Below are 49,205 nucleotides of genomic sequence, written 5' to 3'. Positions count from 1 at the left end.
GGGGGAGGCCTCGCGGCCTCCCCCTTTTTCGCGTTTAAGGGCGTAAAGGACTCAATTACACCAGACGATCTTGTTGTTTTTGGTATTGAGCCTTTATTTAAAGAAAATAAATCGAATAACAAGGGCAACTGCTATGGCCACAATGATCAAAAGCAGGATTGTCAGTCGATGCTGCTTGCGTCGTTTACTTGACGAAACGAAGATTGATTTTCCCTGTTTTGGCGTTTCGAGATAGCGAGCCGAATGCGTCAAGGTTTGCCTTGGTCGAGGACCTCTATGTTGATTGGCGGCGGATGCTTTCAGTGGCTCCTCACTAGCTGCGCTGTTTTTAGATAATGGTGCGTCTTTCAGATATACAGGGTCTCCCGAGGCCACGCCCATATGTTTACGTCCCGTTTGGGCATCCTCGAGTGTTTGATATCGATTTCTCGTCACATACTCGGGCTCAGGATCATTAATGGGCTCTTGCGAGATGTGGGGGCGATGGAACCGTAGCGGCTGCGTGGAAGTATCTTCCCCCTGCGTCGGCATAAACATTTTGTTCTGGTTTTGGTCGTCCATGATGCCCTTTAGCTCGTTACCAACAACGTGTACGCGCTCATTGTAAGCCCCTTGCTATTTGCAGCTGCGAACATACTTGTTATTTAGGCTCTGGTTCAAAGAACCTTAACCTTATTAAAACCTGAGTCACACACACTTAGATATGCTTATAGTACTGGACTCAAAAAACTTTATAGTCGATGTATATATGAGCATCGGGTGGGCATATATAAGAGCGTCAAAAGAAGTCCCTGCCACCTGGAAGATGGCTCGGCAGTCCCTAAAAGGAGTGGTAGTCATGGCAAGCATGGTTCCTTATCGTTCGGTCTTTGGTGTTCGTCCCTCTGCTAGCTCGTTGTTTGACCTCTTTGATGACATGACCGATCTGGCAAACAACTCGATCGCCTCTAAGGCGTTCCCCGTCGATGTTGAGGACAAGGGCGACGGGTACGAGGTCAAGGCCTATTTAACCGGCGTCGCTAAGGATGACATCGATGTTGAGCTCAATGAGGGTCGCCTGTCCATCAGCGTGAACGTCGAGGAGAGCGCCGAAAACGAGGGTAAGAACTTCCTCCAGAAGGAGTTCGGCTCGTACAGTGCGACGCGCGGCGTGTATCTGAAGGACGCTTCGAGCGAGGGCCTTTCGGCTAAGTATGCTGACGGCATCCTGACCGTTACGGTTCCCAAGATTGTCGAGAAGAAGAACGTCACGAAGATCTCTATCGACTAACGATGGCTCTGCTTCAATCGAGAGTATGAGTTAAGGGGGCTGGGAAGTGATTCCCAGCCCCCTTTTGTTGTCTTGAGGGGCTATTGAATGGTTGTCGGTTGATACTGGCTTGCAGGGCGTATCGAGAGCTTCCGTGGCCCTTGAAGACGGGTGGCAGAACTGCCGAGTTCATCATCGAGACTTGCATCAAGCGCGTTGGCATAGCTTTTGACGGTAAGGCTTGGACGATTATTGTCCTGGCTGATATGCATGGCGATGAGCTGTTCGGTGCGATCGGTAACAAGTTCGCGCGCGGCTTCGGCGGCCTGGTTGTTGGAGAGGTGCCCCTTTGTGGACAGGATGCGCTCCTGAAGAAAGCGGGGGTACGCTCCTTCGCGCAACATAGTTACATCGTGGTTACTTTCGAGCGCGAGAACTCGACAGTCTTTGAGGATGCCTATGGCCTTGCTCGATAACTCTCCGGTGTCGGTGGCAAACCCAATGGAATCATCGAGAGCATTAAATCGATAGCCGACAGGATTGATGACATCGTGCGATGTTGAGTAGGTTTGCACGTGGATGCCGGCAATGGGGAGCGTGTCGCCGGGGTCAAATTCCTCTACGGGCAGGTGCGCGAGGTTTTCTTTGCATGAAAGGGTGTCCCCGCTGGCAAAGAGGGGACCATGCCAGTGCTTGCACCATACATCGAGCCCCTTGATATGGTCACCATGCTCATGGGTGATTACAAGAGAGGCGACGTCGTCTGCCGAGAGGCCAAGCTCCGCCATGCGTTTAAGTGTCTCGCGGCGGGACAGGCCGTTGTCGATCATGATGAGCCCCTGAGGCCCCTCGACGAGTGCGCAGTTGCCTTTTGAGCCGCTGCCGAGGATATGAAGGTGCAGGCGAGACATAAGATTCCAAAGGATACAATGAGTGCGGACGAATAGAGGAGGAAGCGAATGCCAACGGTATCTCAGCACTATGGACATCATGCCGCGCCGAGGACGGATAAGAGCGCCCTGGCAACGCGGCGGGCCGCTGCCCCCGTAGTGCTCATGGTATCAGGCGGTGCGGACTCGACGGCGCTGCTCCTTATGGCTTGCACATCAAAGCTGGATATCCAGGACGGGCGCGGCGTCGCTCCCATTGCGCGCGAGCGATTGCACGTGCTGCATGTAAACCATCATCTGCGCGGGGAGGCATCCGATGGCGACGAGGCCTTCGTGCGTGAGCTCTGCGCGCAATATGGTCTACCGCTGTGTGTTGAGCATGCCTATTTTGATGATGAATCGGGCAATATCGAGGCGGCTGCCCGCGAGGTGCGCTATGCCGCGGCGCGAAGGTATGTTCGCGAGCTCTGCGCCCAGACGGGGGCACCGCGAACGGCGGCTCGTATCTGCACCGCGCACACGTCTTCGGATCGCGCGGAAACGTTTTTGATGAACGCGATTAAGGGTTCGGGGCCCGCTGGTCTATCGAGCATACCTCGCCGGAGGAATATCGTGGTGCGTCCCTTGCTCGACCTGACTCATGATGAGCTCGTAGGCTATCTGCAGGTGCATGGTCAACCGTGGCGTGAAGATGAAAGCAACGAGGACGTTTCGTACTTGCGCAACTATGTGCGCCATCGGGTGATGCCGGTGGTGGCGCAGCGCAACGCGAGCGTCTGTAAGACGATTGGCGCCGCCTGCGAGATCTTAGGCGATGAGGATGCCTTTCTTTCCCAGCTTTCCGCACAGGCGTTCCGAAGCTGCCTGCGTAAGGAGGCGGCGGGTGCACTGGTCCTTGACGCTCGTCGACTGGCCGCGGCTGAGGTGGTAATCGCGCGGCGCATCGTGAGACTGGCGATTAAACGCATCGATCCGGACGCTCGTCCAGAGATGCGACATGTGGAGCGAGTCCTTTCCTGCGTTGCCGAGGGCGCCGGCTCGGTCACGCTTCCGGCGGGGATTGACGCACGCATTGAGTTTGGCATGCTGGCGTTTAAGGCGCCGGTGGCTCGCGAGGGCCTGGTCGCGGACTGGGTTACCGTACCCGGTCGTTTGCCGTTGGGCGGGGGACGTGTGCTGGTCGCAGAGCCGATGGCCGTTGAACCGGGATGCGATATCGTGCGCCGCGCCCGTGAGCTTGCGGCTGCCGGGGAAGTGACAGCTTTGGTAGACGCGGCTGCCCTGGGTTTTGCCGACAGCGATAGTGAGCGGATCCTGGCGGGCTCGCGTGGCGAGATCCCTGCCGAGGCGCGATTGGCGCGCCTGTGGGTGGACGGTCCCGCACCGGGAGATGTGATGTGCCCGTTGGGGATGAACGGCCGAAGCAAGAAAGTGTCAGACCTGCTGAACGAGGCTCGTATTCCCGTTTCTGAGCGCGCAGGCGTTCCTGTGGTGAGAACGGCTCCGGGAGGTGCCGTGGTATGGGTCGCCGGAGTTCGCGCGGACGAGCGTTTTAAGTGCACGGCCGCAACGCGCGTGGCATATCTGCTCCGCGTGGTCGATGCGGAATAGCGTCCCACGCCAGCTATTCTGTGCGACGTTGACGGTATTCCCGCGCTGATGGCGTACGGGCTGGAAAATATACCCCGTGCGCTGCTAGAATGTGAAGTTCGCGTCCATACGGCGGTGTGTGGGCGATAAGCACAAGAAAGGGTTGTCATGGCTTCTCAACATCCGGATATCGAGAAGGTTCTGTTTACGCAGGAGGATATCGACGGTATCGTCTCTCGCCTAGGCGAGCAGATTACTCGCGACTACGCGGGTAAGGATCTGGTGCTGATTGCGGTCCTGCGCGGCGCCGTGGTCTTTATGGGCGACCTGATGCGCAAGATCGAGCTGCCGACCAACATCGATTTCATGGCCGTTTCGAGCTATGGCGACGGTGTGAAGTCCTCGGGCATCGTGCGTATCATTAAGGACCTGGATATCGACATCCGCGGTCGCGACGTGCTGATCGTCGAGGACATTCTGGACTCGGGCCTGACGCTCAAGTATCTGATGAAGAACCTCGAGAGCCGCAAGCCCGCTTCGCTGGAGGTTGCCGCCTTCCTGTGGAAGGACGTTGAGGACCGTACCTCGGCCGTCACGCCCAAGTATGTTGGAACCCATTGCCCCGATGCCTTTGTGGTGGGCTACGGCCTCGACTATGCCGAGCGCTATCGTAACCTTCCGTATCTGGGCATTTTGAAACCGGAGGTTTATTCGTAAGATGCCCGACGACCGTAACGATAACAATTCCCAGACTCCCCGGGAGCCTAAGATCCCGGGGATGCCCGGAGGCAAGAAGCCCACGCGTACGGGCTGGCTGTATTTTATTTTGGCTTGCGCGCTTCTGGGCTACGCCTTCTTTAACATGGGCTCCGGCTTTGCCAATTCCAGCAATACCGTAAAGCTCGCGACGAGCGAGATGGTTAACGCCATTAAGCAGGATCGCGTCGAAGATTTGACCTATACGGTTCAAGACGGAAGCGTGGCGGGTCATTACTGGAAGACGAAAAAGGACAAGGGTGACACGAGCGAGCTCAAGAGCTTCTCCTCGACCTATGTCGGCTCCGATTCGCTTGCCGAGCTTATGGCGGAGCACCCCGATACCAAGTACATCGTCAACACCAATGACCCCGATTTTTGGGGCGACTTGGCGATGAGCGTGCTTCCGACGATCGCCCTGATCGCCATCATGTTCTACTTTATGCGCCAGATGATGGGCGCCAACAACAGGAACATGCAGTTTGGCAAGACCAACGCCAAGACCAACGAGGCAACGCGCCCCAAGGTCAAGTTTGAGGATGTTGCCGGTGTGGACGAGGCAGTCGAGGAGCTCGAGGAGATTCGCGACTTTTTGAGCGATCCGGACCGCTATCGCAAGCTGGGCGCCAAGATTCCGCGCGGCGTGTTGCTGGTTGGCCCTCCGGGTACCGGTAAAACCCTGCTGGCCAAGGCCGTCGCCGGCGAGGCGGGTGTGCCGTTCTTTAGCATCTCGGGTTCCGACTTTGTCGAGATGTTCGTGGGTGTCGGCGCCAGCCGCGTGCGCGACCTTTTTAAGGAGGCCAAGTCTCAGGCTCCGTCAATCATCTTTATTGACGAGATCGATGCCGTGGGACGTCAGCGCGGAGCTGGCTTGGGCGGCGGCCACGACGAGCGCGAGCAAACGCTCAACCAGCTGCTGGTCGAGATGGACGGTTTTGAGGAAAGCGAGTCGGTCATCCTGATCGCCGCGACCAACCGTCCTGACATCCTGGATCCGGCATTGCTGCGTCCCGGTCGTTTTGACCGTCAGGTTACGGTCGACCGTCCGGATGTGAAGGGCCGCGAGCAGATCTTGCGCGTGCATGCCGAGAACAAGCCGATGGACGAGGACGTGAAGTTTGAGAAGCTCGCCCAGATGACCGTTGGCTTTACTGGTGCCGATTTGGCGAACCTGCTCAACGAGTCTGCGCTGCTGGCCGCTCGCCGTCATCGTTCCGTGATCTCGATGGACGAGGTCGAGGAGTCGATGGAGCGCGTGATTGCCGGACCGCAACGCAAGGGTCGCGTGATGACCGAAGCCGAGCGCACCACGATTGCCTACCACGAGAGCGGCCACGCTTTGGTGGGCCACATCCTGGAGCACTCCGATCCGGTTCATAAGATCTCGATCGTCAGCCGCGGTCAGGCCCTGGGCTACACACTGCAGCTTCCGCAGGAGGATCACTTCCTCAAGACCAAGAACGAGATGCTCGACGAGCTCGCCGTGTTCTTGGGCGGTCGCGTTGCCGAGGAGCTCATGTGCGATGACATCACGTCGGGCGCGAGCAACGACCTGGAGCGCGCGACCAAGATGGCGCGCGAGATGGTCACGCGCCTGGGTATGAGCGAGGAGCTGGGCACTCAGGTCTTTGGCGAGGCGCAGCATCAGGTATTCCTGGGCCGCGACTATGCCGATCATCAGGATTACTCCGAGGAGACGGCGCGCCGCATTGATATCGAGGTTCAGCGCATCATGCGCGAGGCCCATCGTCGTGCTGTTGAGATCTTGGATGCCCGTCGCGATCAGCTCGATCTGATGGCGAAGGTGCTGCTTGAGCGCGAGACTGTCGAGGGCGATGCCGTGAATGCCCTGCTCGCTAACGAGTGGGACGCCTATCTTGAGCGCGAGGGCGATATCCTGGCGGCCAAGGAGGAGCGCAATGCCAAGGCGGCCGGCATGCCGACCAAGAAGCGCGCGCCTCGTATGAGCGAGGAGGAGCTGGCGGCTGATGCCGCGGCCTTTGCGCAGGCGGCCATGCAGGAGGATGCCGAAGCCGCATCCGATGATGCCGGAGATGACCATGCCGTCGTCGATGCCGACACCGACACCGAAGCCGACAAATAGTCTTTGTGGCGAAAGCCTCCGCGGGGAAACCTGCGGAGGCTTTTTGCATCTGTTGATTGGGGACAGACTTAAATTGAGCGTTTTCACGCATTTAAGTCTGTCCCCAATCAACATTGCTGCGGCACTTTGCTCAACTAAAGCGTACAATACCGCCTATGCGAAAGGGGAACAGATGATTAACGAAACTATGTATGCTCGCGGTGCGGAAAGCTCCATCATCCGCGAGATCTTTAGCTATGGTCTTGAGCGCAAGGCACAGATCGGTGCGGAAAACGTATTCGATTTTTCGCTGGGCAACCCGAGTGTTCCGGCGCCAGCTGCCGTGGCTGAGTCCATTAAGAAGGCCTTGGAACTGCCGAGCGACCAGCTGCATGGATACACGCCTGCACCGGGTCTGCCGCAGTGCCGTACCGCCGTGGCCGAATCGCTCAACCGCCGCTTTGGCACGAGCTATGAGGGCAAGGATGTCTTTATGACGGTGGGTGCGGCGGCTTCGCTCACCTGTACGCTCAACGCGATTACCAATCCGGGCGACGAGGTCATCGTTATCGCTCCGTACTTCCCGGAGTATCGTGTGTGGATTGAGAAGGCCGGCTGTACGTGTGTCGAGGCGCTCGCCGATGAAGATACGTTCCAGCTGAGCGTGGACAATGTGCTCAAGGCGATTACCGATAAGACGACTGCCGTCATCATCGACTCGCCCAACAATCCGACTGGTGCCGTATATACACGCGACACGCTGACGCGACTGGCCAATGTTCTGCGCGAGGCCAACGCTCAGCGCGATCCCGAGAATCCGATTATGCTCATCTCGGATGAGCCGTACCGCGAAATCGTGTACGGTGCCGAGGTGCCTTGGGTGCCCTCGATTTACGAGCACGCCGTCGTGTGCTATTCGTACTCCAAGTCGCTGTCGCTGCCGGGCGAGCGCGTGGGCTGGATTTTGGTTCCCAACACCAACCCGCAGGCGGCGCGTCTGATGCCGGCTGTTGCGGGTGCCGCCCGTACGCTGGGCTTTGTGTGCGCACCGGCGCTCTTCCAGCGTGTGATCATCGACTGTATCGATGAGCCGAGTGATGTCGAGGCCTATGCGCGCAACCGCACGGCGCTCACCGACGCACTAGCGGAGTACGGCTACACCTATGTCGAGCCGGAAGGCGCGTTCTACCTGTGGGTGAAAGCGCTGGAGCCCGATGCGAATGCGTTCTGCGCGCGCGCGAAGAAGTACGAACTGCTCGCGGTTCCCTCGGACAGCTTTGGCATGCCGGGCTGGTTCCGCTTGGGATACTGCGTGAGCTACGAGACCATCGTCAATTCATTGCCTGCCTGGAAGCAACTGGCCGACGAATATCTTCGAAAGTAAAGCGCTCTGCTTACAATGTTTTACGTGAAACGGGGTTTGGTGTTAAGCCGGACCCCGTTGTCATGGACGTTGTGTCTTTGGGATGGAGTGGTTTTACGACTATCGAAGGCTATGCGTACAATGAATATAAGCGACGGCCGTGCCAGATAAGGAGACCTGATGCCCTACCTGCTTTCTTGTGACATTCATACCCATACGATGTTCTCTGCGCATGCATATTCGACCATTGAGGAGAATGTGTACTGGGCGGCAGAGCGTGGCCTGCAGGTACTCGGATCTGCCGACCATTTGAGCTCCATGGTTACGGCTTGCCCCAATGACCTGCGCAGTTACCAGTTCTTTATCAACCAGGATATCTGGCCGCGCATTTGGAGCGGCGTGCTGGTGCTGCGTGGTGCCGAGGCCGATATCGTTTCGCTGGACGGAAGCCTGTTTGGCGAGGACACTCCTGTCACGCTCGATATTGCCGGCGATTCGTATAGTCGTGAGCATTCACTGTTCGATTTGGTTACGCGTAATTTGGATTATTTGGTTGCAAGCGTGCATAATCCGCAGATTGCTGAGGGCGCGACGCTGGCCCAGGCGACCGAGATGTATATCAACGCCTTGGAACACCCCAAGGTGTTCATGCTGGGCCACACGGGTCGCTCGGGCGTGCCGTTCGATATCGATGAGGTGCTGCTGGCGGCCAAGGCCAAGCACAAGATAATCGAGATCAACAACCATAGTCTTGAGCATGGTACCGATGCCGAGCATTGGGGCGCTTGTCGCAAGATTGCCGAGCGCTGCGCCGAACTGGGCGTGGGGATTGGCGTCTCGACCGACGCGCACATTGGTATGGCAATTGGCAAGCTCGACCAGGCGCGCAAGATGCTCGATGAGATTCACTTCCCGCTGGATCTGATCGTGACGCGCGACCGCGAGACGCTGCTGCGCGAGATGGCGGCAGCCGGCGTGTGTGACCTGCGCAAGAGCATGTAACGGGCTCATATATCCAACGAAAGGGGGCGGTCCAGACGGGCCGCCCTTTTCTTATGCCTGTAGGGTTTGGGATATGGTCAGAAATCTGCCAAGGCGGCTTAGCGGCGCTCGAGGACCGCGACGGTCTCGGTGTGGTCGGTATGGGGGAACATGTCGACTGGCGTGATCTTGAGCAGGCGATAGCCTCCGTCGAGGAGCTGGAGCAGGTCGCGCTCTTGGGTCACGGGGTTGCAGCTGATATAGGTGATGCGGCGCGGCTTGAGCGCGCAGGCGGCCTCGAGGAACTCTGGTGTGGAGCCGGCGCGTGGCGGGTCGATGGAGAGAACGTCAACGCGCTCGTTGTTATCGGCGGCGTCCAGGATGTAGTCGGTGGCATCGTCGGCCATAAACCAGGCGCTGCGGGTAAGGCCGTTGAGCTCGGCATTGCGACGTGCGTCGGCAATGCCCGCCGGGTTGCGCTCCACGCCGAGCAGCATAATGCCGACGCCCCTGTCCTGGGCATCCTTCGCGGCGCACAGACCGATGGTGCCGCTGCCGCAGTAGGCATCCATAAGCACATCGCCCTGGCGCAGGTCCATGCCGTCAATCGCGAGCTGATAGAGCAGCTCGGTCTGCTGCGGATTGGTCTGATAGAACGCGGTAGGGGAGATATCGAATTCGCAACCGAGCAGCTGGTCGCGCATGCACTCGGCGCCATAGACGATACGAGTCTCCTCACCCAAGATGGCGTTACCGGGACGGCCGTTGATATTTTGGGCAACGGTGACGATATGCGGATCGAGTGCCGCGACGGCCTCAAAGAACTCCTGTGCATGCGGTAAGTCACGCTGGGCGGTCACGAGCGTAACCATGACCTGGTCGGTACGCCAACCGCAGCGGACGACGGCATAGCGAAGCAAACCAAGATGCTTGTCCTCATTAAAGGCGGGAATATGCAGCCGCTCAGCTTCGCGCGCGATGCCGTTGAGAATCTGACGGGCACCTGGCGCCTCGACAGGACACTCGGGTACGGCAACGATCTTGTGCGTGCCACGCTCAAAGAAACCGCAACGGACAGCGCCCTCCTTACCGGGAGCAAAGGGAGTGGCAGCCTTATGACGAAAGCCACGCGGCGCAGGATACTTACCCGGGTCGCCCAGGGTAACACCCATACCGCGAATGGGATCAACGGCAATACCCTCGCGCTCGCAGAGCTCAGCAAACAGCTCTTCCATAGCAGCCTGCTTGGCCGCCAGCTGCTTCTTATAAGGACGATTGATCGCCGTGCATCCACCACAAGCCCGCATGATGGAACAAGGCGACTTGGGATCCACGGCCTTTCGCGCAGGCGAAACCGAATCTTTATGTGGGCGCTTGGTGCGAGTCTGAGATGCCTTGTCCTCGCTCCGACGAGAGCCGGGACGCTTGGCCTTAGTCTTGCCCTTCGCATCCTGAGACGACTTGGATTTCTTAAAAGATTTTTTCTCCTCCGACCCTTCAGTCGCTTCGATCAAAGCACGACGAGCCCTACGCTCCGCACGAGATTCTGCCATGAATTAACCCCACTATTAAAGAAAAAGAAAAGTCCGAAGCAATTGTACCGTGCATTCAACGTGCCCGTTTGGAGAGGAGGCTATTTAAGGTTCCGGGCGCCACTCAGCCGGGTGCTCCAACCTAGTGCTCCATGCGTGCTTTCCGTCTTGCGCAGGACTGTAGAGCAGGAAACTTAATTATGCGCCGCTCCCCGTCCGTGCCTGGCAAATCCTCCCTTGTACTCTATCAAGGTAAAGTGTATGATGCTGAACGTTACATGATTCACTTTACCTAACTAAAGTGCCATCAAGGGGGAATACCATGAATACCGATATGTCTCGTCGTCAGTTTGTTGGTCTAGCCGGCTCGTTTGCCACGGTGCTTGGCCTTGGTCTTGTCGGTTGTGGCGGCGGTGCCGGCAAGGGCTCTGCTGCCGGCTCTGCTGCGGCCAAGGATACGAAGGGTGCCGCGGAGTCCAAGAAGCTCGTCGTGGGCTTTGACAAGTCCTATCCTCCGTATGGCTTTGTGGGCGACGATGGCGAGTACACCGGCTTTGACCTCGACCTTGCCAAGGCCGTTGCCGATAAGCAAGGCTGGGAGGTCAAATACGAGGCTATCGACTGGGATGCCAAGGACACGCTGCTCAACTCGGGTGCCATCAACTGCATCTGGAACGGCTTTACCATGGAGGGCCGCGAGGACGACTACACGTTCTCCGAGTCTTACATGCTCAACGAGCAGGTGCTCGTGGTCAAGAAGGACGCGGGTATCAAGAGCTGGGACGATCTTGCCGGCAAGACCGTGATTACCCAGACTGATTCCGCCGCACAGGACGTGCTCGAGGGCGACCAGAAGGATCTGGCCGCGACGTTTGCCACGCTCGATACCATCGGTGAGTACAACACGGCGTTTATGCAGCTCGAGAGTGGTGCAGTCGATGCCGTTGCCTGTGACCTCTCGATCGCTCAGTATCAGCTTGCCGCCAAGCCCGATGCCTATACGCAGCTCGACAAGCCGTTGTCCAGCGAGCACTACGCCGTTGGCTTTAAGAAGGGCGACACCAAGTCGGCCGATGCCGTGACCGAGTCGCTCAAGGCGCTCTATGAGGACGGCACGGTCAAGGACCTGTGCGATAAGTACGCAAGCTATGGTCTGTCCTTCGACAACTGGGTTCTCAAATAGCGGCTTTCCCAGGCACCCGATTTTGCCGTTCAAACCGTCGCTTGCGTACATTTAGTACGCGGCGCTCCTCTTTCACGGCAAACTCGGGCACCTGGAAAACCCGCTTTAGCATTGGGTTCGCTGTTCCGTTACTGTGAAAGAGAGCTTGGGTTGTCTATTCAGGTCATGATGCAGATGCTTGGCCAGGGATTCTTGGTCAGTTTGCAGCTGTTTGTGCTGACGCTGCTGGGGTCGATTCCGCTGGGAATCCCCGTGGCGTTTATGCGCATGAGCAAAATTGCGCCGCTTCGCTGGATTGCGCGCATCTACATTTCGGTCATGCGCGGTACGCCGCTCATGTTGCAGATGTTTGCCATCTACTTTGCCCCGTACTACGTGTTTGGCATTTCGCTCACGCCCGATTCCAAGTGGACGGCGTGCGTCGTGGCGTTCATCATCAACTACGCCGGTTACTTTGCCGAGATCTATCGCTCGGGCCTGCAGTCCATTCCGCGCGGTCAATACGAAGCTGCCGAGGTGCTGGGCTACTCGCGCATGCAGACGTTTCTGTATATCGTGATGCCGCAGGTCGCCAAGCGCATTTTGCCGGCGATGGGCAACGAGATCATCACACTGGTCAAGGACACGTCGCTGGCGTTCGCCATCGGCGTGGGCGAGATGTTCTCGACGGCCAAGGCGCTGGTCGCCTCGCAGGTGAGCATGGTACCGTTTGCAATTGCGGCGCTGATCTACTGGGTCTTTAACTTTGTGGTCGAGATGCTGCTGGGCGCCGCCGAAAAGAAGCTGGACTATTACCATGACTAACTCAGTGATGAAGATCGAAAACGCGCGCAAGGCGTTTGGCGGCAATGAGGTGCTCAAGGATATCTCGCTCGAGATAAAGCGCGGCGAGGTCGTGGCGATTATCGGGCCTTCAGGCGGCGGTAAGTCCACGCTGCTGCGCTGTGCCACGCTGCTCGAGACGCTCGATGGTGGCTCGCTCTCGTTTGGCGGCCTTGCCGTCGCGACGGACGCGGGTTCGGGCGCGGTGTACGCAAAGGGCGATGTACCTAAACAGGCGCGCTCGCGGTTTGGTCTGGTGTTTCAGAACTACAATCTGTTCCCGCACTATACCGTGATGAAAAACATCACCGACGCTCCGATCCGCGTGCTCAAGCGCCCGCGCGAGCAGGCCGAAGCACGTGCGCGTGAACTGATCGCGCAGATGGGGCTTACGGGCAACGAGAACAAGGTGCCCTGCGAGCTTTCGGGCGGTCAGCAACAGCGTGTGAGTATCGCCCGCGCCTTGGCGCTCGACCCGGAGATCTTGTTCTTTGACGAGCCGACCTCGGCGCTCGATCCCGAGCTAACGGCCGAGGTGCTGCGCGTCATTAAGGACCTCGCTGCGCAGAATATGACGATGGTGATCGTGACCCATGCGATGCAGTTTGCGCGCGATGTTGCCGACCGCGTGGTCTTTATGGACGGCGGTCGTATTGTCGAGGAGGGACCTGCCGAGCAGGTCATCGACCATCCGCGCGAGCAGCGCACGCGTGAGTTCTTGAGCCGCATCGAGGGATAGGCTCAGGTATTTACTCAACTATTAATTGAGGCGAAGCCGCCGCAGGTCTTACGGTCTGTGGCGGCTTTTTGTTTGCGTCGACGGGGTTCAATAATCGACTCACAAGCTTGTCTCTTCCTCTCGCCGCCTGTATTCATACGTGCGCCGAAAGGTATGCATGGACAGCCGCCCGTGAGGGTAGGGTGGTGGCATAGGACATTTGGAGGGTGAGTCGGCTCGGCTGCCGACCATGCTGCTCCTGGGACGGCACCGACCGCGAACCCTCCCCGTTGGCGTCGCGCATTGCGCGCGGCCCTGCAAGGAGGTCATCATGGGTGCTCCCAAGACCGGTAACGTAAGGAACGTGGTGCTCGTAGGCCAAGGCGGGGTGGGCAAGACTTCACTCGCCGAGGCCATGCTCCACCTTTCCGGCAAGACCGCCCGCCTGGGCGGCCACGACGGCACCAAGCCCACGCTCGACTATGACCCCGAAGAGGTCAAGCGTGCATTTTCCATCTCGACGACCATTGCGCCGATCGACTGGAAGGGCGCGCGCATCAACGTGCTCGATGCCCCGTGCTATCCCGATTTTATCGGCGACGCCTATGCCGCGATGAGCGTCTGCGAGACGGCTCTGTTTGTGGTCGACGCCGAGGCCGGCCCGCAGCCGACGACGGTTAAGCTTTGGTACGCCGCCGAGGACTTGCGCCTGGCGCGTGCGGTATTCGTAAACCGCCTGTCGCGTCCCGAGGCCAGCTTTGCGTCCACTATGGAACTGCTGCAGGAGCGCTTTGGTACACGCTTGGGTGCCGTGACCCTGGGCTGGGGCGAGGGCGAGGACTTTGACGGCATCATCGACCTGGTGCGCATGAAGGCGCGCCATTGCAACGGCGCCGAAGCCGTTGAGTCGGAGATCCCCGAGGAGTATCGTGCCCAGGCCGAGGAGGCCCATGACCATCTGTGCGAGTTGGTGGCCGAGGCCGACGATGAGCTGATGATGAAATACCTGGAAGGCGAGGAGACGCTGACGCAGGAAGAGCTCGAGGGCCTGCTGTCGAAGGCGATTGCCGAGCGCATTTTTGTGCCGGTCTTTGCGGGCGATTGCATTAAGGAGCAGGGCGTCAACTCGCTGATGGACGACATCGCCACGTACTTCCCGGCGCCGACCGACTACGGCGAGATGCCGCTCATCGACGGCGACTCGCTCAAGATCTCGAGTGACGATGACCGTCCGGTGGCGTTTGTGTTTAAGACGCTGGCCGACCCGCAGCAGGGTCGCATCAGCTTTATCAAGGTGCTGACGGGTACGCTTGAGCCGGGCCTTGAGCTGATCAATGCGCGCACGCGCAAGGGCGAGCGTCTGGCTCACCTGTATGTGATGTGCGGTCGTGACATGACCGAGGTCGGCCACGCCTATGCCGGCGATATCATCGTGGCGCCCAAGTTGGCGGCAGAGACGGGTGACACGCTCTCCATTACCGGTAAGGTCGAGGCGGCGGCGTTTAAGTTCCCCAACTCGCAGTACCGCATTGCCATCGAGGCCGAGAACCGCGGCGACGAAGAGAAGCTCTACACGTTTATCGAGAAGGCGTGCAAGGCCGATCCGACCATGAGCATCGATCGTGACGAGGAGACGGGCCAGACTATCATCTCCGCCGTGGGTGAGGCACAGGTTTCGGTGCTGCTCAACCGTTTGGAGGATCGCACCAAGGTCGTGGCCAAAAGCGTGCCGATCCGCATTCCGTATCGCGAGACCATCCGCCGCACGGCGAGTGCCCAGGGCCGCCACAAGAAGCAGACTGGCGGTGCCGGTCAGTATGGCGACTGCTGGCTGCGCGTTGAGCCGCTCATTGGGCCCGACGGCACGAGCGATGGCTATGAGTTTGTGGACGAGGTCGTAGGTGGCCGTATTCCGCGCTCGCTGATCCCCGCCGTGGACAAGGGTGTCCAGGAGACTATGAAGGACGGCATCATTGCCGGCTACCCGCTCACGGGCATTCGCGTTGCTGTGTACGACGGCTCGTATCACAGCGTCGACTCCAACGAGATGGCGTTCCGCGCGGCGGCTCGCATCGGCCTGCGAAAGGCATGCGCCGATGCCGATCCGGTGGTACTGGAGCCCATCGAGGAAATCACGGTGACTATCCCCGAGAGCTACGCCGGCGCCGTGATGGGCGACATCTCGGCCTCGCGCGGTCGCGTGACAGGCATGGAGACCGACGAGCGCGGCGATACCGTGGTCATTGCCCAGGCGCCGCTGGCCGAGCTGACGGATTACTCGACGCGTCTGCGCTCTATCACGCGCGGCACGGGCGACTTTACCATGGAGCCCGCAGGCTATGAGCAGGTGCCTTATGACGTTCAGGCCAAACTGGTCGAGCGCTATGAGGAGGGCCGCGCTAAGTAGCGTGTGGTTTTGCCTGCGCCACGCATGTCGATGTACGGGCCGCTCTGGGTAATCCGGAGCGGCCTTATTTGATCCCTTGGGGACGGAGGAAAACGGATCATTTTTTGGGTTACGGGCGGCGCGGTCGGCACTAGTCTCCGGATGCCTGGTTGCGGCCGGTGGCGTAGTCGATCTGCACATGCGGCTGCAAGTTGTAGCAGTACACGTGAAAGCACAGCATTTTGCCGTGGTCCTCGACCGATTGTGCCTCGAGGCGGACGCCGCGGCAGACGAGTTCCTCTTCGTTGTACATGGGGGTGACGCGGTAGAGCACGTGGTTGCCCGTGTCGCGGACGTAGTCGAGGATCTGCTCTTCAAACGGCAGCATGCCCGTCTCGTTGAGATAGCGCGTGCCGGTGAGGAGATTCTTGCGGTTGGCGTTTTCGCCGCAGAGTGACCAGGCGATGAGGTGGCAGCGGTTGTAGAGGCTCTGGCCTGGAATAAAGTCGTAGCGCTGCTGGTGCCAACCGGCAGGATGGATACGCGAGATATCGCCGCGCTTGCCCTGACCGAGCGATTCGGGGCCCACGCAGGCGAGCGCCTTGCGAGTGCGGCCCAGGCTGTCGAGCTTGGAGAATTTCTTAAAGCAGCCCTCTTCGGTGGCACGATCGTATTCATCGAGTGTGAATGACGGCGTGCCGAGCGGGTGCGTGCTGTCGGCGCGAAGGGCAACGTAGGGGTTGCCGGCGTAGTCGGGAATGCTGCTGAGATAAACACCGCGGGCGCGGTTGAGGTCGGGGTTTTCCACCTCGTCGATGGGGGCGGCGGCGCTGTCTGTGGAAGCGTCGTCGGTGTCGCTTGCGGCGGAATCGGGGCCATCGCCAGAGTCTTGGCTATTTTGAGAGTCCTCGGAGCTCGCTGTTCCCGATTCGAGCCGGGCAACCAGGTCCGCCTCGTCGTCGGTGCGGCTGGGACTCTCGTTTTGCTTCTCGGCCAGAGCCGCCGCCTGCTCATCACTTTGCGGCGACAGCAACTTGGGCGCCCCATCGAGCGATCCCGTAAACAGCGCAAACCCCAGCACCACGGCGGTGCCGATGGAAAGTGCTTGCTTGTAGGCGGACTTGCGCGACATTGAGGCTCCTGGATGGACGGTTGGGAATCTACCAGTCTAGCAGGAGCCGGCAGAGGCCGTTCTGTCGAACAAATACTTAAGATTTGGGACAAACGCTACTGGTTCATTTGCTTCATATTTGACGTATGGCTAGATCGAGGTGGAGTCGAGCCAGTTGAGCTTGCACTCGAGAATGCGCTGCTCGCCGGGTTGGCTGCTGCCATCAAGCAAGGCGAGCAGCATCTCGGCCGCCTCCCTGCCTTCCTGGTCGACGGGCTCGATGATCGTGGAGACGGTCGGCGTGGTGAGGTTGGTCCAGTCTTCGCAGTTGAGTCCCAAAAGACCTATTTGCTGCGGAAGTAGATGGGCCATGGGTTGGAGGGCCTTGTAGACACGGGGAAGCGCCCATTGGTTTTGTACGAAGATGAGCGTGCGCTTGGCGGGGTTGAACTTGTATTTAAAGTATTCGGTAAGCTCGTTGATTGACGGCTTGTTGTGATCGATGGGGATGGCTTTGTAGAGCTGCCCATTCGCGGCCAATGCCTCGGCATATCCCTGAAAACGTTCCATGCGAGTGCGCATTTCGGTCATGTTGGCGGCGATGGAAAAGAAGTCTTCGTAGCCGGCGTCGAGAAGCGCCTGCGTGGCATTGTACACGCCGTCGTAGAGGTTGGTTTTGATCCAGCTGGTGCCTGGGCTGTAGATGGCCGCGTCAAAAAAGACGACGGGCTTGCCGGCGCGCTTGATGCGGTCGTGGACTGCCTTGAAATTTGCCGTGGGCTGGATGATAAAACCATCGACGCCCAGTGAGAGCATTTTGTCGACATACATGAGCTCGGTCTCGGGGTTAAAGTTGCTCGTGCAAACGACCGTCTGGTGGCCCGCGGGGAGCATGACCTGCTCCATGCCGTTGAGGACGAGGCCCGCCCATTTGTTGGTGTTATCCAAGATGATGATGGCGATGACGTGGGTCTGCTTGCCGGTGAGCGTTTGCGCTTGGGCGTTGGGAACGTATCCGAGTTCCTTGATGACGCGCGCAATCTTTGCCTGCGTCTTCTCGCTAAGCTTTTCTCGTTTGTCGTTGAGGTAATACGAGACGCTTGCCGTCGAGGTTCCCGCCTCTCGAGCGACGTCTGCGATCGTAACGCGCTGTTTTGCCACAGCGACTCCTTCCGACAGATGAGCATTTTCCAACATGATGACTTTGAGTCTTGGTGAGGGATGCGCTTTGGTGAGCGACTTTTTCCTTTCATATGAGTATGCAACAAATGCGGTATATGGGTGGGGTCGAAATTTGTGACCGGCATGCGCATCTGCCGTCTACCGAGAAAATCAAATACTTCTTGACTTTTGAAATCGAGGGTAAAATCGCAGGATTCATTTTTGGTTAAACGCATAACTAAATAGCGTAACCAACGCTCTGACCTGCGCGTTTACCGAAATAAACTGGCATTAAGAAAAACGAGCACCTATATTGGTCTTGTCGAAAAGACAGCAAGTCCAAACGGCAGGGGATGCTCCGGAGGCCTCCGCAAACGGTGTCTTGCGCACGCAACTCTATGAAAAGAGGGAAGCAATGAAGATCGTAGGCGTTGCCGCCTGTACCGTGGGTATCGCCCACACGTATATGGCCCAGAAGGCGATTCAGGATGAATGCGCCGCTCGTGGCATCGAGTGCAAAGTCGAGGCTCAGGGTGGTCTGGGTATCGAGAATGAGCTCACGCAGGAAGACGTTGATTCCGCCGACCTGGTGCTCGAGTCCGTCGACGTGGGTGTCGAGAACGAGGACCGTTTTGAGCAGAAGATGGCCGAGGGCAAGTTCCTCAAGGTCGGCACCTCGGATGTAATCGCCGATCCGGTAAAGATTATCGACCAGGCTGTCGAGATCATCAAGGCGACGGGCGGTGCCGTTGACGCGTCCAAGGCCGAGGCCAAGGCAGAGAAGAAGGCCGTCTCCGCTGCCCCGCAGGCCCCGACACCGGCGTCCAAGCAGTCCATCTTTGCCGACCCTGGCAAGACGCTGCTCAATGCATTCAATACCGGCGTTTCCTATTTTATCCCCATCGTCGTTATCGGTGGCGTGTTCCTCGCCTTCTCGTTGGCATCCGGTACTGCCGGTGCTAGCGGCATGGAGGTCACCAACCCGTTGATGGTGAGCCTTAACACTATCGGCATGGCCGGCATCTCTATGATGATTCCGGTGCTTGCGGCATACATCGCCTACTCGATGGCCGGTAAGCCCGCACTTGCCCCCGGCTTCGTCCTGGGCTACTTGGTTAACAACGCCGTCGTCACCCCGAGCGGCAACAGCGTTTCGACCGGCTTCTTGGGCGCCATGATCATGGCTGTCATCTGCGGTTACTTTGTCCGCTGGATGAAGACCTGGAAGGTCAACAACACCATCCAGACCATCATGCCCATTCTGATCATCCCGATTCTGACCTCGCTCGTCCTGGGCATGGCTTACATCTACATCCTGGCCACGCCGCTTGGCTTTGTGATGGATTGGCTCACCAGCGTGCTCGGCAGCCTGCAGGGCGGCTCCGCCGTCGTCCTGGGCCTGGTCATTGGCGTTATGACCGCTTTCGATATGGGTGGCCCCATCAACAAGACCGCTTCGACCTTTACCATGGCCATCATGGCCTCCGGCATCTACGGCCCCAACGGTATGTTCCGCGTCGCCGTCGCCATTCCCCCGATTGCTTGCGGCCTCGCTGCGCTCATCGCCAAGAACAAGTTCGATGACGCTGACCGTCAGATGGGCATCTCTGCGCTGTTCATGGGCTGCATCGGTATTACCGAGGGCGCTATTCCCTTCGCGGTCAAGGATCTTGGCCACACCCTGCCCGGCATTTGCATCGGCTCTGCCGTGGGCGCGGCGCTTGCCGCCTTCCAGGGCATCGACTGCTATGTTCCGCATGGTGGCTTTATTGTCGCCCTGGCCACCAACAACGTCGCGCTGTTCTGCCTGGACATCGTGATTGGCTCCTTGGTCGCCGCTGCAATCCTGATTGCCATGAAGCCCACGCTCGATAAGCAGGCCAAGTAAACCTTTAAGGACTCCGGTTGTGCGGAGGGATGGATTTGACTCCGCACAACCGCCCCTACACAACAAAATCCATCCGCACTGATAGGGCCCACATCTGGGTCCCAGGGAACTTTTGTCAAAAATCCTCTGGAGAAGGAGAACAAAATGTCCAACCTCACCATCCGCCAGGCCGTTCAGGGCATGCTCAAGCTGCAGGACAGCGGCGATCACGCAACCATGGTCGGCATTGGCCCCATGAGCCCCAACCTGATTCAGGCCGTGTTCGAGCTTGCCAAGGACGAGGATTTCCCGCCCATGTTTATCGCTAGCCGCAACCAGGTCGATATGGACGAGATGGGCGCCGGCTACGTCAACGGTTGGGACCAGACGCGCTTTGCCGCCGACATTAAGAAGGTTGCCGACGAGGTGGGCTATACCGGTCCGTACTACCTGTGCCGCGATCACGGCGGTCCGTGGCAGCGCGACGAGGAGCGTAACGCCCACCTGCCCGAGGACGAGGCCATGGAGCTCGCCCGCAAGTCCTTTGTCGCCGACATGGAGGCAGGCTTTGACCTGCTGATGGTCGACCCCACCAAGGACCCCTATCAGATCGGCAAGGTTATTCCGCTCGACGTGGTGCTTCGCCGCACGATCGATCTTATCGACTATCTTGAGCAGTACCGTCGCGAGCATAACCTGCCCGAGGTTGCCTATGAGGTCGGTACCGAGGAGACCAATGGCGGCCTGACCTCCACCGACAAGTACGAGGAGTTCATTTCTCAGCTGCAGCCCGAGCTCGAGAAGCGCGGCTGCCCCATGCCCACCTTTATCGTCGGCCAGACCGGTACGCTCACCCGTTGGACCGAGCAGGTCGGTCATTACAACTTTAAGAATGCCCGCGAGCTCGCCGACATGGCCAAGCGCTACGGCGTGGGCCTGAAGGAGCACAACGCCGACTACCTGGACGACGCGACGCTGCTCGAGCACATCCCGGCACACGTGACCGCTTCCAATGTCGCCCCTCAGTACGGCACCGAGGAGACCCGCGCTTACCTCAAGCTCTGCGCTACCGAGCAGATTCTGGTCGACAACGGCCTGTGCGACGATCCCTCCGATCTGTATCACACGCTGCTGGTCAAGGCCATCAAGACCGAGCGCTGGCGCAAGTGGATGACCGGCGACGATGTCAACCTGCAGGTTGACGACATTCTGGCCGACGACGAGCTCAGCCTGAAGATTCTGGATGTCTCCGGCCACTACGCGTTCAACGATCCTGAGGTCAAGGAGCAGGTCGAGAAGCTCTATCGCAACCTCGCTGCCCAGGACATTGACGGCAAGCGCTTTGTGATCGAGCACATCAAGCGCCCGATCAAGCAGTACGTCGTCGGTCTTAACCTCAAGGGCGTTACGAGCCGCATCGAGAAGGCTCTCTAAGTAGCTTTTCCTACACGACGCCGGGCCTGGGGCATGTCCCAGCTGCAGGCCCGGCACATAGGACAAAGGGACATCCCCTTTGTCCTATTTTTTGAGTTTTGGATTCCTTAGAAGGAGTTTGCACCATGAAGTTCTTTATCGATACCGCCAACCTTGACGAGATCGCCGAGGCCAAGAGCTGGGGCTGCCTTGCCGGCGTCACCACCAACCCGTCCCTGTACGCCAAGACCGGCGGCAAGCTCGCCGACTTTGAGCCCCATATGCTCAAGATTGCCGAGCTCTGCGAGGGCCTGCCCGTGTCTGCTGAGTCCACCGCGACCACTGCCGAGGGCATGATCGAGGAGGGCAAGCGTCTTGCCGCCCTGGCTCCCAACATCGTGGTCAAGCTTCCCGTGTGCGAGGCCGGCCTCGCCGCCTGCCGCGCCCTGGCCGATGCGGGCGTGCGCGTCAACATGACGCTTGTTTTCTCGCCGACGCAGGCCCTCATGGCCGCCAACGCCGGTGCCCGCTACATCAGCCCGTTTGTCGGCCGCTTTGACGACATCGCCGAGGACGGCATCTCGCAGCTCGACAATGTCGTGACATGCATCAAGAACTATGACTGGACCGGCAAGAACGTCGACGACACCGTCGAGATCATCACCGCTTCGGTCCGCACGCCCAACCACGTGACCCAGGCGGCTCTTCTTGGTGCCGACATCGCGACCGTGCCCATGGCCGCTCTCAAGAAGTGCCTGCATCACCCGCTGACCGACCAGGGCCTCGCCTCTTTTGAGGCTGACTGGCAGAAGGTCGTCGCTCAGGCTTAACGACCGGGTTGCCCTCGGCATCGCGCCATCCGGTGCCGGGGTTGTTCTCAAGAGAGGAATTCGTATGACCAACCAGGAGCTGGCGAAGGTCGCCAATGAGGTCAGGAAGGGTGTCGTGACTGCGGTTCACGCGGCCAAGTCGGGACATCCGGGTGGATCGCTCGGTGCAGCCGACATCATGACGTATCTGTACTTTGAGGAAATGAATATCGATCCTGCCGACCCTCACAAGGCCGATCGCGACCGCTTTGTGCTCTCCAAGGGTCACGCGGCGCCGGGCCTGTATTCGGTGTTGGCAAATCGCGGCTATTTTCCCGTCGAAGAGCTCGAGACGCTCCGCCATATTGGCAGCCGACTGCAGGGCCATCCCAACATGAACGATACCCCAGGCATCGATATGTCCACCGGCTCGCTCGGTCAGGGCATCTCTGCTGCAGTTGGAATGGCGCTTGCCGCTAAGCACTGGGGCGACAGCTACCGTGTCTACACGTTGCTGGGCGACGGTGAGTGCGAGGAAGGCCAGGTGTGGGAGGCGGCTATGTTTGCCGGCAACCATGCGCTCGACAATCTTGTTGCCGTCGTCGACCATAACGGCTTGCAGATTGACGGCACGATCGATGAAGTCAACTCGGCCATGCCGCTTGCCGACAAGTTCCGCGCCTTTAAGTGGCATGTGATAGAGCTAGCCGATGGCAACGACATGGCGCAGATTGAGGCGGCTTTCGCCGAAGCTCGCGAGGTGACCGGCGCGCCCGTCGCTATCATCGCCGAGACGGTGAAGGGCAAAGGCGTCTCCTTTATGGAGAACCAGGTTGGCTGGCATGGCAAGGCGCCCAATGACGAGCAGTTTGAGCAGGCCATGGCCGAGCTCGCGGCAGCAGGAGAGGAACTCTAATGGCAGAGGTCAAAAAAGTCGCCACGCGCGTAAGCTACGGCGAGGCACTCGTCGAGCTGGGCAATGAGCACGATGACTTTGTAGTGCTCGATGCCGACCTGGCTGCCGCTACGCAGACGGGTAAGTTTAAGACTGCCCATCCTGAGCGCTTTTACGATGCCGGCATCGCCGAGAGCAACCTGATGGGTCTTGCCGCCGGCATCGCGACCACGGGCCGCGTTGCTTTTGCGAGCACCTTTGCGATGTTTGCCGCCGGTCGCGCCTACGAGCAGGTCCGCAATTCCATTGGCTACCCGCACCTCAACGTCAAGATTGGCGCCACCCATGCCGGCATTTCGGTGGGCGAGGACGGCGCCACGCACCAGTGCTGCGAGGATATCGCACTCATGCGTACGATTCCGGGTATGACGGTGGTCGTTCCCGCCGACGATGTCGAGGCCCGCGCCTGTGTGCGCGCCGCCTATGAGTTTGAGGGGCCGGTCTACATACGCTTCGGCCGCCTGGCAACACCGGTCATCAACGATCACGAGGGCTACGAGTTCAAGATCGGCCGCGGTGTTGTTGTGCGGGAGGGCTCTGATGTCACGATCGTCGCGTGCGGTCTCATGGTCGCTGGGGCACTCGCTGCTGCCGAGGCGCTCGCTGCCGACGGCATCGATGCTGAGGTCATCAACATGCATACGATCAAACCGCTCGATGAGCGTTTGGTGGTTGCCAGCGCCAAGAAGACCGGTCGCGTGGTCACCGCCGAGGAGCATTCGATTATCGGTGGTCTTGGCGAGGCCGTTGCCTCGGTGCTCGCGGAGCAGCATCCAGTGCCGATGCGTCGCGTCGGCGTGCGCGATGTGTACGGCGAGTCCGGCCCTGCGGTCGATTTGCTGCATAAGTACGGTTTGGACGCCGACGGCATCGAAGCTGCGGTCAGGTCCGTGTTGTAAGGAAGGCTTTCCATGGGGTTTGTATCTGCCAACCAAGTGACGATTGGCTACGCCGCCGCCTCGCGCGAGGACGCGCTGCATTATCTGTCCGAGCAGGCTGTTGAGCTTGGTTTTGCCGATGACGCGTCTGCTGTAGAGGCGGCTTTTATTGCTCGCGAAAACGAGGCCGAGACTGGCCTCGTCGCCGGTTTTGCCGTTCCGCATGCCAAGAGCGATGCGATCCATACGCCGGGCGTGGCCGTGCTCAAGCTGTCCGAGCCTGTTGAGTGGCCGAGCTTTGATGGCGTGCCCGTCGATGTGGCGCTCGCGCTGTACGTGCCCGCCGGCGAAGCGGGAACCACGCACCTGCGTCTGCTCTCCAAGGCTGCCGTGATGCTGATGGATGCTGGCTTCCGTGACAGGGTGCGCGAAAGCACCGATCCTGTCGAGATTGCCGAGCTCATCAACGCCGGGCTCGAGGGCTAGAACGGGCTCTCCGTTCCATTAATCGATCCTTCTCCAAGGAAAAGGGCCGCGACGCTATAGGCGTCGCGGCCCTGTCTGCGTTTCCCCAGATAAAACCTGCCAAAATAAACCTGTCCCTTTTTGGTAGGTTAAACGGCGTAACTTAAAGGTTCATGTTGCCGTGGATGTAGGGGGTGACCTCGAGGGAGATATGGCCGCAGCCCAGCTCGCGCAGCGTGGACTCGATGGCGGCGGGCAGCGGGGTCTTGCCTTCGGCGTCGACGGCGGCACCGCTGAGGGCGGCGATCTTGGCGACGTCTGCCGGCGCGGCCTCGATATGCATGCAGCCGCCGACGAGGCGTGCGCGGACCTGGTCCAGGCCAAGGTCGTGCAGGTAGTCCTCACAGGTGCGGATTACATCGACCTTCTCGCGCGTGAGCTCCTCGCCCGTGGGGACTCGCGTGGCCAGGCAGGCTCCTGCCGGCAGGTTCCAGACGGGGTATCCCCAGGCGCGTAGCAGCTCGCGCTCCTCGTCCTTGGTAAAGCCGACCTCCATAAGCGGCGAGCGCACGCCGAGCTCCTGGGCGGCGCGCATGCCGGGGCGGTAGTCGCCGCGGTCGCTTGCGTTGCTGCCGTCGATGACGGTGGGAAAACCCAGCGACCTGGCGTGGTTGACGATGGCGGTAAAGCCGGCGCGCTTGCAGTGGTAGCAGCGGTCGGCGTCGTTGCAGGCTACCTGGGGGAGCTGCAGCTGATCGACCGAGAGGTTGAGCACGGGGAGCTTGAAATGTGGCCCCTCATCGGCCTGCCCGTCAACCGCCCGCTCAAACGAAGCCTGCTCGGGCGTGCCGATGAACGGCGTGGTGAGGTGAACGAGAAGCGTGCTGGCGGGCATGATGCGGGCGCAGACCGCGGCCAAAAAGCTGCTGTCGACGCCACCGGAAAAGCCGATGGCGACGCGTCCGTATGCTAAAAGCAGCTGCTCGAGCGCTGCGAGTTTGTCCTGAAGCCCCTCTGCGGGTGCGGTGGTGTCTGAAAGCATGAATTGATCCTTGCCGTTGAGTACTCGGTCGAAAACTATAATCCTACCGAGCCGCTTGTCATAAGACTTCTATCTATGTAACGAAAGTGCAATATGCTATATACGTTATATACAAGTTTACAGGTGCGGTAAAGTTGCGGGAGTACAGCAGCGCGAAGAGATGGGGGACCGATATGATCAAGGCCGTTATTTTTGACATGGACGGAACGCTGGTCGACACCGAGCGTTTGGGTATCAAGGCGTGGAAGGCGGGCGCGGCCGAGCTGGGATTCGCGATTGATGATGCGCTGATCCATCAGTTTATCGGTCGTACGCTGCCCGATGTCATGGGCATCCTTGAGGAGCATTACGACAGCAGCGAAACCGCTGAGGCAATCTATCGTCGCCATAAGGAGATTCGCGACGAGATGGTCAAGACCGATCTGGAGCTTAAGGCTGGCGCTGCCGAGTGCCTGGACGAGCTGCTGGCTGCGGGCTATCACGTGGGCCTCGCGACGTCGTCGCGCCACGTTACCGCCGAGCGCAACCTTAAGACGGTCGGCCTCTTTGACAAGTTTGAGACGGTGACCTGCGGCGAGGACGTCGTGCACGGCAAGCCCGACCCCGAGATGTACCTGCTCGCCTGCGAGCGCGCGGGCTTTGCCCCCGAGGAGTGCGCCGTGGTCGAGGATTCCCGCAACGGCTGCGTCTCGGGCATCACGGCCGGCTACCACGTCTTTGCCGTCCCCGATATCGTGCCGCTGCCGCAGGACGTGGTGGACGGCTGCGAGGCTGTGCTCGATACGCTGTTCGATCTGCCGGCGGCGGTTAAGGCCGTGCGCTAGCGTTTGCACGCGAGTCGCCATGCCCCGCGCCCGATTTCGCAGGACGGTGACGGTAACGGCGCCTGCGCGGAGGCACTGTTCTAAAAAATGGAATTGAATCCATTTTTGCAAAAAAGCTAATGAAAAATGGATTACATTCCATAAAAATCCGTAGCCGCAGGTTCGGCTAAACGGGGAAGGCCCGTGGGGTCAGCAAAAACGCAGCAGCGGGGCTGTTTCCGTTGCGGCGTTTTTTTGTTACAGGTAGGCGCCCAGGTTGATGTCGGTTATAGGGGCCGCGGATGGGCCCGTCGGTTGCCGCTCGGCCTTTTGGGTGCTCACACGCTCGAGCAAGAAGGGGCGCACGAGCTCCTGACGGTTAATGTCCTCGGTGGCCGTGACCGTGGTGACGGTGCGCGCGGCGGAGCCGATGCGGACTCGTTTGGTCTTGGCGGCAGGTTTATCCTCGATTTGTTCCATGAGCAGCTGCACGCCCTTGCGGCCGATCTCGTAGCCCGGTGGTGCTACCGTGGTGAGGGGGACCGATCCGCTCCAGGCAAGCGGGTTGCCGTCGCAGCCGGCCACGCGGACCTGCTCGGGGACGGAGATGCCTTTGTCTATCAGCGCCGAGATAACGCCCGACGCCAGTACGTCGGTCAGGCCGACCACGAAGTCGGGGCGCTCGTCCGCGACCCGCTCAGCGATTTGGGCACCGATGCCGTAGCCGTCGGCAGCGGTATTCCATTCGCCGGCGTCGATGACTTCGATCTTGATATCGGGATGCAGGGCGAGGGCCTTGTGGATGCCAAGTACGCGCAAGGTGAGCTGCATAAATGCCGCTCTGCCCACAACGGTGATATGGCGTGCGCCACGGGCAACGGCGAGCTCGGCGATAATGCGGCCTTGTGCCTCGTTGTCGGCAGCCACGTAATAACCGGGCTCGGAGCAGTGGATGTCCAGATGGACGATCGGCACGGGCATCTTGGCCATGGCGGGGTGCCAGTCGGGGGACGCCATGGGCTGAACCATGACGCCGGACATCTGCGTGCCCATAAAATAGCGCAGGTAATGATCCTCGAGAATGTCGTCGTTATCGGCATTGGCGATGAGCAAGTCATAGCCGTGCTTGCGTGCCTCGTTGTGGGCACCGCTGGCGATTTGGAGCGAAAAGCCGTGGTCGAGACGGGGGAGCACCAGGCCAAAGGACTTGGTGGCGCCGCCCGCGAGCTGACGGGCGCTTTGGTTGGGCAGGTAGCCAAGGCGATTAATGGTCTCGTTGATGAGCTTAAGGGTTTCGGGGCGCAACTTTTCGGGGTGGTTGAGCGCGTTGGATACCGTGCCCAGCGAGACCCCTGCCTCGCGCGCGACGTCGCTGATTTTTACCTTTGCCATAGCGGCCCCTTTGATGCGTTTCAAGTACAAGCCAGATTGTAGCATCGCCCGCCCCTGGGGTGTCAAAACCTGCCAATTAGGGACAGGTTTATTTTGGTAGGTTTTATCTGCGGAAACGCCGTTGCCAGCGCGACCACCACGAAGGGGACAGGCACCTTTGTGGTGGTTTGAGACGCCCGGGCCTTCAATTGTCTCGATCTGTAATATCTGGACGGCAAAACCGCCTCCACCTGTTACAGATCGAGACATAGTGCTGGGGCCGAACCGTAATGTCTCGATCTGTAACACTAAGCCGGCTTATTGCGGCCCAGATGTTACAGATTGAGATCTTTCGCCGGGATAGGCCGCCGCGCCGGTCCAAACCACCACAAAGGTGCCTTTTCCCCTTCGTGGTGGTTTGGACCGGCTGGGCATGTGTGCATCGGGTGGTATCTAAGTTGAGATACCACTTCTGGTATATCAGCTTGCGCTTGCGTGAGTACAATACTCGAACGTTATACGTCTCAGCGCCCCCTGTGCGTGGACGTCTTGCAGTCACGCGAACGAAGGGATTTATCCTATGTGCGGAATTGTCGGCTACACCGGCTCTGATATTGCAAAGAACATCCTGGTCACAGGCCTTAAGCGCATGGAGTATCGCGGCTATGACTCCTCGGGCGTCGCGCTCGAGGTGGGCGAGGGCGCCGCGGCGCACCTCGACGTTATCCGCCGCGTGGGTAAGGTTGCGGGCCTGGAGAGCGAGCTTTCCAATATCGATAGCGACGCAACCTGCGGCATCGGTCACACCCGCTGGGCCACCCACGGCAAGCCTTCTGTCGTTAACGCTCACCCCCACACCAGCTGCGACGGTCGTATCGCCATCGTCCACAACGGCATCATCGAGAACTTCGCCGAGCTGCGCGAGGAGCTGGAGGGCCGCGGCCATCACTTTAAGAGTGAGACCGATACCGAGGTCTTCGCGCATCTGATCGAAGAGGCCTATGCCGAGACACACGACCTGATGGCCTCCGTGCGCGAGGCGTGCACCCACGTGGTGGGCGCCTATGGCTTGGCCGCCGTGTGCGCCGACGAGCCTGGCGTAATCGCCGTGGCCCGCAAGGATTCCCCGATCGTGGTCGGCATGGGCGAGACCGGCTCCTACGTTGCCTCCGACGTGATCGCGCTCATCGACGCCACCCGTGATGTCGTGGTGCTCGAGGACGGTCAGTTTGCCAAGCTCACGCCTGCGGGCGTCGAGTATACCGACGAGGCCGGCAATGTCATCGAGCCCAAGGTCACCCACATCGATTGGGATCTGGACATGGCCGAAAAGGGCGGTTATCCCGACTTTATGCTCAAGGAGATTCACGAGCAGCCTCGCGTCGTGCGCGACACGCTGGTGGGTCGCATGACCCCTGCCGGTGAGCTCGATATCGACGAGCTGGGCCTTTCGCTCGAGGAGCTCAACGATATCGACCGCGTGTATGTGATTGCCTGCGGCACCAGCTACCATGCCGGACTCATCGCTAAGAACCTTATTGAGGGCTGGGCTCGTATTCCTACCGAGGTCGAGGCGGCAAGCGAGTTCCGCTACCGCAACCCCATCATCACGCCGACGACGCTCGTCGTGGCCGTGTCCCAGTCGGGCGAGACGGCCGACACCCTTGCCGCCATTCGCGATGCGCGCATCAAGGGCGCCAAGGTCTTTGGCATCACTAACGTGGTGGGCAGCCCGGTGGCGCGCGAAAGCGATGGCGTCATCTACACCAAGGCCAACAAGGAGATTGCGGTTGCCTCGACCAAGAGCTTCATCGGTCAGGTCGTGAGCCTGACGCTGCTGGCTTTGCTGCTGGCGCAGGTCAAGTACCGCCTGACCACCAAACAGGCACGCATGATGTTCCGCGAGCTTTCCGATACGGCCGAGCAGATCCAGTGGATTTTGGACACGCAGACCGAGGCCGTGCACGAGGCCGCCCTGCTGTGCAGGGACGCGCAGTCGGCACTGTTTGTGGGCCGCGGTATGGGCGCTGCCATCTCCTACGAGGGCGCGCTCAAGCTCAAGGAGGTCAGCTACCTGCACGCCGAGGCGTATGCTGCCGGCGAGATGAAGCACGGCCCCATCGCGCTGATCGATCCGGGCTTCCCCGTCATCGCCGTGGCCACCAAGAGTGCCACCTACGACAAGACCGTGTCGAACCTTATGGAGTGCAAGGCGCGCGGTGCCAAGGTCATCGTCGTTGCCACCGAGGGCGACGAGGAGATCAACAAGATCGCCGACTGCATCATCCGCGTGCCGGCCGTCCGCGACGTGTTCAGCCCCATCACGGCGAGCGTCCCGCTGCAGCTGCTCGCCCGCGAGGTGGCCATCCTGCGCGGTTGCGACGTTGACCAACCTCGCAACCTGGCGAAAAGCGTCACGGTCGAATAATTGTTGTTCCGCCGTTCTAGTGACCGAGGCCCGGCTCCGTTGCAGCGGAGCCGGGCCTTGTTGCATTTGCCCAGATAAAACCTGCCAAAATAAACCTGTCCCTTTTTGGCAGGTTAGCGGAGCTTACTGGTCTCGAAGTACTCGGGGAACTGGTCCAGAACCTCGGTTTGGTTGCGGAACATCATGTGCAGGTGCTTGCTGACCAAAAAGCTCGCTTCGATGGGGTCGCGACCGGCGATAGCGCGGCGAATCTGCTTGTGCTCGTTCACGATGTCCTGATTGTCGAGAACCTGCGTGGCGGCGCGCAGCCAGCGGAAGCGCTCCAGGTCGGCATTGGTCTCTTCGAGCCACGACCACACGGTGCTGCGACATGCGATGCTAAAAATCATGTGATGCATGAGGTTGTCGCTCAAAAAGAAGCCGATGCGATCCTCTTCGGCCATGGCCTTTTCCTGCAGCACGATGGCGCGGTCGAGCTGCTCGATGCCGGCCGACGTGGCGCGCGCACAGCACTCCACAATCACCTGCTTTTCCAGATGCTCGCGGATGTAACAGGCACTCTCGGCAAGGGTGAGGTTGATGGGTGAGACGTAGGTGCCGCTCTGGGGCACGGTGCGCACCAGGCCTTCCTGCGCCAAGCGAACCAAAGCCTCGCGCACGGGCGTGCGCCCCATATCCAGGTCGTCGCAAAGTTGCTTGACGCCCAGCTTTTCGCCCGGCTTGTAGTCCAGGTAGACGATTTTGCGTCGAATGGTGTGGTAGGACTGGTCCTGTAGGCTCGTTTCCTGCTCGCCGACGTGCATCGATTCTTCCATAGCGCCTCGCAACTGTTCTATCAAACTCATATGTCAGTTGTTAATTATGCCGCGAATCAGCTTTCCGCGGTGGGTAATTCGGCTGTTGCCCAAGAACTATTGCGGCATCTTAGTCTTTGTTTACGCAAGGCTGCGCTCAATGTTGCCGTATCATAAGCCGTCGCAAACGTGAAAGAGAAAGAAGGAATCCCATATGCAACTGGCGAATATCGTACGCGAGCGCTGGAAGGGTGTCTTGTTCTGCCTGATCATCGCTATCCCCGCAACGCTGCTCGGCAAACAGATTGAGGTGGTCGGTGGGCCGGTATTCGCCATCCTCTTCGGCATGGTTCTGGCGCTCGTCTTTCCCAAGAATCGCCGCGAACAGCTCGCCGTCGGTGTCACCTATACGTCTAAAAAAGTCTTGCAGTACGCGGTTATCCTGCTTGGCTTTGGCATGAACCTCTCCCAGATTCTGTCCAAGGGCGCCCAGTCGCTACCGATTATCGTGGCGACAATCTCGACCTCGCTTGTCATCGCCTTTGTGCTCTGCCGCGTTATGAACGTGCCGAGCAAGATCGCGACGCTTGTGGGCGTGGGCTCGTCAATTTGCGGCGGTTCTGCCATCGCCGCGACCGCGCCCGTCATCGATGCCGACGATCGCGAGATTGCCCAGGCTATTTCGGTCATCTTCCTGTTTAACGTTATCGCGGCGCTCGTGTTTCCGACGCTCGGCGGTATGCTCGGGCTGACCAACGAGGGCTTTGGCCTGTTTGCCGGCACCGCCATCAACGACACCTCGTCCGTAACGGCTGCAGCGAGCGCTTGGGACAGCATGCATCCCGGCGCCAATGTGCTCGAGAGCGCCACGGTGGTCAAGCTCACCAGGACGCTGGCCATTATTCCCATCACGTTGGTCCTCGCATGCTGGCAGATGCATCTGGCGCGCAAGGCCGGCGGCGACGCCAAAAGCACGTTCTCTCTTAAACGCGCGTTTCCCATGTTTGTGCTGTTCTTTGTGCTGGCGAGCGTAATCACCACGGTGCTTCAGCTTCCCGTGTCCATCACGGCGCCCATCAAGGAGCTGTCGAAGTTCTTTATCGTGATGGCCATGGCGGCTATTGGCTTTAATACCGATATCGTCGAGCTGGTCAAAAAGGGCGGCAAGCCCATCGCGCTGGGCTTTTGCTGCTGGATTGGCATTGCGTGCATGAGTTTGGGAATGCAGCACGTGCTGGGAATCTGGTAGAGAAGTAGCTTATTCGCGTGCTGGTTGCTGGTTGCTGGTGAGCGCAAGCCTGCGGTGGAGCGATAGGAGCTCTTGCGGGTATGGCTTGTCCGCAGGTTTATAAGTCCCGAAGAGCTCTTATCGCCCCGCCAGGATGGCGATGCGGGGCAACACCTATACTCGCAGGACGGCGCTTTCTGCCCTATAGTGTTTGGTGAGCAATATCGTTCAATTTTGAAACACTCGGTCGTGCGACCGTCGGCGGTTGCACGTCGCCGCGGACAGGGGCAAATCATGGATAGCGATGCCAAGCTGAACATCTTGACCGAGGCCCTGGCTGCTGCCGGGGCCTTGGCATTGGCAATCGATGCGCGTGGGGACGTCGCGATTTCGACCATGAATGACGCGGCGCTTGAGCGGGATGTGGCGGCTTTTGTCGCTGAGCGCCTCGACCGTATAGGAGACGGCGCGCGTCTGGTTATGGGGCGTGCGGGTACGCGCCTGAGCCTGACCGTTCGCCCCACCGACAAAGAGGGCGGGGGCCTTTGGGTCGTCGTGGTCCGCGAGGTGCGCGGCGCCGCGGCACATGCGGGCATCGAGTGGCTCAACGCCGACGAAGTTGAGGCCCGCTACGAATCGAGCGCGTACGGCATCGTTGAGGGGGCGGCCTCGGTAGCTGCGCCGGTCGCCGAGAGCTACGCGCGCGGCGTGCCCCTTATGCTCGAGGGCGAGCTGGGAGCGGGTCAGATCGAGATCGCCAAGCGCCTCTATCTGGACGGTCCTTTTGCCGATCAACCCTTTGTTGCCGTTGCGCTCGATGAGCTTACCGATCGCGGTTGGCGCCACGTGCTCAAAAGCGCCGAATCGCCGTTGTTCCAAACGGGGCTGACACTTTGCATTGCGGGCTGGAATGCGGTTGGCCCCCAGCGCCTTCGCGAGCTCGTTTCCACGATGGCCGACACCGCGTTGGCGATGCGCTGCCATGTGGTGCTGACGGCGAATGACATGCCGGGCGGCAGCGAAAGTGATCAAGCCGCCTTTGTGACCGAGCGCTTCGCCTGTGCGGTGAGCGTGGCGCCGGCAATCGTCGAGCAGGGAGCCGCGTCGACGAAGGTTGCGCGCTATTTGGAATATCTCGCTGGTGCATTTGGGACGGCAGCGCCCACGCTGTCTGCCGCGGCGGCGAAGGCGCTCGATGCTTACCGCTGGCCGCGCAACTATCTGCAGCTCCGCGAGGTCTCGGAACGACTGTATATATTGGTGGGGGCGGGCACGGTGGATCGCGCTGTGGTGGAGGAAGTGCTAGCCCAAGAGGACGTGATTAAGACCGCAACCTTTGGCGCCCCGACACTCGAAAGCGACCTGTATATCCTGCGACCGTTGGCCGATACCGAGCGAGATATCGCGCATCTGGTTGTAGATCATCTCCACGGCAACCGAACCCGTGCGGCGGAGGTGCTGGGCATAAGCCGAACAACGCTGTGGCGCTTACTGAAGGACGATGACCGTTGAGCGAGGCGCCCGTGACCGCGCGCGACGCGTGTGCTACAGTCCAAAGCGTTATTGTTTCGATTTGGTTACGGCGTGCGGGGGCGTATGGCTGAGACTACAAAACCGAGCCGCAGAAGGCGGAGCGCCGCGCCGGTCAACCGACGCACGACATCGGTGACGTGGGGCAAACACGCCTCGGGGTTTGATGGTTCGTTCAAGCGCACTAAATACGGCTATCCTTCGGCAAGCGCCCGCTTGGCCATGCAGGCAGAGTCCTCGTTGTGGGGCCGCAAGTGCGTGGTGGGCTCAAAGCTCAAGCACGACGGAACGCTCGGTTACATCAGCCGCGGGGCGGCTCGCCGCAGCGGACTCAATCCGGCTGGTTGGCATCGTTATGTTCCGATCGCGGTCGTCATTGCGGTGATCATCATCGCACTCGCTGCGCTTGGCTACGCCGGCGGCGGCGCCAACTTGGACGCAGTGTTTAAATCGCCCGAGCTCGCGCATGCAGGCACAGAAATTGTCGAGGGCGCTCAGACCCAGACGGGCGTCGCGCCCCAGCGCGGTATCGTTGCGGCAGCCTCCACCATTGCCGACGCTCAAAAGGACGAGGACGAACAGGGCGACGGCGCCGAAACGACTCAAACGAACGAAACGACGACAACTCCACCGGCAAGATAAGTTGCGAGCGGGTCCGCCGTTCGTTAGAACGGCGGAGCTAATTACTTTACATACACCACGTTGTCGCGGCGGGGTTTGGGCTCGGGTAGCGTGTCTTCGGCATAGCCCAGAATGCAGTGACCGACACCGCGCAGGCTGCCGTCGGCGGGCAGGCCCCAGCTGGCCAGCAGCTCCAGGCCCTCGGGCGAGTCAAAGACCTCATGCGCGCGGTGAATCCAGCACGAATCGACACCCAGTGCATAGGCGGCGTTGAGCAAGTTGCCCATGGCGAGTGAGCCGTCTTCCAGATACGTGGGCACGCTGCGGTCGATCAGTACCACCACAACGGTCTTGGCGCCATAGAAGGGGTCGCTGTTGCTGCCCATGACCTGGGCGTTGAGCTGTGAGAGACGCTCGACGGTCGCGGGGTCGGTGACGGCGACAAACGTCACCGGTTGGCGGTCCATGCCGCTCGGTGCATATTGGCCGGCTTCGATAATACGTGCAAGCTTTTCGGCCTCGACGGGACGATCGCTGTATTTGCGGCAGCTGCGGCGGTGGATGAGTGCTTCGATAGTCTCCATGGTGTCTCCTTGCGGTGGCGTTGCAGATGCCCCGTTCATACCCGTCGGGCTCAAACGATAGACGGTCAATTGCCCGGCCAAAAGGGTAGATTCCAATTGGGAAAGTAGGTTTGCATAAAAGTACCTTCAGAATGTGACAAACAAATGGGACGGTTAAACGTTTTATCCCGTCTACCCTGCGGTTTTTTACCACTTGCCTAAATGACGAACGCATAACCTCTGATAAAGGTTTTACTAAAGGAGTACCAACGTTTATCAATGCGCCGTGGTGGCGCCGGGCCAGGAGGTAACATCATGTTCCAGGCTGGAGATGTCGTCGAGACCGACTTCGAAGGATTTCTGAAGCTGCTGCGTTCTAAGACGCGCGCTTTTGTGACGATTGACGATCACGAGTACTACATCACGCACACCGATGGCTATTGGCGTGTTCAGGATTGCGAGGCCCTCAACGACAAGGGCCACTTTACTGACTGCTCCGAGCTGGTCAATACGGTCTGCGAGGTCGTCGAGCTGCCGTGGATTGCCGGCAAGAGCCTGCATGACAGCTTCTCGGGCGCTACGGTCTATGAGGCCGTCGCCGCTTAACGGGCAATAAAACCCGATTTTCACGTGACCGCTGGCGCTGCCCCCGAGCCGGCGGTCTTTTTCTGCCGATAGGCCATAAAAGTGCAAGCATTTGCGGAGAGCCTGTTGACGATAGTCAAAACTCGGACTAATCTAGAGATACAAAATTGGTCAAAAATCGGACAATCGAATGGTGGGATAGATGAATAGTGCGGTTACGCTGGTCGACTTCGACCGGTTGCTCAATGGACTCGACCATATCTATTCGGAGTTCTCGCGCGCCTGCGGTCTTTCGGACTGCGCTTACTGGATGCTCGTCGATACCAGCACGGCGGGCGGCAGTATTGCCGTAAGCCGCCTGACGAGCGAATGGTTCTACAGCAAGCAGACCATCAACTCGGCCATTAAAACCTTGACGGCGCGGGACTTTGCAACGTTGGAGTTTGCCGAAGGCAGCCGTAAGAACAAGGTTGTGAGCCTGACCGAAGAGGGCAGGCGATTTGCCGAGCGTTATGCGCTGCCGGCACTCAAGGCCGAGCAGCGAGCCTTTGGCGCGCTTGAGCCGTGTGAGCAGCGCGAGATTATGCGCTTGATCGGAAAATTCTCTCAGGTGCTCGGTGAGGAGTGCGAGGCATTTAAGCAGCATATCGCTGCCGAGAGCCAAGCCGAGAATCAAGGTGAGGGGGAGTCGTGCGACTGTTAATGAGGTTTCTGAAGCCCTATCGAGGGCTTATCGCAGTGACGCTGCTGGTGCTGCTGGTTGATAACGTCGGCACGCTGTTGGTTCCCACGATGCTGGCGAACATGGTCAACACCGGTATCACCACGGGTGATGTCGACTACATTTTGCGCAATGGCCTCTACATGCTTATCGCGACCGGCATGGCCAGCGGCGGCGCGGTGCTGGGCTGCTATCTTTCGGCGCGCTTGGCCGCCAACGTGGCCTGCGATATCCGCAATGCCGTGTACGACAAGTCGCTCGAGCTCGCGGCCAGCGACTTTGAGCGCTTTGGCACCGGATCGATGATCACGCGCTCGCTCAACGACATCAACGTGATTCAGCAGGCGATTCTGCAGACGATTCAGCTGGTGCTGCCCGTGCCGTTTTTGGCTGTGGCGGGCATCATCTTCGCTTGGTTTATCGATCCTGCCATGGGCACGCTTCTGGGCGTCGTGGTTGCGATTGTGCTGGCGGCGGCGGTCTTTACGGTTGCCAACGCGGCTCCGATCTTTATGCGCTTGCAGAGCTTTATCGACCGCATGAACGTGGTGCTGCGCGAAAACATCGTGGGCGTGCGCGTCATCCGTGCGTTTAACAAGGAGCGTCACGAGGAGCGGCGCCTGGACGAGGTGTTCAGCGACTACGCCGCCAACGCCATCAAAGTCAACCACCTGTTTGTGGGCCTCGACAGCTCAAGCTTCTTTTTGATGAACATCGCCGAGGTAGCGGTGCTGTGGGTTGGCGGCAACCGCGTGGGCGCCCACGCCATGCAGATCGCGAGCATCTCGGCGGTGCTGGAGTACGCGCTTCTGATCCTGTTCTTTGTGATGATGGCGCAGATGGTAGTGCTGACGCTGCCGCGCGCCGCGGCGTGCCTGAACCGTGCGCAGCAGGTGTTGGAGATTGAGCTGAGCATCGTGGACGGCGAGCGTACGCTGGGTGACGGGGCGCCTGCCTCCGGGGGCGATGCGGATGCGGTCGCTGAGTTCGATCACATGTCGTTTCGTTTTGACGATGCCGATGAGGACACCCTGTGCGACCTGAGCTTTGCCTGTCGTCGCGGTCAGACGACCGCGATTGTGGGCTCGACGGGCTCGGGCAAGTCGACGGTGGCAAAGCTTCTGCTGCGTTTTCACGATGCCACCAAGGGTGCCATTCGCCTGGACGGCGTCGACCTGCGCGAGCTTTCGCAAGACGAGATTCGCGGGCGCATTGCCTACGTCCCGCAGAAGGCATGGCTGTTCTCGGGCACCGTGGCAAGCAATCTGCGCTTTGGTAACGAGGGTGCGACCGAGGCCGACATGCTTCATGCGCTCCAGGTTGCCCAGAGCACCTTTGTGCTCGATCAGCCGCATGGGCTCGATACCCCGGTTGCCCAAGGCGGTACGAACTTCTCGGGCGGCCAGCGCCAACGTCTGGCCATCGCCCGTGCGCTCATGAAGCATGCCGATCTGTATATCTTCGACGATAGTTTTTCGGCCCTGGACTTTAAGACCGATGCGGCCCTGCGCCATGCGCTGCAGGACGAGACGCGCGACGCCGCGGTGCTCATCATCGCGCAGCGCATCTCGACGATTCTGCACGCCGACCAGATTGTCGTGCTCAAGGATGGCGAGGTCGTGGGCCTGGGCACGCATGGCGAGCTTATGGAAACCTGCGAGGTGTACCGCGCCATCGCGGAATCGCAGATGAAGGGAGGTGAGTAGCATGACCGAGGAGCTCGAGAAGCAGGGCGGCGTTGATGACGCCGTTGCCGCGGGGCTGGTCGAGGAAACGGCTGTCACGTCGACCGAGCTGGATGACGCCGCCAAGGCTGCAGTCGAGCGCGAGGCTCGCCGCCAAGCGCTCTACGAGGAAAACGAGCGTGCCGAGGACGAGCGTGCCCGCGCCGAGGCAGAGCGTATGCGCGACGTGGACGACGAAGAAGAGGGCGAGACGCCCCGGGATACCTGGGCGACGGTGCGCCGCCTGTGGAGCGAGGCCGTCGGCGACCATTGGCGCTTCTACATCGTGTTTGCGAGCATTGTGTTCTATGTTATCTTTAACACCGCTGCACCGGCATATAGCGCCCGCGTGATCGATGAGCTGTGGGGCCACATTCAGGTGGCGTTTGCCAACGGAACCACCTTCAACATCACCTGGGAGAACTGCGGCAAGACCATCTTCGTCTACTTTATGATCTGGACTGCCGCTGCCTCGTTCTATGCGCTCCAGAGCTTTTTGATGTCGAGCGTGGCCGAACGCCTCAACCTGCGTCTACGCAACCGCATCGCACAAAAGCTCAACCGTCTGCCGCTTGCCTTCTTTGACGCGCATCGTCCCGGTGAGGTCGTCAGCCGTGCGACCAACGACTTGGACAAGATGTCCGAGAGCATGCAGCGCGGATTGCTGCAGCTGCTTGTGTCGATCGGCACCGTGGTGGGCGCCGTGGGCGTGATGTTCGTGTTTAGCGTGCCGCTTACGCTCGTCTTTTTGTTCTTTACGGCGTTGTCGCTGCTGGTGACCAAGGTGGTTTCGCGCCGTACGCATGATGTGACGGGCGAGCGTCAGGAGTGGGTGTCCAAAATCACGAGCGCGGTCGAGGAAGGCTATTCGGGCCGTTTGGTGATTCGCGCATTCAACCGCGAGCACCAGAGCTCTGCCGAGGTGCACGAGGCCTCGGGCGAGCTGGCGCGCGTGAGCACCAAGGCCGACTTTATGATCAACGCCGTCGGACCCGCGGTTCGCTTTATTGGTCGCCTGGCGCAGATTGTGATTGCGCTCGTGGGCTGCAGCATGCTGGTCGCCGGTCACATGACCGTCGGCGTGTTCCAGGCGTTCTTCCAGTTTATCTACGAGGCGTCCGAACCCATGACGCAGCTGTCGTTCACTTTTAACTCGCTGCAGAGCGCGCTGGCGAGTGCGGAGCGCGTTTTCGACCTGCTTGATGAGCCCGAGATAGAGGCCGATCCGCTGCCGGACGAGGCCGCCAAGCTGCCGGGTCGCATTGAGGGCCGCGTCGCTTTTGAGCACGTGCGCTTTGGCTATGCGCCCGACAAGCCGCTCATGCGCGACGTGTCGTTTACCGCCGAGCCGGGCCAGAAGATTGCCGTGGTGGGAACCACGGGCGCAGGCAAGACGACGCTCATCAACCTGCTCATGCGCTTCTACGAGATTGACGGTGGGCGTATTACGCTCGACGGCGTGGATACGAGCCGCATGGATCGCGGCGAGCTGCGACAGCAGTTTGGCATGGTGCTACAGGACGCCTGGCTGTTCGACGGCACGATTGCCGAGAACATCGCCTACGGCTGCCCCGAGGCAACGCGCGAGGAGATTGTTGCGGCCGCTCGCGCCGCCCAGGTCGACTTCTTTGTGCGCACCATGCCTCAGGGCTACGACACGCGCGTAGCCAACGATGCCGAAAGCATCAGCCAGGGCCAGCGTCAGCTGCTGACCATCGCACGCGTGCTGCTCAACAACCCGGCGATTCTCATCCTGGACGAGGCGACCTCAAGTGTGGACACGCGCACCGAGCTTGCTATCGGCCGCGCCATGGACGCGCTCATGCGCGGGCGCACGAGCTTTGTGATCGCGCATCGCCTGTCGACGATCGTGGACGCCGACCTGATCTTGGTCATGGACCACGGCAACATTATCGAGCAAGGCACGCATAAGGAACTGCTGGCTGCCGAGGGTGCTTACGCCGACCTCTATCTGAGTCAGTTCGCATAATGTGACAAAGGGACAGTCCCGCATGTCACATCAAAAGGAATGGCGCGCCGGGGATTGATTCCCTGGCGCGCTTTTTGCGTCGGTGCCGATATTGTTTTGTGCCGCTTGCGTTCCTAACGTTCGTCCACGAGCTTGGCGACGAGGGCCTTGAGCTCGGCCACCTCTCGCTCGAGTTCCTTGACGCGGCGGGCATTCTCGGTGATGCCCTGGCGGTTGAGGGCGCTCTGCTCGGCGGCGTCATCGGGCATGTACTCGCGATGCTGCTTGGCATCGAAGCTTTCTTCGAACACGCGGCAGCCGTTGCGCTTGATGATGCGGCCTGGCACGCCCACGACGGTGCAGTTATCGGGCACGTCTTTGACGACGACCGAGTTGCCGCCGATCTTGACGTTGTTGCCGATGCGAATGTTGCCGAGCACCTTGGCGCCCGTGCCCACGGTGACGTTGTTGCCCAGGGTGGGGTGGCGCTTGCCGGTCTCGTTGCCGGTGCCGCCGAGCGTAACGCCCTGGTAGAGCACGCAGTTGTCGCCCACGACGGTGGTTTCGCCGATGACGACGCCCATGGCGTGGTCGATAAAGAAGTGCTTGCCGATCTGCGCGGCGGGATGAATCTCGACGCCGGTGATGTGGCGGGTGATTTGCGAGAGCACGCGGGCGAGCGAGCGATGACCGTGCTCCCAGAGCCAGTGCTCGGGCACGTGGTTCCACTTGGCGTGCAGGCCAGGATAGGAAAGGAAGATGACCAGACCGCTTTGCGCGGCGGGGTCCTGCGCCTGGACGGTCTTGATGTCCTCGCGAATGGTATTGATAAAGCTCACCGGCCGCCCTCCCTTAGCGCCATGGCAATGCGATTCAATAAAGTATAGCGATTCGCTAGGGATTAGGAAGAACAATCTTGGCGGCTTTGCACGACAGGTGTCAGTTATGCAAACTTGCTGGTAATGGAGTCATGCTTTTGTGGGGTTGCGCACGAGGGGGCGCCGCAACCGTATACTGGTCAACTTGGACGTATCCGCGCCCACAACTGAGAGGTTTTACTTCATGGGTTTCATTAATTTTATCGCCGAGCTGCTTAAGGATCCGCGCACCGCGATCGCCAGCTGGATCGCCGCCGGCCCGCTTATGGCCTACGGCTGCGTGTTCCTGATCATCTTTATCGAGACGGGTGTGGTGTTCTTCCCGTTCCTTCCCGGCGATTCGCTGCTGTTTGCCTCGGGCTTCTTTGCCCACAACGGCGGCTTTAACATCGTGGCGCTTCTGGCAACCGCATGGGCCGCAGCCATCCTGGGCGATCAGTGCAACTTTATGATCGGCCATTTCTTTGGCAAAAAGATCATCGCTTCGGGCAAGGTGAAGGCCATGACGCCCGAGCGCATTAAAAAGTCCGAGGACTTCTTGGACAAGTGGGGTCACCTGGCTATTTTCCTCGGTCGCTTCTTTCCGTTTATCCGCACCTTTGTGCCTTTTATCGCCGGCATGGGCGGCATGCACTGGCGCAACTTTGTGATCTTTAACGTGCTGGGCGGCATTACCTGGTCGACGGTCTTTACGCTGCTGGGTTACTTCTTTGGCGGCATCCCCTTTGTGCAGGAGCACTTTGAGCTGCTGATTATCGTCATCGTCGCCGTGTCGATCATCCCGACTGTGGTCGGCATCGTCAAGGCTAAGCTGGGCAAATAGAACGCGTAGATCGAGCCAGCGCGCAAACCGTGCCGTTGAGGCCCGTCACCGCTTACGGTGGCGGGCCTTTCTGCTTCGGTCAAATGAAAATACTTTACTTAGTTAAAGAAAAGCGTTTTATCAGACGCGTACGGGGAGTACAATCTCGTGCATGCGAATCGACGTGCCATCGGCTTTGATGCCGTTCGCGTGTCCCGTCCGGCTCTACGCTCCGGGCGTGCGACGTTGCGACGCGGTCGGCTTCGGTCTTTGCGTGCGGGTTCGCGAGTATGCAACTGTGTATGTAAGGAGCGACATATGACTGTCGAGAAGAAGGATATCGATTGGGGTAGCCTCGGCTTTGGCTACATGAAAACCGATTACAGCTACGAGGCTCATTGGAAGGATGGCGAGTGGGACGAGGGCGGCCTGACCACCGACCACACCCTGCATGTTTCCGAATGCGGCGGCATCTTCCATTACTGCCAGGAGGTCTTTGAGGGCCTGAAGGCCTACACCGCCGAGGACGGCAGCATCGTCTGCTTCCGTCCCGACATGAACGCTGAGCGTATGTATAACTCTGCCCAGCGCCTCGAGATGCCCCCGTTCCCAAAGGACAAGTTTGTCGAGGCCGTCAAGCAGGTCGTTTCTGCCAACGCCGCCTGGGTTCCGCCCTTCGGCTCCGGTGCAACCCTGTACGTGCGTCCGTTTATGATCGGCTCCGGTGACGTGATCGGCGTGGCTCCCGCTCCTGAGTACACGTTCCGCATTCTCGTGACCCCGGTCGGTCCGTACTTTAAGGGTGGCCTTAAGCCCGTCAAGCTGCGCGTTTCCGAGTACGACCGCGCTGCACCGCACGGCACCGGCAACATCAAGGCCGGCCTGAACTACGCCATGTCCCTCAAGCCCACGATGGAGGCTCACCGCGGGGGCTATGCCGAGAACCTGTATCTCGACTCTGAGTCCCGCACCTATGTCGAGGAGACCGGCGGCGCGAACGTCCTGTTCGTGAAGGAGGACGGCACCCTCGTCGTTCCTCAGTCGCACACCGACTCCATCCTGCCCTCCATCACCCGTCGCTCGCTCGTTCAGGTTGCCGAGGATTTGGGCATGACCGTCGACCAGCGTCCCGTCGAGTGGGCTGAGGTCAAGGCCGGTACCTTTGTCGAGTGCGGCCTGTGCGGCACCGCTGCCGTCATCTCTCCGGTTGGCGAGATCGACAACAAGGTTTACGGCGCCGACGAGACCGTGACCTTCCCGGCTGGCTACACCGAGATCGGCCCTGTGATGAAGAAGCTCCGCGAGACCCTGACTGGTATCCAGTCTGGTGCTGTTGAGGACAAGCACGACTGGGTCTATACCGTGGCGTAAGCTGCCATAGCTGTTCGGCCCGAGGGCAACCTACCTTTCCGGCGCGTCCTCGGACATGAAAGAACCTCCGCTGCGCACTTCGTGCGGCGGAGGTTCTTTCGTCCTGCGGAGTGCGCCGGAAAGGAAGGTTGCCCTCGGGCCTGCGTTACCTCGGCGCTGCCGTTACGGGCAATATAGATCTGAATTAAAGATGGCGCGCGGCCTTTTGGCCGCGCGTTGTGCGTGGATACGAAAAGGGCCCAAGGTTTGTGCCTTGGGCCCCAAAGGGTTGATGAACTGGCTTAAGACTCGGCCTTGTTGTTTAGAACTTGACGGTCGGGGCCTGGCGGGCTGCTTCGGCGGCCTCGAAGCCCTGGCGCTCCTTAAACTGGAAGATGCCGGCAAAGATGACAGCCGGGAACGTCTGAATGGCGTTGTTGTAGCTGAGCACGCAGTCGTTGTAGCTCTGGCGTGCATAGCTAATCTTGTTCTCGGTATCCTCGAGCGACGCCTGCAGCTGCGTAAAGTTGGTGTTTGCCTTAAGGTCGGGATAGGCCTCGGCTACGGCGAAGAGCTGGCGTAGCGCACCGGTCAGCACGTTGTCGGCCTCCATCTTGGCCTCGGGCGTGGTGGCCTTGACGGCGGTGTTACGCGCGCTGATCACGGCGGAGAGCGTCTCTTGCTCGTGCTTGGCGTAGCCCTTGACGGTCTCGACCAGGTTGGGGATCAGGTCGTTGCGGCGCTGCAGCTGCGTATCGATGTTCTGCCAGGCGTTATCGATGCGGTTACGCTTGGTGACCATGTTGTTGTAGATGCCGGCGATGGCGCAGACAATCACAATGACAACAACGATGCCGATGATGACGGTAATCATGATGTCTCCGTTTCGAGTGGCCGCGGCGGCATGCGCCAGCTGCCGTTGGTATAACGCTACTAGTATACCCGCAACGTTTTGCCGTGCCGAACTTTCCGGTAAGCGTTATGTTTTCGGCGGGGTCGGCACCGGGGTAAAACGCGCGAGGTACAGGTGTAAGATATGCGACAGATTGACGAGTGTTGTCTTTGCCCTGAGGATGGCGATACCAGTGGACCTTCGCATTAAGAAAACCTACCGTGCCCTGTTCGATGCTTTCACCGAGCTTCTCGAGGAGCATCGTTTTGAGGACCTGACGGTTGCCATGCTGTGCGACCGCGCCATGATTCGCCGCACGACGTTCTACAAGCACTTTCGCGACAAGAACGATTACTTTGCCTTTTATATCGATGAGCTCATGTCCGGCTTGCCGCAAAAACAGCCCGATGAGGCCGGCACAGTGTCTGCCGAGGACGTGCGCGCGCTCCGGCACGCGATTTTGGACGATGCCATGGACCTGATTCTGGCCCATGAGCAGCTCATGGACAACATTTTGGCGAGCAGCATGTCGGGAATGCTGACCAACGTTATTTGCGACCGTATTGCCCGCTCCATCCGCGAGCGTGTGATGAACGTGCTTGCCGAGGATGCCCTGGCCCCCGTGTCACTCGAGACGACGTCTGAGTTTGTCGCCGGCGGTATTATTCGACTTTTCACGATATGGTGGGAATCGGGCCACAATCTTGAGCGTCGACCCGAGATGGCCGACGTTGTCGATGCGCTGTTCGAGCGGACCATGACGCCGGTGCATCACTAAAAGTGGCGGAGAGAGGGGGATTCGAACCCCCGGAACGCTCTCGCGCTCAACGGTTTTCAAGACCGCCGCATTCAACCGCTCTGCCATCTCTCCGTGAGTCGTAATGATAGCATCGTTTTGAATTTGCAACAGGGAAGGCGAACGATGACGATCACCGAAATCGACGAGAAGTTCATGCGCGAGGCGTTGGCGGAGGCGCGAGCCGCCGCGGCGGTGGGCGAGGTGCCCATCGGAGCCGTAGTGGTGCGCGACGGCGAGATCGTCGCGAGGGCGCATAATCGTCGCGAGCTCGACCAGGACCCTTCGGCGCATGCAGAGTTCGCGGCCCTGTGCGCCGCTGCCCAGGCGCTTGGCCGCTGGCGCCTTTCCGACTGTACGGTCTACGTGACGCTCGAACCCTGCTGCATGTGCGCGGGGCTTATGGTCAACGCGCGCGTGGGGCGCTGCGTGTATGGCGCGAGCGACGCCAAGGCGGGTGCGTTGGGATCCCTATACGATTTGAATGCCGATTCGCGCCTGAATCATCGGTTTAACGTGACGGCTGGCGTGCTGGCAGACGAGTGTCGTGAGGTGTTGAGCGGCTATTTTAGTGGGTTGCGTGGCACCGATGGTACTGGCTGCGGTTGTGGGGCCGATCTTGAGGCACATGCCGCTCATGCCGAGGCGCTCGCGTGTGCCGAAGAAATCGCCGTTGAGGTGGTCGATTTTGGTGCCGCGTGCCGCCGGCCCCGCCGTGTGCTGTTGGCGATCGACTCCTTTAAGGGTAGCGTTTCGAGCGCGCAGGCGGAGGCGGCGGTTGCCGAAGGCGTGCGCCGTGTGTGGTCCGATGCCCAGGTGGCCACGTTGCCGCTGGCAGATGGTGGTGAGGGAACGCTCGATGCCGTTGCCGCGTGCGGCGGTGAGATTGTGACCTGCGAGGTGGCAGGCCCCTTGGGCGAGCGTGTGCCTGCCCGGATGCTGGTTGATGTCGAGCGCGAGTCCGCGGTCATCGAGATGGCCGAGGCGGCCGGCATCGGGTACTCGCCTTGCACGGAGTCGTCGGCGCTGGCCGCTACAACCTATGGCGTGGGCGAGCTCATGCTTCGCGCGGTTCGCACGGGCGCAAAGACTATCTATATTGGCTTGGGCGGCAGCGCCACCAACGACGGTGGCGCCGGCATGCTGCAGGCGCTGGGCGCGCGTCTTGTCGATGACCGTGGCTGCGATATCGCGCCGGGGCTCGCGGGCCTTGAACACGTGGCGAGTATCGATTTGGCACCGGCGCTACGGGCACTGAATGGCGCGCGTGTCGTGGTGCTTTCCGATGTCGAGAATCCGCTCGTAGGGCGTCGCGGCGCGCTTGCAGTGTTCGGCGGACAGAAGGGTCTGCCGGCGGGCGACATCGAGACGGTGCACAGGTGCGACAGCTGGATGGTCGGCTACGGTCGTCTGCTCGATACGGCAATTGTCGAGGCTCGGGCCCAGGGGCTGCTGCGCACGCCCAAGGGCGCACGGACATTTGGCTCGGTGCTCGGCGTGCCCGGTGCCGGTGCCGCCGGCGGCCTGGGTGCCGCGCTGCTGGCGCTCGGCGCGGAGCTGCGTTCGGGCGTGGAGACGGTGCTCGATCTGATTGGGTTTGACGAGCGCGTGCGCGATGTCGACCTGGTCATAACGGGCGAGGGCAATATGGACGAGCAATCCGCCGCCGGCAAAGCGCCGGTGGGTGTGGCCCGCCGTGCCAAGCGCTATAGCAAGCCGGTGGTCGCCGTCGTGGGCGGTCGTGCCGACAACCTGGATGCGGTGTATGGGCAGGGCGTCGACCTGGTTTTGCCGATCTGCCGCAAGCCCATGGATTTGAAGTGGGCACTCGATCCGCAGGAAGCCGCAACCAACCTCATCTGCGCCGGCGAGTCTGCCGCGCGAGCCTACGACCTTGGCCGCCTCTAAAACCAATCCCTCCCCAATAACTTGCGGTGAAATACGGAGTGTTTTTGCCTTTAAGGCGCCAATTCAGTCCGTATTCCACCGCAACTTCGTGAATGGCCATCCGAGGCTGGTCGCCTTGTGCTTTGGGTCGGACCGTCTGCCATGAAATGCGGTAATCTACTACGTTTAGCGGAACACCCTCGACCATCCCGGATTTTGTGAAATTAAAACCGCAGGTAGAAAGCTTGCCGATTTTCGAAAAAGTCGGCTATGGTTGACCCCGCGGCCTAAACGTAGTAGATAGGCCCTTTTCGTGGCGCAGCGTCAGACCAGTCTATTTGGGACGGGGCTTTCTTGACCACTTTCGCCACTCTGATGCCCCCAGTCAAAAAGTAGTCAAAAAAGCCCCGTCCCAAATTAGCTGTCTTGCCCCATCGGGCGGGAGCAGGTAAGATATACCGAGCGCCTAGCGCGTTCGATGGGTTCGGATGACGACATGTTCCGAATCTGGTCAGGTCCGGAAGGAAGCAGCCATAAGGAGCCTCTGTCGGGCATCCGAATCCATCGAGCGCGCTTTTTTGCGCGGTTTTACCAAACCGCGCAATGCTCGACGCTGCGCGCCACCCAGGGCGACAATTTGTCATTCAAAAGGCAAGGCATGACCAGAAGGTCTATGCCTTGCCTTTTTCATGCCAACTTGTTCGCCCTGGATGGCGCTCGCTGACTGCGCCAAGACATCAATGGCTACGTGGTTCAAGAGGCGGCGGTGCTGTTGCTTGATTTTTTGTAGTTAAAGAGGCCCGTTTCCCTTGGTTGGGGAAACGGGCCTCTTTTTGTCTCTGGGCTTGTGGATTGGTGAAGGCAGAATGCTCTGTCGGCTATTTTGAGTTCTTGATGCGGCGTGTGGCTGTGGCGGTTATTCCGAACCCTGCGGCGGCGATTCCTGCGAGTGTGATTGCGCTCGGCGCTGTGTCGCCCGTGTTCGCGAGCTTGCCGGTGGTCGTATTTGCTTGCTTGGTGGAGCTCGATGGAGCGTCTTTGCCGGTCGCGGGCGAGCTGGCGGGCTGCGCCGTCTCGGCCGGTTGCGCTGAGCTGGAGGGTTTTGTCGTCTCGGCGGGTTTCGTTATCTCGGGCGAGGTGGCCTTGTCTGCCGCGGCCTTTGCCTCTTCGTATGCCTTGCAGGCGTCGTCATAGGCCGCTTGCGCCTTTTCCAAATTGTCGAGGAGCGCATCTCGCCAGGCTGTGAACTGGTCGATATGGGCTTTATACTTCTCTGCATCACGCTCACGGTCATTAACTTGTCTTTCCTGCCTTTTGAGGCGGTCCTGGGCCTCGCGGAGCTCCATTTCGCAAAAGTCAACTCGCGCTTTTGCCGTTACGATCTCTTGGTGCAACGACTTTATTTGCTGTTTAATAGTTTCGGCAAGCTCCTCGTCGCCGAGTGCTTCGACTGCCTTAAGCTCCTCATGTTTGTTGTCTAATTTTTCCTGGAGCTTGCTTACCCGGTTGATGGCCTCGTCGTTTTTGGCTTGGGCTGCATCGATGTCCGCTTGCATGGTGGGGAGGGATTCCCTCAATTCGGCGGCTTGCGCCGCCATCTTGTCGCGGAGCTCTTGAAAACGGGCAATGTCATCATTGAATCTCGCAATTTTCTCGCGACTTGCGGCGTCTTTTGCGGCCTCGAGGTTTTTGAGCGCTTCCTGCATGGCTGCATACGCTTTTTCTTTTGCGGCGGCCGCATCTTCCGTCTGCAAGGCAACTGCACCGGTGGGGGAACTGGTTTCTGCCGCGATCGCCGTTGCGGGGGCGATTCCCGCGACAAGTGCCGCGGAAAGGGCGATGCCCAAGGTTGCTCGTCTTGCTCTTCTTGCGAGAATGTCGTTCATCTCGGCACCTCATTTCAAGGGTCGGCGGCTCGGCTGGTAGCGCTACTGTAAGTATACCAAGCTATTTGACCCGACACTGGCTGGGTGTGCGCGTATACCCCTTGATTAACAGCCATTAAATCTATCCCTTAAGGAACGCGGCTTGCTAGTGTTGTCTGGGCATTGATGGCTGCGTGGTACAAGAGACGGCGGCATTACCATTTGTTTTTTCAAGTAAAGAGGTCCGTTTCCCTGGGTTGGGGAAACGGACCTCTTTTTGTCTCTTGGCTTGTGGATTGGCGAAGACAATAACCGCTGGCAGCTATTTTGAGTTCTTGATGCGGCGTGTAGCCGTGGCGGTTATTCCGAGGCCTGCGGCGGCGACTGCTGCGAGTGCGATTGCGCTCGGTGCAGTGTCGCCCGTGTTTGCGAGCTTGCCGGGCTTGCCGCTGCTCGCGTTCGCTTGCTTGGTGGAGCTCGGCGTGGCGCCTTTGCCGGTCGCGGGCGAGCTGGCGGGCTGTGCCGTTTCGGCCGGCTGCGCTGAGCTGGAGGGTTTTGTCGTCTCGGTCGGTTGCGTTATCTCGGGCGAGGCGGCCTTGTCCGCCGCGGCCTTTGCCTCTTCGTATGCTTTGCAGGCATCGTCATAGGCTATTTGCGCTCTTTTCAAATCGTCGAGGAGCGCATCCCGCTTGGCTGTTTCTCCGTCGAGATGGGTTTTATTAAACTCCACTTCGCTTTCAAAGAAATTAATCAGGCTTTTATGACTTTCGAGGCGCATTCGGCAGTGCTCAAGCTTATCTTCACAGAAATCTTCTTGCATTATTGCCTCTGTGATCGCCTCTTGCAACTGCCGAATAGTTTCGGCAGGAGTCGTGTAGTCGATTTTATTTAATTCTGCCTCAAGGGCTCTTGTCCGGTTGTGGGCCTTATCGCATTCGGCTTGAGCTGCATCGACGTTCGCTTGCATGGTAGGAAGGGATTCCTTATATATGGCGGCTTGCGCCAAATTGGTGTCGTAGTTCTCTTGAAAAATGGCAATTTTAGTATCGATTTCCGCAATTTTCTCGGGACTTGCGGCGTCTTTTGCGGCCTCGAGGTTTTTGAGCGCTTCCTGCATGGCTGCATACGCTTTTTCTTTTGCGGC

Annotated in this window: 42 protein-coding genes, 1 tRNA gene and 1 other RNA gene; 30 read left to right on the top strand and 14 right to left on the bottom strand. The window is 59.7% G+C overall.

The window, feature by feature from the left end:
• Positions 1-93: 93 nt before the first annotated feature.
• Complete coding sequence (locus DW850_RS10125; RefSeq protein ID WP_147349594.1) at positions 94-561, bottom strand: hypothetical protein; 468 nt, start codon at positions 559-561, stop codon at positions 94-96.
• A 277-nt stretch (positions 562-838) separates the two neighbouring features.
• On the opposite strand from DW850_RS10125, the gene DW850_RS05840 reads away from it, so the two are divergent.
• A complete protein-coding gene (locus DW850_RS05840; RefSeq protein ID WP_117779449.1) occupies positions 839-1,270 on the top strand; it encodes an Hsp20/alpha crystallin family protein in 432 nt (143 codons plus the stop codon).
• A gap of 80 nt (positions 1,271-1,350) precedes the next feature.
• Here the strand turns inward: DW850_RS05840 and DW850_RS05835 are convergent, their stop codons facing one another.
• A complete protein-coding gene (locus DW850_RS05835) occupies positions 1,351-2,160 on the bottom strand; it encodes an MBL fold metallo-hydrolase (protein ID WP_117786516.1) in 810 nt (269 codons plus the stop codon).
• Between the two features lie 48 nt (positions 2,161-2,208).
• Between DW850_RS05835 and tilS the strand changes: the two genes are divergently transcribed.
• The 5 genes from tilS (at position 2,209) to DW850_RS05810 (ending at position 8,933) form a co-directional block, all read left to right on the top strand.
• Positions 2,209-3,750, top strand: a complete 1,542-nt coding sequence (gene tilS, locus DW850_RS05830) for a tRNA lysidine(34) synthetase TilS (protein WP_199575602.1) — start codon at positions 2,209-2,211, stop codon at positions 3,748-3,750.
• A 147-nt stretch (positions 3,751-3,897) separates the two neighbouring features.
• Positions 3,898-4,446, top strand: a complete 549-nt coding sequence (hpt, locus tag DW850_RS05825; RefSeq protein WP_055251779.1) for a hypoxanthine phosphoribosyltransferase — start codon at positions 3,898-3,900, stop codon at positions 4,444-4,446.
• Between the two features lie 61 nt (positions 4,447-4,507).
• A complete protein-coding gene (gene ftsH / locus DW850_RS05820; RefSeq protein ID WP_233540628.1) occupies positions 4,508-6,589 on the top strand; it encodes an ATP-dependent zinc metalloprotease FtsH in 2,082 nt (693 codons plus the stop codon).
• A gap of 172 nt (positions 6,590-6,761) precedes the next feature.
• On the top strand, positions 6,762-7,952 hold the full coding sequence (locus tag DW850_RS05815; RefSeq protein ID WP_117786514.1) for a pyridoxal phosphate-dependent aminotransferase: 1,191 nt from the start codon (positions 6,762-6,764) through the stop codon (positions 7,950-7,952).
• Positions 7,953-8,111: 159 nt separating this feature from the next.
• Positions 8,112-8,933 (top strand): phosphatase, encoded by an 822-nt coding sequence (locus DW850_RS05810; RefSeq protein WP_117786513.1) that lies wholly within the window; start codon positions 8,112-8,114, stop codon positions 8,931-8,933.
• Between the two features lie 98 nt (positions 8,934-9,031).
• Here DW850_RS05810 and rlmD read toward each other — a convergent pair whose 3' ends face one another.
• Positions 9,032-10,465 (bottom strand): 23S rRNA (uracil(1939)-C(5))-methyltransferase RlmD, encoded by a 1,434-nt coding sequence (rlmD, locus tag DW850_RS05805; protein ID WP_117786512.1) that lies wholly within the window; start codon positions 10,463-10,465, stop codon positions 9,032-9,034.
• 301 nt (positions 10,466-10,766) lie between these two features.
• Here rlmD and DW850_RS05800 point away from each other — a divergent pair, with 301 nt between their 5' ends.
• The 4 genes from DW850_RS05800 (at position 10,767) to DW850_RS05785 (ending at position 15,574) form a co-directional block, all read left to right on the top strand.
• Positions 10,767-11,627: a transporter substrate-binding domain-containing protein gene (locus tag DW850_RS05800; RefSeq protein ID WP_117786511.1), complete on the top strand. Its 861-nt coding sequence runs from the start codon at positions 10,767-10,769 to the stop codon at positions 11,625-11,627.
• Between the two features lie 150 nt (positions 11,628-11,777).
• Positions 11,778-12,431: an amino acid ABC transporter permease gene (locus DW850_RS05795; RefSeq protein ID WP_117806870.1), complete on the top strand. Its 654-nt coding sequence runs from the start codon at positions 11,778-11,780 to the stop codon at positions 12,429-12,431.
• On the top strand, positions 12,424-13,188 hold the full coding sequence (locus DW850_RS05790; RefSeq protein WP_117786510.1) for an amino acid ABC transporter ATP-binding protein: 765 nt from the start codon (positions 12,424-12,426) through the stop codon (positions 13,186-13,188). Before DW850_RS05795 ends, DW850_RS05790 begins: the two co-directional genes overlap by 8 nt.
• 310 nt (positions 13,189-13,498) lie before the next feature.
• Positions 13,499-15,574 carry a translation factor GTPase family protein gene (locus tag DW850_RS05785; protein WP_117786509.1) on the top strand — a complete coding sequence of 692 codons (2,076 nt, stop codon included), beginning with the start codon at positions 13,499-13,501 and terminating at the stop codon, positions 15,572-15,574.
• A gap of 130 nt (positions 15,575-15,704) precedes the next feature.
• On the opposite strand, the gene DW850_RS05780 is transcribed toward DW850_RS05785, so the two are convergent.
• Positions 15,705-16,685, bottom strand: coding sequence for a DNA/RNA non-specific endonuclease (locus tag DW850_RS05780; RefSeq protein WP_117786508.1), 981 nt, complete (start codon positions 16,683-16,685; stop codon positions 15,705-15,707).
• A gap of 129 nt (positions 16,686-16,814) precedes the next feature.
• Entirely contained in the window at positions 16,815-17,825 is a 1,011-nt protein-coding gene (locus tag DW850_RS05775) for a LacI family DNA-binding transcriptional regulator (protein ID WP_233540627.1), read from the bottom strand.
• 415 nt (positions 17,826-18,240) lie between these two features.
• Here DW850_RS05775 and DW850_RS05770 point away from each other — a divergent pair, with 415 nt between their 5' ends.
• The 6 genes from DW850_RS05770 to DW850_RS05745 all read left to right on the top strand — a co-directional run bounded on the left by DW850_RS05770 (position 18,241) and on the right by DW850_RS05745 (position 24,233).
• The gene (locus DW850_RS05770) at positions 18,241-19,713 is read left to right on the top strand and encodes a PTS fructose transporter subunit IIC (RefSeq protein WP_117779441.1); all 1,473 of its coding nucleotides are present in this window, start codon (positions 18,241-18,243) and stop codon (positions 19,711-19,713) included.
• A 144-nt stretch (positions 19,714-19,857) separates the two neighbouring features.
• On the top strand, positions 19,858-21,126 hold the full coding sequence (locus DW850_RS05765; protein ID WP_055251764.1) for a class II D-tagatose-bisphosphate aldolase non-catalytic subunit: 1,269 nt from the start codon (positions 19,858-19,860) through the stop codon (positions 21,124-21,126).
• 125 nt (positions 21,127-21,251) lie between these two features.
• On the top strand, positions 21,252-21,935 hold the full coding sequence (gene fsa, locus DW850_RS05760) for a fructose-6-phosphate aldolase (protein ID WP_006235616.1): 684 nt from the start codon (positions 21,252-21,254) through the stop codon (positions 21,933-21,935).
• 64 nt (positions 21,936-21,999) lie between these two features.
• Positions 22,000-22,830 (top strand): transketolase, encoded by an 831-nt coding sequence (locus DW850_RS05755; protein ID WP_089573497.1) that lies wholly within the window; start codon positions 22,000-22,002, stop codon positions 22,828-22,830.
• The gene (locus tag DW850_RS05750) at positions 22,830-23,768 is read left to right on the top strand and encodes a transketolase family protein (RefSeq protein WP_117774121.1); all 939 of its coding nucleotides are present in this window, start codon (positions 22,830-22,832) and stop codon (positions 23,766-23,768) included. Before DW850_RS05755 ends, DW850_RS05750 begins: the two co-directional genes overlap by 1 nt.
• A 12-nt stretch (positions 23,769-23,780) precedes the next feature.
• The gene (locus tag DW850_RS05745; RefSeq protein ID WP_089573499.1) at positions 23,781-24,233 is read left to right on the top strand and encodes a PTS sugar transporter subunit IIA; all 453 of its coding nucleotides are present in this window, start codon (positions 23,781-23,783) and stop codon (positions 24,231-24,233) included.
• A gap of 142 nt (positions 24,234-24,375) precedes the next feature.
• Here DW850_RS05745 and DW850_RS05740 read toward each other — a convergent pair whose 3' ends face one another.
• Positions 24,376-25,254 carry an ATP-dependent sacrificial sulfur transferase LarE gene (locus DW850_RS05740; protein ID WP_117786506.1) on the bottom strand — a complete coding sequence of 293 codons (879 nt, stop codon included), beginning with the start codon at positions 25,252-25,254 and terminating at the stop codon, positions 24,376-24,378.
• A 173-nt stretch (positions 25,255-25,427) separates the two neighbouring features.
• Between DW850_RS05740 and DW850_RS05735 the strand changes: the two genes are divergently transcribed.
• Entirely contained in the window at positions 25,428-26,078 is a 651-nt protein-coding gene (locus tag DW850_RS05735) for an HAD family phosphatase (RefSeq protein WP_117786505.1), read from the top strand.
• A gap of 237 nt (positions 26,079-26,315) precedes the next feature.
• Here DW850_RS05735 and DW850_RS05730 read toward each other — a convergent pair whose 3' ends face one another.
• Complete coding sequence (locus tag DW850_RS05730; RefSeq protein WP_117776817.1) at positions 26,316-27,449, bottom strand: LacI family DNA-binding transcriptional regulator; 1,134 nt, start codon at positions 27,447-27,449, stop codon at positions 26,316-26,318.
• A 559-nt stretch (positions 27,450-28,008) separates the two neighbouring features.
• Here DW850_RS05730 and glmS point away from each other — a divergent pair.
• Entirely contained in the window at positions 28,009-29,856 is a 1,848-nt protein-coding gene (gene glmS, locus DW850_RS05725) for a glutamine--fructose-6-phosphate transaminase (isomerizing) (RefSeq protein ID WP_117786504.1), read from the top strand.
• Positions 29,857-29,969: 113 nt separating this feature from the next.
• On the opposite strand, the gene DW850_RS05720 is transcribed toward glmS, so the two are convergent.
• Positions 29,970-30,671: a GntR family transcriptional regulator gene (locus DW850_RS05720; protein ID WP_050766156.1), complete on the bottom strand. Its 702-nt coding sequence runs from the start codon at positions 30,669-30,671 to the stop codon at positions 29,970-29,972.
• Positions 30,672-30,864: 193 nt separating this feature from the next.
• On the opposite strand from DW850_RS05720, the gene DW850_RS05715 reads away from it, so the two are divergent.
• The 3 genes from DW850_RS05715 (at position 30,865) to DW850_RS05705 (ending at position 34,050) form a co-directional block, all read left to right on the top strand.
• Positions 30,865-31,899 (top strand): YeiH family protein, encoded by a 1,035-nt coding sequence (locus tag DW850_RS05715; protein ID WP_117759250.1) that lies wholly within the window; start codon positions 30,865-30,867, stop codon positions 31,897-31,899.
• Positions 31,900-32,172: 273 nt separating this feature from the next.
• Positions 32,173-33,390: a helix-turn-helix domain-containing protein gene (locus DW850_RS05710; protein WP_117786503.1), complete on the top strand. Its 1,218-nt coding sequence runs from the start codon at positions 32,173-32,175 to the stop codon at positions 33,388-33,390.
• An 84-nt stretch (positions 33,391-33,474) separates the two neighbouring features.
• Positions 33,475-34,050: a hypothetical protein gene (locus tag DW850_RS05705; protein ID WP_147349593.1), complete on the top strand. Its 576-nt coding sequence runs from the start codon at positions 33,475-33,477 to the stop codon at positions 34,048-34,050.
• A gap of 41 nt (positions 34,051-34,091) precedes the next feature.
• Here the strand turns inward: DW850_RS05705 and DW850_RS05700 are convergent, their stop codons facing one another.
• Complete coding sequence (locus DW850_RS05700) at positions 34,092-34,613, bottom strand: nitroreductase (protein WP_117786501.1); 522 nt, start codon at positions 34,611-34,613, stop codon at positions 34,092-34,094.
• Between the two features lie 294 nt (positions 34,614-34,907).
• Here DW850_RS05700 and DW850_RS05695 point away from each other — a divergent pair, with 294 nt between their 5' ends.
• The 4 genes from DW850_RS05695 to DW850_RS05680 all read left to right on the top strand — a co-directional run bounded on the left by DW850_RS05695 (position 34,908) and on the right by DW850_RS05680 (position 39,612).
• Positions 34,908-35,198: a hypothetical protein gene (locus tag DW850_RS05695; protein ID WP_055251737.1), complete on the top strand. Its 291-nt coding sequence runs from the start codon at positions 34,908-34,910 to the stop codon at positions 35,196-35,198.
• 181 nt (positions 35,199-35,379) lie between these two features.
• A complete protein-coding gene (locus tag DW850_RS05690) occupies positions 35,380-35,880 on the top strand; it encodes a MarR family winged helix-turn-helix transcriptional regulator (RefSeq protein WP_117786500.1) in 501 nt (166 codons plus the stop codon).
• Positions 35,880-37,604 carry an ABC transporter ATP-binding protein gene (locus DW850_RS05685; protein ID WP_117786499.1) on the top strand — a complete coding sequence of 575 codons (1,725 nt, stop codon included), beginning with the start codon at positions 35,880-35,882 and terminating at the stop codon, positions 37,602-37,604. Before DW850_RS05690 ends, DW850_RS05685 begins: the two co-directional genes overlap by 1 nt.
• A gap of 1 nt (position 37,605) precedes the next feature.
• Positions 37,606-39,612 (top strand): ABC transporter ATP-binding protein, encoded by a 2,007-nt coding sequence (locus DW850_RS05680; protein ID WP_199409654.1) that lies wholly within the window; start codon positions 37,606-37,608, stop codon positions 39,610-39,612.
• Positions 39,613-39,725: 113 nt separating this feature from the next.
• On the opposite strand, the gene cysE is transcribed toward DW850_RS05680, so the two are convergent.
• Positions 39,726-40,430, bottom strand: a complete 705-nt coding sequence (cysE, locus tag DW850_RS05675; protein ID WP_117786498.1) for a serine O-acetyltransferase — start codon at positions 40,428-40,430, stop codon at positions 39,726-39,728.
• Between the two features lie 223 nt (positions 40,431-40,653).
• Here cysE and DW850_RS05670 point away from each other — a divergent pair, with 223 nt between their 5' ends.
• Positions 40,654-41,292, top strand: coding sequence for a DedA family protein (locus tag DW850_RS05670; RefSeq protein ID WP_117786497.1), 639 nt, complete (start codon positions 40,654-40,656; stop codon positions 41,290-41,292).
• A gap of 297 nt (positions 41,293-41,589) precedes the next feature.
• Positions 41,590-42,642 (top strand): branched-chain amino acid aminotransferase, encoded by a 1,053-nt coding sequence (locus DW850_RS05665; RefSeq protein ID WP_117786496.1) that lies wholly within the window; start codon positions 41,590-41,592, stop codon positions 42,640-42,642.
• 301 nt (positions 42,643-42,943) lie between these two features.
• On the opposite strand, the gene DW850_RS05660 is transcribed toward DW850_RS05665, so the two are convergent.
• A complete protein-coding gene (locus DW850_RS05660; protein ID WP_082421874.1) occupies positions 42,944-43,495 on the bottom strand; it encodes a LemA family protein in 552 nt (183 codons plus the stop codon).
• Positions 43,496-43,706: 211 nt separating this feature from the next.
• On the opposite strand from DW850_RS05660, the gene DW850_RS05655 reads away from it, so the two are divergent.
• A complete protein-coding gene (locus tag DW850_RS05655) occupies positions 43,707-44,291 on the top strand; it encodes a TetR/AcrR family transcriptional regulator (protein WP_158548934.1) in 585 nt (194 codons plus the stop codon).
• A gap of 3 nt (positions 44,292-44,294) precedes the next feature.
• Here the strand turns inward: DW850_RS05655 and DW850_RS05650 are convergent.
• Positions 44,295-44,384: transfer RNA gene (locus DW850_RS05650), tRNA-Ser, on the bottom strand.
• A 51-nt stretch (positions 44,385-44,435) separates the two neighbouring features.
• Between DW850_RS05650 and tadA the strand changes: the two genes are divergently transcribed.
• Positions 44,436-46,217 (top strand): tRNA adenosine(34) deaminase TadA, encoded by a 1,782-nt coding sequence (gene tadA, locus DW850_RS05645; protein WP_117786495.1) that lies wholly within the window; start codon positions 44,436-44,438, stop codon positions 46,215-46,217.
• 454 nt (positions 46,218-46,671) lie between these two features.
• Positions 46,672-46,767: signal recognition particle sRNA small type (ffs, locus tag DW850_RS05640), an RNA gene on the top strand.
• 307 nt (positions 46,768-47,074) lie between these two features.
• Here the strand turns inward: ffs and DW850_RS05635 are convergent.
• Both DW850_RS05635 and DW850_RS05630 read right to left on the bottom strand, forming a co-directional pair.
• Positions 47,075-48,082: an LPXTG cell wall anchor domain-containing protein gene (locus DW850_RS05635; RefSeq protein WP_117786494.1), complete on the bottom strand. Its 1,008-nt coding sequence runs from the start codon at positions 48,080-48,082 to the stop codon at positions 47,075-47,077.
• Positions 48,083-48,383: 301 nt separating this feature from the next.
• The coding region (locus DW850_RS05630; protein WP_158565229.1) for a hypothetical protein at positions 48,384-49,205 on the bottom strand (822 nt) is incomplete at its 5' end.

It is taken from the genome of Collinsella sp. AM36-4AA (assembly GCF_003467795.1).
In the GTDB taxonomy this organism is placed as follows: Bacteria; Actinomycetota; Coriobacteriia; order Coriobacteriales; family Coriobacteriaceae; genus Collinsella.
This window is presented reverse-complemented; position numbering and strand designations above follow the sequence as displayed.

Excerpts from the sequence above, each read along its gene's own strand:
- DW850_RS10125 (WP_147349594.1), bottom strand. The coding sequence starts at position 561 with ATGGACGACCAAAACCAGAACAAAATGTTTATGCCGACGCAGGGGGAA.
- DW850_RS05840 (WP_117779449.1), top strand. The coding sequence starts at position 839 with ATGGCAAGCATGGTTCCTTATCGTTCGGTCTTTGGTGTTCGTCCCTCT.
- DW850_RS05835 (WP_117786516.1), bottom strand. The coding sequence starts at position 2,160 with ATGTCTCGCCTGCACCTTCATATCCTCGGCAGCGGCTCAAAAGGCAAC.
- tilS (WP_199575602.1), top strand. The coding sequence starts at position 2,209 with ATGCCAACGGTATCTCAGCACTATGGACATCATGCCGCGCCGAGGACG.
- hpt (WP_055251779.1), top strand. The coding sequence starts at position 3,898 with ATGGCTTCTCAACATCCGGATATCGAGAAGGTTCTGTTTACGCAGGAG.
- ftsH (WP_233540628.1), top strand. The coding sequence starts at position 4,508 with ATGCCCGGAGGCAAGAAGCCCACGCGTACGGGCTGGCTGTATTTTATT.
- DW850_RS05815 (WP_117786514.1), top strand. The coding sequence starts at position 6,762 with ATGATTAACGAAACTATGTATGCTCGCGGTGCGGAAAGCTCCATCATC.
- DW850_RS05810 (WP_117786513.1), top strand. The coding sequence starts at position 8,112 with ATGCCCTACCTGCTTTCTTGTGACATTCATACCCATACGATGTTCTCT.
- rlmD (WP_117786512.1), bottom strand. The coding sequence starts at position 10,465 with ATGGCAGAATCTCGTGCGGAGCGTAGGGCTCGTCGTGCTTTGATCGAA.
- DW850_RS05800 (WP_117786511.1), top strand. The coding sequence starts at position 10,767 with ATGAATACCGATATGTCTCGTCGTCAGTTTGTTGGTCTAGCCGGCTCG.
- DW850_RS05790 (WP_117786510.1), top strand. The coding sequence starts at position 12,424 with ATGACTAACTCAGTGATGAAGATCGAAAACGCGCGCAAGGCGTTTGGC.
- DW850_RS05785 (WP_117786509.1), top strand. The coding sequence starts at position 13,499 with ATGGGTGCTCCCAAGACCGGTAACGTAAGGAACGTGGTGCTCGTAGGC.
- DW850_RS05780 (WP_117786508.1), bottom strand. The coding sequence starts at position 16,685 with ATGTCGCGCAAGTCCGCCTACAAGCAAGCACTTTCCATCGGCACCGCC.
- DW850_RS05770 (WP_117779441.1), top strand. The coding sequence starts at position 18,241 with ATGAAGATCGTAGGCGTTGCCGCCTGTACCGTGGGTATCGCCCACACG.
- DW850_RS05765 (WP_055251764.1), top strand. The coding sequence starts at position 19,858 with ATGTCCAACCTCACCATCCGCCAGGCCGTTCAGGGCATGCTCAAGCTG.
- fsa (WP_006235616.1), top strand. The coding sequence starts at position 21,252 with ATGAAGTTCTTTATCGATACCGCCAACCTTGACGAGATCGCCGAGGCC.
- DW850_RS05755 (WP_089573497.1), top strand. The coding sequence starts at position 22,000 with ATGACCAACCAGGAGCTGGCGAAGGTCGCCAATGAGGTCAGGAAGGGT.
- DW850_RS05750 (WP_117774121.1), top strand. The coding sequence starts at position 22,830 with ATGGCAGAGGTCAAAAAAGTCGCCACGCGCGTAAGCTACGGCGAGGCA.
- DW850_RS05745 (WP_089573499.1), top strand. The coding sequence starts at position 23,781 with ATGGGGTTTGTATCTGCCAACCAAGTGACGATTGGCTACGCCGCCGCC.
- DW850_RS05740 (WP_117786506.1), bottom strand. The coding sequence starts at position 25,254 with ATGCTTTCAGACACCACCGCACCCGCAGAGGGGCTTCAGGACAAACTC.
- DW850_RS05735 (WP_117786505.1), top strand. The coding sequence starts at position 25,428 with ATGATCAAGGCCGTTATTTTTGACATGGACGGAACGCTGGTCGACACC.
- DW850_RS05730 (WP_117776817.1), bottom strand. The coding sequence starts at position 27,449 with ATGGCAAAGGTAAAAATCAGCGACGTCGCGCGCGAGGCAGGGGTCTCG.
- glmS (WP_117786504.1), top strand. The coding sequence starts at position 28,009 with ATGTGCGGAATTGTCGGCTACACCGGCTCTGATATTGCAAAGAACATC.
- DW850_RS05720 (WP_050766156.1), bottom strand. The coding sequence starts at position 30,671 with ATGGAAGAATCGATGCACGTCGGCGAGCAGGAAACGAGCCTACAGGAC.
- DW850_RS05715 (WP_117759250.1), top strand. The coding sequence starts at position 30,865 with ATGCAACTGGCGAATATCGTACGCGAGCGCTGGAAGGGTGTCTTGTTC.
- DW850_RS05710 (WP_117786503.1), top strand. The coding sequence starts at position 32,173 with ATGGATAGCGATGCCAAGCTGAACATCTTGACCGAGGCCCTGGCTGCT.
- DW850_RS05705 (WP_147349593.1), top strand. The coding sequence starts at position 33,475 with ATGGCTGAGACTACAAAACCGAGCCGCAGAAGGCGGAGCGCCGCGCCG.
- DW850_RS05700 (WP_117786501.1), bottom strand. The coding sequence starts at position 34,613 with ATGGAGACTATCGAAGCACTCATCCACCGCCGCAGCTGCCGCAAATAC.
- DW850_RS05695 (WP_055251737.1), top strand. The coding sequence starts at position 34,908 with ATGTTCCAGGCTGGAGATGTCGTCGAGACCGACTTCGAAGGATTTCTG.
- DW850_RS05690 (WP_117786500.1), top strand. The coding sequence starts at position 35,380 with ATGAATAGTGCGGTTACGCTGGTCGACTTCGACCGGTTGCTCAATGGA.
- DW850_RS05685 (WP_117786499.1), top strand. The coding sequence starts at position 35,880 with ATGAGGTTTCTGAAGCCCTATCGAGGGCTTATCGCAGTGACGCTGCTG.
- DW850_RS05680 (WP_199409654.1), top strand. The coding sequence starts at position 37,606 with ATGACCGAGGAGCTCGAGAAGCAGGGCGGCGTTGATGACGCCGTTGCC.
- DW850_RS05670 (WP_117786497.1), top strand. The coding sequence starts at position 40,654 with ATGGGTTTCATTAATTTTATCGCCGAGCTGCTTAAGGATCCGCGCACC.
- DW850_RS05665 (WP_117786496.1), top strand. The coding sequence starts at position 41,590 with ATGACTGTCGAGAAGAAGGATATCGATTGGGGTAGCCTCGGCTTTGGC.
- DW850_RS05660 (WP_082421874.1), bottom strand. The coding sequence starts at position 43,495 with ATGATTACCGTCATCATCGGCATCGTTGTTGTCATTGTGATTGTCTGC.
- tadA (WP_117786495.1), top strand. The coding sequence starts at position 44,436 with ATGACGATCACCGAAATCGACGAGAAGTTCATGCGCGAGGCGTTGGCG.
- DW850_RS05635 (WP_117786494.1), bottom strand. The coding sequence starts at position 48,082 with ATGAACGACATTCTCGCAAGAAGAGCAAGACGAGCAACCTTGGGCATC.